Origin of the sequence: Lysinibacillus antri (assembly GCF_003977595.1) — a bacterium.
GTDB classification, from domain to species: Bacteria; Bacillota; Bacilli; order Bacillales_A; family Planococcaceae; genus Ureibacillus; species Ureibacillus antri.
The window spans coordinates 115,343-173,013 of sequence record NZ_RYYR01000004.1 but is presented as its reverse complement, the minus strand read 5'-3'; the positions used below and the strand labels follow the sequence as shown (position 1 = coordinate 173,013).

General features: G+C 36.5%; 57 protein-coding genes, 1 pseudogene and 2 riboswitches (2 of these 60 running past the window's edge). Of the genes and pseudogenes, 6 read left to right on the top strand and 52 right to left on the bottom strand.

What is annotated here, in order from left to right; genetic code table 11:
- The 3 genes and pseudogenes from EK386_RS04600 to EK386_RS04590 all read right to left on the bottom strand — a co-directional run.
- On the bottom strand, nt 1-90 hold the 5' portion of the coding sequence (locus tag EK386_RS04600; RefSeq protein ID WP_126657850.1) for a hypothetical protein. 96 nt of this gene lie to the left of the window's left edge; only the first 90 of its 186 coding nucleotides appear in the window; the start codon lies at nt 88-90; its stop codon lies beyond the left edge, outside the window.
- A 223-nt stretch (nt 91-313) separates the two neighbouring features.
- Complete coding sequence (locus EK386_RS04595) at nt 314-1,471, bottom strand: FAD-dependent monooxygenase (protein WP_126657849.1); 1,158 nt, start codon at nt 1,469-1,471, stop codon at nt 314-316.
- A gap of 183 nt (nt 1,472-1,654) precedes the next feature.
- A pseudogene (locus EK386_RS04590) lies at nt 1,655-1,903 on the bottom strand (pentapeptide repeat-containing protein); the annotation flags it as partial.
- Between the two features lie 83 nt (nt 1,904-1,986).
- Here EK386_RS04590 and EK386_RS04585 point away from each other — a divergent pair.
- A complete protein-coding gene (locus EK386_RS04585; RefSeq protein ID WP_126657847.1) occupies nt 1,987-2,676 on the top strand; it encodes a YetF domain-containing protein in 690 nt (229 codons plus the stop codon).
- 242 nt (nt 2,677-2,918) lie between these two features.
- Here EK386_RS04585 and EK386_RS04580 read toward each other — a convergent pair whose 3' ends face one another.
- The 11 genes from EK386_RS04580 to EK386_RS04535 form a co-directional block, all read right to left on the bottom strand.
- Entirely contained in the window at nt 2,919-3,401 is a 483-nt protein-coding gene (locus EK386_RS04580; protein WP_126657846.1) for a hypothetical protein, read from the bottom strand.
- A 97-nt stretch (nt 3,402-3,498) separates the two neighbouring features.
- A complete protein-coding gene (locus EK386_RS04575) occupies nt 3,499-4,095 on the bottom strand; it encodes a YpjP family protein (RefSeq protein WP_126657845.1) in 597 nt (198 codons plus the stop codon).
- A gap of 622 nt (nt 4,096-4,717) precedes the next feature.
- Nucleotides 4,718-4,894 (bottom strand): hypothetical protein, encoded by a 177-nt coding sequence (locus EK386_RS20170; protein WP_158674370.1) that lies wholly within the window; start codon nt 4,892-4,894, stop codon nt 4,718-4,720.
- 44 nt (nt 4,895-4,938) lie between these two features.
- Nucleotides 4,939-5,733 carry a class I SAM-dependent methyltransferase gene (locus EK386_RS04570; protein ID WP_126657844.1) on the bottom strand — a complete coding sequence of 265 codons (795 nt, stop codon included), beginning with the start codon at nt 5,731-5,733 and terminating at the stop codon, nt 4,939-4,941.
- Between the two features lie 111 nt (nt 5,734-5,844).
- Nucleotides 5,845-6,210, bottom strand: coding sequence for a hypothetical protein (locus EK386_RS04565; RefSeq protein WP_126657843.1), 366 nt, complete (start codon nt 6,208-6,210; stop codon nt 5,845-5,847).
- Nucleotides 6,211-6,443: 233 nt separating this feature from the next.
- Nucleotides 6,444-6,875 carry a BrxA/BrxB family bacilliredoxin gene (locus tag EK386_RS04560; protein WP_126657842.1) on the bottom strand — a complete coding sequence of 144 codons (432 nt, stop codon included), beginning with the start codon at nt 6,873-6,875 and terminating at the stop codon, nt 6,444-6,446.
- A 138-nt stretch (nt 6,876-7,013) separates the two neighbouring features.
- The gene (locus EK386_RS04555) at nt 7,014-7,451 is read right to left on the bottom strand and encodes a cell wall hydrolase (RefSeq protein ID WP_126657841.1); all 438 of its coding nucleotides are present in this window, start codon (nt 7,449-7,451) and stop codon (nt 7,014-7,016) included.
- Between the two features lie 151 nt (nt 7,452-7,602).
- Nucleotides 7,603-8,694: a CopD family protein gene (locus EK386_RS04550; RefSeq protein ID WP_126657840.1), complete on the bottom strand. Its 1,092-nt coding sequence runs from the start codon at nt 8,692-8,694 to the stop codon at nt 7,603-7,605.
- Nucleotides 8,695-9,270 carry a copper resistance CopC family protein gene (locus EK386_RS04545; protein WP_158674369.1) on the bottom strand — a complete coding sequence of 192 codons (576 nt, stop codon included), beginning with the start codon at nt 9,268-9,270 and terminating at the stop codon, nt 8,695-8,697.
- Nucleotides 9,271-9,508: 238 nt separating this feature from the next.
- Nucleotides 9,509-10,351, bottom strand: coding sequence for a methyl-accepting chemotaxis protein (locus tag EK386_RS04540; protein ID WP_126657838.1), 843 nt, complete (start codon nt 10,349-10,351; stop codon nt 9,509-9,511).
- A gap of 746 nt (nt 10,352-11,097) precedes the next feature.
- Nucleotides 11,098-12,675, bottom strand: coding sequence for a Na/Pi cotransporter family protein (locus tag EK386_RS04535; protein WP_126657837.1), 1,578 nt, complete (start codon nt 12,673-12,675; stop codon nt 11,098-11,100).
- 656 nt (nt 12,676-13,331) lie between these two features.
- On the opposite strand from EK386_RS04535, the gene EK386_RS04530 reads away from it, so the two are divergent.
- Nucleotides 13,332-14,003 (top strand): hypothetical protein, encoded by a 672-nt coding sequence (locus EK386_RS04530; protein ID WP_126657836.1) that lies wholly within the window; start codon nt 13,332-13,334, stop codon nt 14,001-14,003.
- Nucleotides 14,004-14,545: 542 nt separating this feature from the next.
- Here the strand turns inward: EK386_RS04530 and EK386_RS04525 are convergent.
- A complete protein-coding gene (locus EK386_RS04525; protein ID WP_126657835.1) occupies nt 14,546-16,123 on the bottom strand; it encodes an FAD-dependent oxidoreductase in 1,578 nt (525 codons plus the stop codon).
- 1,016 nt (nt 16,124-17,139) lie between these two features.
- Between EK386_RS04525 and EK386_RS04520 the strand changes: the two genes are divergently transcribed.
- Nucleotides 17,140-17,874 carry a YqcI/YcgG family protein gene (locus EK386_RS04520; protein WP_126657834.1) on the top strand — a complete coding sequence of 245 codons (735 nt, stop codon included), beginning with the start codon at nt 17,140-17,142 and terminating at the stop codon, nt 17,872-17,874.
- 239 nt (nt 17,875-18,113) lie between these two features.
- On the opposite strand, the gene EK386_RS04515 is transcribed toward EK386_RS04520, so the two are convergent.
- The 10 genes from EK386_RS04515 to EK386_RS04470 all read right to left on the bottom strand — a co-directional run bounded on the left by EK386_RS04515 (nt 18,114) and on the right by EK386_RS04470 (nt 29,534).
- Nucleotides 18,114-19,715 carry a Na/Pi cotransporter family protein gene (locus EK386_RS04515; protein ID WP_126657833.1) on the bottom strand — a complete coding sequence of 534 codons (1,602 nt, stop codon included), beginning with the start codon at nt 19,713-19,715 and terminating at the stop codon, nt 18,114-18,116.
- A gap of 206 nt (nt 19,716-19,921) precedes the next feature.
- Nucleotides 19,922-20,155 carry a thymidylate synthase gene (locus EK386_RS04510; RefSeq protein ID WP_126657832.1) on the bottom strand — a complete coding sequence of 78 codons (234 nt, stop codon included), beginning with the start codon at nt 20,153-20,155 and terminating at the stop codon, nt 19,922-19,924.
- 16 nt (nt 20,156-20,171) lie between these two features.
- Nucleotides 20,172-20,693: a tubby C-terminal domain-like protein gene (locus EK386_RS04505; protein WP_126657831.1), complete on the bottom strand. Its 522-nt coding sequence runs from the start codon at nt 20,691-20,693 to the stop codon at nt 20,172-20,174.
- Nucleotides 20,694-20,799: 106 nt separating this feature from the next.
- The gene (locus EK386_RS04500; RefSeq protein WP_126657830.1) at nt 20,800-21,348 is read right to left on the bottom strand and encodes a DoxX family protein; all 549 of its coding nucleotides are present in this window, start codon (nt 21,346-21,348) and stop codon (nt 20,800-20,802) included.
- Between the two features lie 196 nt (nt 21,349-21,544).
- Nucleotides 21,545-22,903 (bottom strand): aspartate kinase, encoded by a 1,359-nt coding sequence (locus EK386_RS04495; RefSeq protein WP_126657829.1) that lies wholly within the window; start codon nt 22,901-22,903, stop codon nt 21,545-21,547.
- A 492-nt stretch (nt 22,904-23,395) separates the two neighbouring features.
- Entirely contained in the window at nt 23,396-24,247 is an 852-nt protein-coding gene (locus EK386_RS04490) for a hypothetical protein (RefSeq protein ID WP_126657828.1), read from the bottom strand.
- Nucleotides 24,234-28,064 carry a multicopper oxidase domain-containing protein gene (locus EK386_RS04485; protein WP_126657827.1) on the bottom strand — a complete coding sequence of 1,277 codons (3,831 nt, stop codon included), beginning with the start codon at nt 28,062-28,064 and terminating at the stop codon, nt 24,234-24,236. The genes EK386_RS04490 and EK386_RS04485 overlap by 14 nt, the downstream gene beginning before the upstream one ends.
- Entirely contained in the window at nt 28,057-28,383 is a 327-nt protein-coding gene (locus tag EK386_RS04480; protein ID WP_126657826.1) for a hypothetical protein, read from the bottom strand. Before EK386_RS04480 ends, EK386_RS04485 begins: the two co-directional genes overlap by 8 nt.
- 24 nt (nt 28,384-28,407) lie before the next feature.
- A complete protein-coding gene (locus EK386_RS04475) occupies nt 28,408-28,713 on the bottom strand; it encodes a hypothetical protein (RefSeq protein WP_126657825.1) in 306 nt (101 codons plus the stop codon).
- A 125-nt stretch (nt 28,714-28,838) separates the two neighbouring features.
- Complete coding sequence (locus tag EK386_RS04470) at nt 28,839-29,534, bottom strand: hypothetical protein (protein WP_126657824.1); 696 nt, start codon at nt 29,532-29,534, stop codon at nt 28,839-28,841.
- A 76-nt stretch (nt 29,535-29,610) separates the two neighbouring features.
- Here EK386_RS04470 and EK386_RS04465 point away from each other — a divergent pair, with 76 nt between their 5' ends.
- Nucleotides 29,611-30,018, top strand: a complete 408-nt coding sequence (locus EK386_RS04465) for a hypothetical protein (RefSeq protein ID WP_246027578.1) — start codon at nt 29,611-29,613, stop codon at nt 30,016-30,018.
- A 1-nt stretch (nt 30,019) separates the two neighbouring features.
- On the opposite strand, the gene EK386_RS04460 is transcribed toward EK386_RS04465, so the two are convergent.
- The 20 genes from EK386_RS04460 to EK386_RS04365 form a co-directional block, all read right to left on the bottom strand.
- Nucleotides 30,020-31,333, bottom strand: coding sequence for a copper resistance CopC/CopD family protein (locus tag EK386_RS04460; protein ID WP_126657822.1), 1,314 nt, complete (start codon nt 31,331-31,333; stop codon nt 30,020-30,022).
- A gap of 63 nt (nt 31,334-31,396) precedes the next feature.
- On the bottom strand, nt 31,397-31,720 hold the full coding sequence (locus EK386_RS04455) for a hypothetical protein (protein ID WP_126657821.1): 324 nt from the start codon (nt 31,718-31,720) through the stop codon (nt 31,397-31,399).
- A gap of 106 nt (nt 31,721-31,826) precedes the next feature.
- Nucleotides 31,827-32,690, bottom strand: coding sequence for an energy-coupling factor ABC transporter ATP-binding protein (locus EK386_RS04450; RefSeq protein ID WP_158674368.1), 864 nt, complete (start codon nt 32,688-32,690; stop codon nt 31,827-31,829).
- A gap of 12 nt (nt 32,691-32,702) precedes the next feature.
- Nucleotides 32,703-33,482 carry a cobalt ECF transporter T component CbiQ gene (gene cbiQ / locus EK386_RS04445; RefSeq protein ID WP_126657819.1) on the bottom strand — a complete coding sequence of 260 codons (780 nt, stop codon included), beginning with the start codon at nt 33,480-33,482 and terminating at the stop codon, nt 32,703-32,705.
- Nucleotides 33,469-33,759: an energy-coupling factor ABC transporter substrate-binding protein gene (locus EK386_RS04440; protein WP_126657818.1), complete on the bottom strand. Its 291-nt coding sequence runs from the start codon at nt 33,757-33,759 to the stop codon at nt 33,469-33,471. Before EK386_RS04440 ends, cbiQ begins: the two co-directional genes overlap by 14 nt.
- Nucleotide 33,760: 1 nt before the next feature.
- Complete coding sequence (locus tag EK386_RS04435; protein ID WP_126657817.1) at nt 33,761-34,504, bottom strand: energy-coupling factor ABC transporter permease; 744 nt, start codon at nt 34,502-34,504, stop codon at nt 33,761-33,763.
- Nucleotides 34,505-34,625: 121 nt separating this feature from the next.
- Nucleotides 34,626-34,806, bottom strand: a riboswitch (cobalamin riboswitch).
- A 75-nt stretch (nt 34,807-34,881) separates the two neighbouring features.
- On the bottom strand, nt 34,882-36,075 hold the full coding sequence (locus EK386_RS04430) for a CbiX/SirB N-terminal domain-containing protein (protein WP_126657816.1): 1,194 nt from the start codon (nt 36,073-36,075) through the stop codon (nt 34,882-34,884).
- Nucleotides 36,076-36,095: 20 nt separating this feature from the next.
- Nucleotides 36,096-36,944 carry a class I SAM-dependent methyltransferase gene (locus EK386_RS04425; protein ID WP_126657815.1) on the bottom strand — a complete coding sequence of 283 codons (849 nt, stop codon included), beginning with the start codon at nt 36,942-36,944 and terminating at the stop codon, nt 36,096-36,098.
- Nucleotides 36,945-36,959: 15 nt separating this feature from the next.
- Nucleotides 36,960-37,514 (bottom strand): nitroreductase family protein, encoded by a 555-nt coding sequence (locus EK386_RS04420; RefSeq protein ID WP_126657884.1) that lies wholly within the window; start codon nt 37,512-37,514, stop codon nt 36,960-36,962.
- Nucleotides 37,508-38,269, bottom strand: coding sequence for a uroporphyrinogen-III C-methyltransferase (gene cobA / locus EK386_RS04415; RefSeq protein WP_126657814.1), 762 nt, complete (start codon nt 38,267-38,269; stop codon nt 37,508-37,510). Before cobA ends, EK386_RS04420 begins: the two co-directional genes overlap by 7 nt.
- A gap of 2 nt (nt 38,270-38,271) precedes the next feature.
- Nucleotides 38,272-38,895, bottom strand: coding sequence for a precorrin-2 dehydrogenase/sirohydrochlorin ferrochelatase family protein (locus EK386_RS04410; protein ID WP_126657813.1), 624 nt, complete (start codon nt 38,893-38,895; stop codon nt 38,272-38,274).
- 18 nt (nt 38,896-38,913) lie between these two features.
- On the bottom strand, nt 38,914-40,065 hold the full coding sequence (locus EK386_RS04405; RefSeq protein ID WP_126657812.1) for a cobalt-precorrin 5A hydrolase: 1,152 nt from the start codon (nt 40,063-40,065) through the stop codon (nt 38,914-38,916).
- Nucleotides 40,058-40,840 (bottom strand): precorrin-4 C(11)-methyltransferase, encoded by a 783-nt coding sequence (gene cobM / locus EK386_RS04400; RefSeq protein WP_126657811.1) that lies wholly within the window; start codon nt 40,838-40,840, stop codon nt 40,058-40,060. Before cobM ends, EK386_RS04405 begins: the two co-directional genes overlap by 8 nt.
- A complete protein-coding gene (gene cobI / locus EK386_RS04395; RefSeq protein WP_126657810.1) occupies nt 40,840-41,544 on the bottom strand; it encodes a precorrin-2 C(20)-methyltransferase in 705 nt (234 codons plus the stop codon). Before cobI ends, cobM begins: the two co-directional genes overlap by 1 nt.
- A complete protein-coding gene (gene cbiE / locus EK386_RS04390) occupies nt 41,541-42,737 on the bottom strand; it encodes a precorrin-6y C5,15-methyltransferase (decarboxylating) subunit CbiE (protein WP_126657883.1) in 1,197 nt (398 codons plus the stop codon). Before cbiE ends, cobI begins: the two co-directional genes overlap by 4 nt.
- Nucleotides 42,715-43,848 carry a cobalt-precorrin-5B (C(1))-methyltransferase gene (locus EK386_RS04385; RefSeq protein WP_126657809.1) on the bottom strand — a complete coding sequence of 378 codons (1,134 nt, stop codon included), beginning with the start codon at nt 43,846-43,848 and terminating at the stop codon, nt 42,715-42,717. Before EK386_RS04385 ends, cbiE begins: the two co-directional genes overlap by 23 nt.
- A complete protein-coding gene (locus tag EK386_RS04380; protein ID WP_126657808.1) occupies nt 43,823-44,497 on the bottom strand; it encodes a precorrin-8X methylmutase in 675 nt (224 codons plus the stop codon). The genes EK386_RS04385 and EK386_RS04380 overlap by 26 nt, the downstream gene beginning before the upstream one ends.
- Nucleotides 44,478-45,254: a precorrin-6A reductase gene (cobK, locus tag EK386_RS04375; RefSeq protein ID WP_126657807.1), complete on the bottom strand. Its 777-nt coding sequence runs from the start codon at nt 45,252-45,254 to the stop codon at nt 44,478-44,480. Before cobK ends, EK386_RS04380 begins: the two co-directional genes overlap by 20 nt.
- 10 nt (nt 45,255-45,264) lie before the next feature.
- A complete protein-coding gene (gene cobJ / locus EK386_RS04370; RefSeq protein WP_126657806.1) occupies nt 45,265-46,926 on the bottom strand; it encodes a precorrin-3B C(17)-methyltransferase in 1,662 nt (553 codons plus the stop codon).
- Between the two features lie 155 nt (nt 46,927-47,081).
- A riboswitch (cobalamin riboswitch) is annotated at nt 47,082-47,263 on the bottom strand.
- 87 nt (nt 47,264-47,350) lie between these two features.
- Nucleotides 47,351-49,420 carry a DNA topoisomerase gene (locus tag EK386_RS04365; RefSeq protein ID WP_126657805.1) on the bottom strand — a complete coding sequence of 690 codons (2,070 nt, stop codon included), beginning with the start codon at nt 49,418-49,420 and terminating at the stop codon, nt 47,351-47,353.
- 260 nt (nt 49,421-49,680) lie between these two features.
- Here EK386_RS04365 and EK386_RS04360 point away from each other — a divergent pair, with 260 nt between their 5' ends.
- Together EK386_RS04360 and EK386_RS04355 are read left to right on the top strand one after the other, a co-directional pair.
- Entirely contained in the window at nt 49,681-50,082 is a 402-nt protein-coding gene (locus EK386_RS04360; RefSeq protein WP_126657804.1) for a glucosamine 6-phosphate synthetase, read from the top strand.
- A gap of 91 nt (nt 50,083-50,173) precedes the next feature.
- Nucleotides 50,174-51,055 (top strand): DMT family transporter, encoded by an 882-nt coding sequence (locus EK386_RS04355; RefSeq protein WP_126657803.1) that lies wholly within the window; start codon nt 50,174-50,176, stop codon nt 51,053-51,055.
- A gap of 201 nt (nt 51,056-51,256) precedes the next feature.
- Here the strand turns inward: EK386_RS04355 and EK386_RS04350 are convergent, their stop codons facing one another.
- The 7 genes from EK386_RS04350 to EK386_RS04320 form a co-directional block, all read right to left on the bottom strand.
- Nucleotides 51,257-51,907 carry an L-fuculose-phosphate aldolase gene (locus EK386_RS04350; RefSeq protein ID WP_126657802.1) on the bottom strand — a complete coding sequence of 217 codons (651 nt, stop codon included), beginning with the start codon at nt 51,905-51,907 and terminating at the stop codon, nt 51,257-51,259.
- Between the two features lie 13 nt (nt 51,908-51,920).
- Nucleotides 51,921-52,697, bottom strand: coding sequence for a DeoR/GlpR family DNA-binding transcription regulator (locus EK386_RS04345; protein ID WP_246027577.1), 777 nt, complete (start codon nt 52,695-52,697; stop codon nt 51,921-51,923).
- A 19-nt stretch (nt 52,698-52,716) separates the two neighbouring features.
- Nucleotides 52,717-53,754, bottom strand: coding sequence for an S-methyl-5-thioribose-1-phosphate isomerase (gene mtnA, locus EK386_RS04340; protein ID WP_126657800.1), 1,038 nt, complete (start codon nt 53,752-53,754; stop codon nt 52,717-52,719).
- Entirely contained in the window at nt 53,735-54,961 is a 1,227-nt protein-coding gene (mtnK, locus tag EK386_RS04335) for an S-methyl-5-thioribose kinase (protein WP_126657799.1), read from the bottom strand. The genes mtnA and mtnK overlap by 20 nt, the downstream gene beginning before the upstream one ends.
- Before the next feature lie 6 nt (nt 54,962-54,967).
- Nucleotides 54,968-55,954 (bottom strand): ABC transporter permease, encoded by a 987-nt coding sequence (locus EK386_RS04330; RefSeq protein WP_126657798.1) that lies wholly within the window; start codon nt 55,952-55,954, stop codon nt 54,968-54,970.
- A complete protein-coding gene (locus EK386_RS04325; RefSeq protein ID WP_342774244.1) occupies nt 55,923-57,449 on the bottom strand; it encodes a sugar ABC transporter ATP-binding protein in 1,527 nt (508 codons plus the stop codon). The genes EK386_RS04330 and EK386_RS04325 overlap by 32 nt, the downstream gene beginning before the upstream one ends.
- A gap of 63 nt (nt 57,450-57,512) precedes the next feature.
- Nucleotides 57,513-57,671, bottom strand: the end of a protein-coding gene (locus EK386_RS04320) for a sugar ABC transporter substrate-binding protein (RefSeq protein WP_126657797.1). The gene runs 924 nt beyond the window's last position; the window shows 159 of its 1,083 coding nt (coding positions 925-1,083); its start codon lies beyond the right edge, outside the window; the stop codon is at nt 57,513-57,515.

The window sequence follows — 57,671 nt, the reverse complement described above, 5'->3', positions numbered from 1 at the left end:
TAAAAGTACGTTACCATTACCACATTCACATGGTCTCCGGTATTCAACTACAGTAAATACACTCCTTACATTCCATAAACCGTACCCCATTAAATTCCCCCTATTAGACTATATTAATTGTTAAAGGGAGTTGCTGTCATTAACATAATTTTGATAATTAAATCAATTTTCTAATAAATACAAAATATAAATCGGACAATATAGTATATAATGGCCTAACTTCCAAAAAGATACCTTCAATATTTCAAAAAAACACCCGCTTTTTATACGAGTGTTCAGCTTCATTTAGAATAAGCATTTAGACGTTTTGTTTTTAATCAAGTTTAATGTCGTAAAGAAATTTCAGTCTTTTTAACTGGCTTGCCGAAGATTCACGTCTTAACAAATAATCTCTTATTTTTATAATGATCCGATTTCTTGACTGCGCTACCTGCCCAATCCGTCGGGACATTTTTATTATTTTAGCTGTCCTCTTTACCCTCAATTTTTCAAAATGCTTAAATGCATCTTCAATACTAGCAAATTTATTCATGCATGCTGCTAGAATAATGGCATCTTCTATTGCCTGACCAGCTCCTTGCCCCATATTAGGCGTCGTAGCGTGTGCAGCATCCCCAATTAGAAGGACTCTTCCGAACGTAAATTGCTTAATGGGCGCAATATCGATAATGTCGTTATGAATAATGGCTTCATCTTTCGTTATTTTGATTAGCTCAGGGATAGGGGAATGATAATCTTTAAACAAAGTAAAGATTTCATTTTTTCTGAATTTGTCAGTTTCTGGATCATTATATGGAGCATTTACACAAGCAAACCAATATACTTTTTCTCCGGCTAGTGGAACAATACCAAACCGCCCATTTGGCCCCCACGTTTCTGAAGCTACGTTCTGATAAAGTTTACTTTGATTTACATCGGTAACCCCCCTCCAACACGTATAACCGGCATAACGGGGATATGAATTAGGGATAAGCTTTTTGCGGAATATAGAATGAATTCCATCTGCTGCGATAACATAATCTGCTGTTGCTTCTGTACCGTCCTCAAACGTTAACCTGACTACATTTTCGTCTTGAAAGAAATCCACGCATTTTTTCCCGCATGAGATGGTATTTTCCTTAAGGTTTCTATGCAGAATTCCATGCAATGCAGCTCTATGGATGGTCACATTATCTGTACCAAATCGTTCACTGATAAACTTCGTATCCATTTTATTTATCTGTTTTCCATTTTCATCATAAATAATCATTGCCTCAAGTATTCGTCCGGCATCAATTACATGTTGATCTAAGCCCAGTTTTGCTAATGCTTTTATAGCGTTGTTGCCTATACCTAAACCCGCTCCCACGGATTTAATTTCTGATGAACTTTCAAAAACGGTGGTCTCTATCCCTGCATTTTGCAGAGCAATAGCCGTACATAAACCTCCGATACCTCCACCAACAATAGCGATTCTTCCTTTAAACCCCATTTCCCCTCACTCCTTCTAGTTGCTATCTAACTATAATTGCTAAAATAACCATTATCTATTTTAACATAAATATCCAATTCCCTTTAAAGTCAGTTCTTTCACTAAATAGGCCTATAATGAAATAAGTAATTCTGTATCAATTAAACTGAGAAAATCTTCTTCAATGTATAAATAGGAACGAAATTAGTTAATCCAATGGGAAGGGCGTTGTATATGCGAAGGTAATAATGTCTTTACATCACCTTTAGCTGAATTAATTTGCATTTGTGTCAAATACATACTTGTAGAGAGATTAGCCCCACTAAAATCAGTATCCCGCAAATCAGCACCAATAAAATTCACCGCTCTTAAATCTGTATTTCGCATATCGGCAGCAATTAAATATGCTCCCCTGAAATCGGTTGCCCTTAAGTCTTTGTCCTTTAATTTTTTTGTCATCCCCGACTTTTGGTGATGAACCTATTTAAGGTATCAATTTTAGGGAATTGGTAAAAATAACTAAAGAGGTGAAAATAATGAATGAGAATATAACCTATCTCCAACTCATAATGGAAACCATCGTAACATTTTTCGTATTATTAATACTCACGAGGTTTTTGGGTAAGAAGCAACTAAGTCACTTAACCTTTTTCAACTATATAACTGGCATTACGATTGGTTCTCTTGCTGCAAATATGATTATGTTAAGTTCAAAGGATTATTTGAAGGAACTCTCATCACTTGTCATTTGGTGTTTACTAACTATGATCATCGCATACATCGGTCTAAAATCAGGTAGAGCGAGAGTAATTCTCGATGGTCAACCTACAATTTTAGTTAAAAAAGGGGTAATAGATAAAGGAGCCTTATCAAAAACGAGATTAAACATTGATGATTTAACTATGATGATTCGACAAAAAGACGTTTTTTCAATTACTGAAGTAGACTACGCAATATTAGAACCTAATGGAACACTTAGTATTTTGAAAAAACCTGAATACCAAAATCCGCAGAAACGAGATCTAAAAATAGAAATCATCCTTCCTACCTATATTCCTACAGAAATAATTGTCGACGGGAAAATAATTGAAAATAATTTAGTAGAACTAGGTTTAAGTAGAGAATGGTTAGATAAACAATTGGAAAAAGCCGGATTATTTTCTATTCAAAATGTCCTATATGCAGAAATTCAATCAGACGGCCAATTATTTATTCAACAAGCTTAAAAAACACCGTTCTTCACAGTTACTGGGAAGATAATTGGATTACAATAACTTTCACGGATAACTCTGCATTTATCATGAACTTTCCCATTGACTGACCATAAAATTCCCTTTCCAGTTCCTCCCTTCTACCGATTAGTTTCGACAAAAGGAAGGAACTACCTTTGATAAGATTTTTCTATAAATATTAAAAGCTAATTAGTGTAAATTTTTAGGGAAATTAAGTTACATATTCAGATCATACACTACTGTTCTGAGCATAAATTGATTAATTTTTCTTTTTCGCTATCAGGACCCTCAATTTTAACAGATAAATCTTTTTGAACCCATAAATGAAGATATCCTAACCTGGATAATGCCTTAGCTTTTTTATTTACTTGTTCTCTATATATTGGAGTTTCGGGCCAAGCAGCTATATAATAAGCATTATCTATATAATTTCCATCTTCCTCTCGCTCCATTAATTTATTGATTTGCTTTCTAACATTATCTCTGACAGAGGTCCTGGGCATAGCGTTTATGTTATGATCAGTATCATATTTATTTTTAACAGACCCTTTAGCCTCAATATATAGAGTAGTACCATCTTTAAAAAGCTCTAAATCAATTCCTCGCTCGTTATTTTTTGCCTTTTTATTAAGGATAAAACCGCGCTTTTTAAAAAACACCTCAATTGCATCAATTAATCTATTTTCAGTAATAAGTAAGCCTTCAAATTGCTTTGTCATAATATCCACCTCTTACTAAATATTATAACAAAATAAAAATCTTACTTTAATTTCCAAAAGAAAAACACCCGCTTTTTATACGGGTGCTCAGCTTCATTTAGGATAACCATTTTGGTGGTGTGTTTTTGGACCAATAGATGTCGCCTAATGTATAATGCGTTGCAAATTGGTCTTCTACTGTATGATAGTGGAAATTGTAATAATAGCCTTCTAATGGGCGTTTTTCTGTTCGTACATGAAAACGAATTAAATCTTTCCCTGTTTGACCATCTGAAATGTTAAAAATTTTTTCACCATATTGTCCACTTGGTTGATTGGAAATTGTTACATATTTAATGGATTCATCGTCTAATCGCGTTAAAGTCATTTCAATTGCTTCTTCTAGCTTTGGAAAAATTTTCTCTTCAAATTCATTGCCGATCACAGGCGCAATTCTTGAACCGAATTTTATGTATGATTGTTCTTTTGCAGCAAACAATAAAGATTCAACGCTTTGCTTTGGAAGATCCTCTTCAAGTGATTCCGGTTCGACTACTGTGAGTTGTTCACTGGAATCTGTCGTAATGCGATCTTGTGTGTTATTGGAGGGTTGTCCATTGTCTAATACATCCCAAATTTCATGATTGGGTGTAATTAAGCCCAATGTTAATAATGCGACTGCAATGACTAGGGTTTTTTGCCACCATTTTTTCATGGAATCACCTTCAATCTCGTACAATTTTGTTAAAACCTTCTATTAATAGGTACGTTTTAATAATTAAAAGGTTTCATCTTTTTCTAATTCATTGTACAATAATATTGTAAATAATAGCGTGTTTTTTCACAGGGAGGTAAATTTTAATGGGAACAGTTAGTATTGGTTTTGGTTTATTATTATTATTAGGTTATTTAACATCTATGTGTTTCACGGACTAATATGCAATAAAGCTATCTATTAGGTAGCTTTTTTATTTTCTCCAAATAATTAGACAAGGGGCGCCCGAAATGAATCGGACACCCCTTTAGTATTTAATAGGTATGCGTATAAATAAATTAAGTCTCAACCCTATCATCAGGGGAATTTTTATAAGAAATGCAACGATGCATTAATACCAACCGCGGTAAAATTTCACTAAACACTTTCTAACTTAAGCAACGCAAACCCTACCTCTTTTACGTCCTTGCAAGCCTTTACTTGCGCCAGTGTGAATAAGTATCTTCAAAAACTTTAGGAAATGCCAAATTTATCTATATGCTACCTAAAATAGCACAAAACTAACTATAACATATATTAGGTGTAAAGTAAAATTCATTGATAGCAATAATCGAAATCTTTACTATAAATTTTCGTTTTGTTGCCTAATTTCATCGCCCGTAACCGCTAAATTGGCTTGTTCCATTTCTTTATGCTTATTGACGGAATTCCCCAATGCGTTTTCTAAATAGGAACCTGTTTCAATTGTTATTTGTTTCTTTTTAGGGGCGGTTGTATGATATTCTTCTTTCCTTTCCACCTTAATCACTCCTTTTTAAAGAGTGTTTGCTATAGTAGAAAAGCTTATACCTGCAACGTAGCCTTATCGATGACACCATAATGAAATTTAGCGGTCAGACGAACATCTCGTACAAATCCAAATTCCTCGAACGCTAAAGACTTAAAATGTGCCTTTAAAACAACACGCCTTTTGGCAACTCGCAATGCTTCCCTTACCCACTCGTTTGTTAGTTTTACATGTCGACCTGCATCTCGTAACGCTTCAAAATTATTCGATTCCTCAATGACTTCCTCAAACATCGGATCTAAATAGACGACATCAAAGGCATTGTCGGATTGAGTGCGCAAAAATTCCACTGCTTCCCGATGAACCACGTGAATTTGTCGCATACAATTCGTTAATGGTAATTCCGATGTATCATATGTTTTCATTCCATTTTGAACAATAAATGCGACATTGGGATCAGCCTCTAAACCAACTACTTTCCCTGAATCTCCAACAATAAAGGCAGCTAGCATCGCTTCAGAGCCAATTCCTAATGTACAATCTAAAATCGCATCACCTTTTTGTAATTGACAAGCTTCTAAAAAAGGATCTTTCTCACCTTTAGCCACTCGTTTCAGACGAAAGGCCGCGGAATTTGGATGGAAAAAGAAAGGACCACTTGCACCTTTTGGATAATACTCATATCGATTTTTCCCTGCCACGATTACGTTGGCATTCAGTTGTTCACTAATTTTTGCCACAGAACGTTTCTTTCTTGGTTCGAATGAAAGTCCTAATTGTTCACATGCCTTATTTGCTAAAGAAAGGGAAAGTTCATCCGGTCTACCTGCTGTTGTAACGATGGTGCGCATTGTTTACCTCTTGTTCTTCATATTTTAATTGTCGATAAAACTCTATCTAATATTATGTTTAACATAAATTATTTCAATATTATATCGCAACTTTAAAGTACAACATTGCACTTATTTTTTTATTGCCCCCATTCCTTCAAGGATGATTTTGGCATCAGCACTTAAATAGTTCAACGTTTCATCCTTCAATAATAATTGTTCTTTTCCCTTTATATTTAGTTTTAATCCACGAATATCAAATCTAGCTGCATATGTATTGATCACATTGATTTCATTTATTTCTTTTTTAGTTAACGGTTTTTCCCCAGAATTATTCTTCTCTAAGATGAATTTCAGTATTTCTCTAGCATTACTTTTTAATGAAGCACGTTCTTTATTCACTAATTCTATATTGTCTTCAATGTATCTTCTAGCAGTCGTAAAATCTAATTGATCCACACAATGATTTATACTTGAAATAATTTCTTTTATATCCATTACGAAAGTCTCCTACCTATAATTTGTTTTACCTATGTAAATATCGGTAGGAAAGTATTAGTTTTTAGAAAACCTTACATATTTTTTCACTTCAATCCAACTTATACAATCCTTTTTTCTGCCACTAAAGTCTCTATTTCTTTATATTGTCATAGAGCTAGAAATATAAAAAGGTCTCGCAAAAGTGTGTTTACTTATGCGAGACCTAAATTTAACGATGATTTGTTAAAGTATTATTGACCACAGGCTTGTTTAAGGACACCTGCTAAATGGTCACGAATTTGTTCCATTGGATAACCTTCAATTTGGTCACGAGGAATAAAGTATTCTAATTGACCATCACGTAAAATGGCAATGGACGGGGAGCTTGGTGGAATTTCATCAAAGAATCCGCGCATCGCTTCTGTTGCTTCACGGTCTTGTCCAGCAAAGACCGTCACTAAATGATCCGGTTTTACTTCGTCAATCGCTTGGCGAACAGCCGGACGAGCTAAACCAGCCGCGCAACCACAAACAGAGTTAATTACAACTAACGATACCCCTTTTGTTGTTGCCATAAATTCATTTACTTCATCCGCTGTCGTTAATTCCGTGAAACCTGCATCCACTAACTCCTGACGCATTGGTTGCACGATCCCTCTCATATACTCATCGTAAGCGTTCATGTTTTCGCCCTCTTTCTTATTTATTCACAAATGTAATTATATCAATACTTTAGAGGAATTTACAGGAACTAGACTTTCTGACTCACAATAAAGGGAACTCCTATAAATCTTAGGAAGTTCCCTTTTGTTTAAAACTATTTAACCATATACACTTGCGCACGTACCTGCTGCTGGTTCGTAATAGCAATGATTTTTGAATTGACCTGCAAATGGTTGACCGTACCAAGTTGGTGGGCACGGGGCATACGGGTTAAAGTACCAAAGTGAATATCTCCCTGGTAGTTCTCGCCAATAATCTAACACTTGCTTTGCTAATCTTTGTTCATTCGCTCGCGCTGGACTATAAAATAAATTCCCCTTTTGAACTGCTTCAAAAGAATAATTTCCACCTTGTACTTGATAAATAACATCTTCAATGGTGCGTACATCTCTAAAATCTAAACAGTCTGCGATTGCACGATTCACAATGACGTTTCCAACATATAGCATCCCTTGATTTCCTTCACCTTCCGCCTCAGCACGGATCATCCTTGCAATTAAGTCAATATCAGCAGGACGGTATTTTACTCTCGGCATTTTTTCACCCCAACAACATGGTATGAAATTTAACCTAGATAAATGTCTACTTTTAATAAAAAGGATAAGCCTTACCATAATATTTCGCTATTTATGCTACAAAAATAGCATCTGCTCAATAATCAGAAACGCTTGACTATTTGCTTTCCAATTAGCGAATGACGATCGTTACCATTAACATCAGATAGACACTCATAACCAATAAACCACTAAGAAGAAAAGATATCACAATGGGCAATTTTTTAAGAAGCGCAAAGATCATTAACCCTATTAAGAGTACGGATACGAAAAAAAACGCTACTGTATTTCCATTTACAACAAAGCCAATTGTGTTACTCGAAGTAATAATATCATCGTGAAAAAGACGAAATAAAGGGGATACGGCTTCATTCGATAAATAGTTACCATGGGGTGGAGCGTGTTGCGAAAATGCCGCTGTAATAGTGAAAATCGTTAATAAAATAAAACTTTCAATACGAATCCAAGGAATTGGGTTGAACAACGGATCTTTAGCAATCTTACTTTTTACAATGAAGCTATTTACCAGTGCATAAAAAATAAGTGGTAGCAAAAATAAATGTTTGAGTAATAACCCTTGTCCATACGAGATCATCCAAGAGGAAATATATTCATCCACGATTACATCCATTAACAATAACCCACTAATCGCTGTCGTCACAAAGCATCCAAAAGCGACGAATGAAAACCAATTTAAAAATTCTCGCCAACGTTGATGATTGTTTGAACACCATCCAATGATTAAAAGAATCCCTACCCACACACTAATTGCCGTTAAGTGAAGAAAATCACTGATAATTCCCATCCACAGATCGAGTGCACCAGCATGACTTGACCACGCAATCGTTAAAATCAAACCAATTGTTAAAACTGTTCCTAAACTAGCAATTGTCTTCTCTTCAAGCGTTCTGACCATAATGATGTGTAGTATTAATACAATTGAAAGTAATAGGGTGAAGTCCCATGCAGTTCCTACTGTATAAGTGGTTAATACTAGTTTGAACGAATCTAAAAAGCCAAAGCGTGGTGACATGTATAAGATCACATTTAGAACCGGAATAAATGCGAAAATTGGCAGCGTAATCGCACAAATCAGTAATACTTTTTTAGATATTTTTAAGTTAGGGCGGTAATCATTTGGAACGATCAGCAGTAGAAAGCTTCCAAGTAATACAGAAAAACAGACATATAAAAACGCTTGACTAATCGTAATGACGAATTCCATTTACTTTTTCTTTCTTTTCATGAAGATGAAGAAGAGAATCACTGCTAACACAACTGCTATAAGAACGAATACAATCATTGTCATAGAAGATGAAGATGTTTCATCTACGTCATCTACTTCTGGTGTGGCTTCTTGATCCTCCGTTAACTGCGCATCTGTTGGTCCTTCAATAACTTCTGTTGTTTCCATTTCTTCTACTTCCTCTACAGGTTCAGATACTGGTACATCCACTGTAAACGTAAATTCACCTTCTAACGGATGACCATCTGCACTAATGATGCTCCAATTCACTTGATAGTCGTCATTTGGCAGTGGGTTAGCCACTGTACCTGTTAGTGTTCCTTCACCAATCGTTATGTCTTGTATGTCAATAGCTTGTCCTGATGTTGAGGTTACTTCGATCAAGCTCCCTTGTTCAATTTGACCTTCAAATGTCAGTACAATTTTATTTAATGGTTCTGTTACGACTTCATTATTGGCTGGAATTGACTCTGCTATTTGAGAGTGAGCAAAGGCATTCGAGGTAAGCATTATTGAGAACAATAAAACTGTAGCTAATGAAAACAGTTGTTTCATGGTAACTCCTCCTAAATAATTGATTAACATATCTTATCAATAAAATGTGAAATTTGTATGAAATAGGCTATATTTTCTAATAGAAACATCAATATAATATTATTTCCAAATTCCCTCATAAGTAAAACATGTTCATCACATTTAGGACAACCGCTTAGTGTTACTCAATAGAACTAGACTGGATCTTTTCATACAAAATAAAAAGGGAATCCTTGGATAGATCCCCCTCTTAAATCGCTTACATTTCTTTTGCCATTTCCTCAATTTCTTCTGCAACGTTTGTTAAATGCTGAATCGTTGTTGAAATTTCCCCGATTGCCGACGTTTGGCTCGTTGAAATTTCGACTGTATCTTTGACGATGTTGGCAACTTGTACAACTTTTTCATTTAACTTATCAATTAATTGTCTAATTTCATTTACCGAATCTGCACTTTGATCCGCCAGTTTTGTAATTTCCTTAGCAACTACACTAAAGCCACGGCCATATTCACCTGAACGAGCTGCCTCAATTCCTGCATTAAATCCTAAAATTCGTGTATTTTTTGCAACATTATTAATCATTTCTAAAATTTTCGCTGTCGTTTCAACTTGTTCCCGCATTTCATTTTGGGCAGCTGATAATTGATTCATATATGTATTAAAGTCAACGGATGAAACGGCTAGCTCTTCTGTTGAAGCGGAAATTTCTTCAGATGAAGCGGCAAACTGTTCAGCTACTTCCAACAGTTTGGATTTTTTATTCGTACTTCTACTTAAACCAATTCCCCCAATTACTTCTCCACGTTTCCCATGAATCGGAACCATGACTGCAGTAAATGGATTGCCATAATACTCTTTTGGGATATCCATTATGACTTTTTTATTTGACCGAATCACTTCCATCATCGGGTCATTGCTATTTAATGTACGTCCTTTTGAACTTGTTACATTTAACTCTTTTGATACCAATTGTTCGAGCACTTTCTCTTTATCTGTAATCGTCACATCAACATCCTCAATGAATAGTTGCTTGATCGTATCTGCATGTTCAACAAAAAATTGAAGTGTTTCGTGTAGTTCGTTATTTGTTTCTATGCCCATATACTACTCCTCCTTATTTTATAATTATTATAGCATCCTTTTTATCCCAATCATTATAATTTTTTTATACTTTGTGACAATTTTTACTAGAAAATTCCACTATAAGATATATGTTTTATCAGATTTATCAGACTTACTTCGTCTATATTTGTCGTGCTTTTTGAAAGATAAAAGACCTTACCATCTAGTGTAGTAAGATCTTCTTCAAATTATTTAAGTAATAATATTTTTTTGATAGTATTTGCCCCACCTACGCGAAATACCATGATAACCACGCGTGTCATCCTCCTAAATTTATTTTATATGGTATTTTTGGAAATCACAAACAATTACGCACACAAATAATCGACACTTTCAAGAAAATTTTGCAAATAAATAGAGAAAATCGTCACTTCTTGTCTTATATTAAAAATTCAATTACAGGTTATCTATTTGCTTTCTAAATTTATTTCAAAAAAAATGTATGAAAATCTGACACCCGTCTATACTATTAAAGATTTCACTTCCAATCCAAGTGACTAGGAGGGTTAACCCGATGAGTGCGAATGATCGTTTTCTCTGAAGGACCATCAATACTGGATTTGCTAGAGCAAGGTTGTAACCAAGCGAAAGCGAGGCAGCGTGTCATGGAGGATGAATAGTAAGTGTAATCATGCCCGGAATTATTTCCGGGTTTTTTTATATTTCCAAAGCATCCTTAAAAAAGTAGCTCACCCGTTTCCGAGGTAAAGCTACTTTTCGTTTTGTTAATCTTTATTTTTTTCCGTACTAGTAAACATCGACATCCTAGCCGTTGCACGCCAGTAATGGTACACGAGGCGATCAATCCATAAAATTGATTCCACTTTTGAGACGGCCACATCTAATTGCGTTTCATTAACGACAGTTCGTTCAAAATATTCATTTCGACGTCTTTTTCGCTCTAGAGCCATCTTTTGAGATATTTGTTCAAACGTATTTTCAATTTCAACTATTTTTTCTTTCTGATCCAATAACTTTTCTACTTCACTCATCGTATCTTGGACTTGATTCATAATGCTTTCATGCAAAGTGACTGCTTCAAATTTTTGTTGCTCTCGAAACACTTTTATTAGCCGACTTACATGATCCAATGTGTGTAAAATATCAATATGCTTATTACGTATTTTAGAGGAATTGGATTGAACAGAATCTAGAAATTGTCGGGTAATTTCAACGGCTTCTTCCACTTCAGCCACCTTTTTTTCGAAATTAGGTGTTACTTTTTTCGTTTGTAAAAATTCCAATAAAACATTTGTTAGCTGTTTCATAAGTTGTACTAACGTTGTGTAGGAAACTTCCAAAGCAGCAGCTGGAACCGAAACTAAATTGGCATCTAAATTTCGTGTTAATGCATTTTCCTTTTCTGGTAATAGTTTTTCCAACAATCGTGCAAATGGTTTAATAAATGGTAGGAATAAAATAGCTCCAATGATACTAAATAACGTATGGAACATCGCTAATCCTAATGTTTCGTCCATCGTTCCAGTCATCCAGATGGAAATAGCTTCTGTTAATTGTAGTATGTATTTGAAGAAAATTGTAACAATGATCGCCGTAATTACATTGAACAATAAATGGGTAGTGGCTGTTCGTTTTGCCGCTATGGACGATCCAATGGAAGCAAAAATAGCTGTTGCTGTTGTCCCAATGTTTTGCCCGATGACTAAATAGGCAGCTTGTTCATAATCAATTGCACCGGAAAATAGCGCTGCTAACGTTGCAGCCATTGCCGCGCTCGAAGCTTGCATAATAATTGTCATTACAATACCAATAATGATTAGTAAAAATATTGACCATATGGAATCCGTTTTAAACGAATCGAAGGAAATCAGTTCTTGTGCAGAATTCATCCCTTGTTGTAGAAGGTCGATCCCTAAAAATAATAGGCCAAACCCTACTAACACACTACCGAATTTTTTTATATTGTACGGTGCAATTAATTGCATAAAGGCACCCACACCTATAATTGGTAGTGCCATCGCTTGTAAACTAATTTTAAAACCTAAAAGCGAGATGATCCACCCCGTACTCGTGCTTCCAATATTTGCACCAATAATCACACCAATGGATTGCACAAAGGAAATGAGACCTGCACTTACAAAGCCGACTGTCAATAATGTAGTGGCGGTAGAGGATTGCATAATAATTGTCATAAATAGACCTGTAAATAACGAAGAAAATGTCCCTCTTGTTATTTTGTTCAGCCACTTTTTTAATGCTTCTCCTGCGATCTCCTTCAAACCATTTGTCAGCATTGACATGCCAATTAAAAATATGCCAATACCACCAAATACGGTAATCAAATTACTCCACCTCCCTTACTTCTTAAATTTACATTTTAACACATTCTTAACATTAAATTCATATTAAAATATGTATTTTAATGGGTACCACTCACGATGACAATCCATTGCCCCTTCTGTTACTAACACACGGATATGAGGATTAAATTGCATCCCCAACAACTCCCTTCAATACCATTTTACTAGGAAAAGTTATTGACAGGTTAAATGTTACAATTTACTAAAATAAAAAAGCATTGGATTGTTTCTAACCCGTTCAGTTGTCTGGTACAAAATGAAAATTAAAAAAACGATCGGGCTATTGATTAGCATACTTTTCAGCAACCCAATTTTTATTGATTTGAAGCGTTTCTTCCTGAATTCATACCATTTTTACCAATCACATTAGTAGGTAAGTTAACACGATGACAATGTTTTTTGTTAGTTGAAAAATGAGTGCTAATTAGCTTGCTAAATGTCCTGTTAAAAGAAACAAAAAACAAATGAAATATCCGTTTGAAATAACGAGGTTACAAACTTTTGTAGGAATATTTTTGGCATCATTGTATAGTATAAGTAGTCTGTTAAATTTTGGGTTATTCAAGTAACGGGCAGTTTTGTTGAATTAAAAAATTGGGTTATTATAATTAATTTACTAGTAGGTGGAAGTAATGATATTGTTTGACAAAAAAGTGATTTTAATTATAGGTTTATTTATTTTAGCGATACTCCGTCTTCCCAACATAATTACTGATTTATTTTATTTCTTACTATACGAAATAACCAATCCCATCACCGTTACCTATACATCAGAATTTTCCGGACTTCCTTTTATGGTAGCTTTATTTTGCTTTACTCCGTATATGCTACTGCTTAAATTTGGGAAGTTTACGGAATTCGGAAAAAAGTTTTTATTTTATGGAAGCCTTATTAGTCTTTTGATAGGCGTAGCAAATCTATCAATCTACACTACTACAACGGAAAATGGTATAACGAAACATTATTACTTTATGAGTAAAGAATATCAATGGGAAAATGTTAATTATGTATATACTTATGTAAATAAACAAACAAAGAGTGGCGTTAATAGAGAATATACTGTTATAACAAAAAAATACGAATTACATTTTAAAGACGGTTCAAAGATAAACGTTTGGGATAACGATATAGACCATTTGTATAACTTACATAGATTACTTGAACAAAAGAACATAACACGAAAGCATTCTACACCTTTTTATCTAATTGATAGAAAAATATATTCTATTGTCAAAGGAGATAAACAAAAAATAAGAGAAGTATTGGGTTTGGATGAGATAATAACCCGAGAGGAAAATATTATTGATTAACTGGTTGATTTAGCCATCGTTTTTTATTTTAATTTTAAACTACTGCTGTTGAACTAAAGGTGAGCTTTTGTCGAAGATTCGAATACCGAAATAAATTAGAAAAGAGGTTGGGACATAAGTAGATTTTTTTAATGAATTCCATTTTACGATTATTAAAATTCGGATAGTTTTAAAAATAGATTGGAGTGAAGGGGTGACTCCTGCGGGAATAGCGTGAGCCTTGAGACCCCGCAGGAGCAAAGCGACGAGGAGGCTCAAGCCACGCCCGCGGAAAGCGTCCCCGTAACGGAAATCAATTTTCTCATTATCAAAAAATCACCATTTCCATAAAAGGAAAATGGTGATTTTTTGTTTTGTCCCAGCCTCTTTTCTTTGTCAAAAAAAGCATCAATACATATGCTAATTGGATTGCTATTTTAGATATAAAAACCTTGCTAATTCGAATGTTTGTACCACTGAACTGAACGGGTTAGATTGTTTCCGATGCTTTCTTATTGTTTAGTTTCGCGGTTTAGCCACGCCACTTTTGTTGTACATAATTATTAATACCCAGAGTCCTCCGACGTCAGGTTATCCAACATTGTATAATCATATTTTTGTAACGGCTTTTCAGCTGGACCTTCTAAAACCTCACCAGTATAGGAGAACCTTGAGCCATGACACGGGCAATCCCAAGAACGTTCACCACTGTTCCACTCCACTTCACATCCGATGTGGGTACAAGTCGTATCAACGATATGCACGTTTCCTTCCTCATCTTTATAAGCTCCTTTTCGGTGCCCATTTACAGTAATGACAGCCCCTTCGTCATTGGCTAAGTTGTCAATATTTTTATCCGAGGTTTCGATCTTCCCTTTAATGAGATGCTTCACCACGTCCGCATTTGAAACAAGGAAGTTTTTTAGACTAGGATGTGCGTAGAAACGTCCGGGAGAATATAAACTTTGATAGGTGTTCTTCTCACCTTTAATGATATCTTTAAACAAAAGGGCTGCAGCTGTTCCATTTGTCATGCCCCATTTTCTATAACCGGTAGCCACCAATATGTTTCGTTGACCCGAAGTGATCTCCCCGATATAAGGGATTTTATCTAACGTAACTAAATCCTGCGCAGACCATCGATAGGCGATTTCCTCAAGGCCAAAAACTTGCTCGCCAAACGTCTCGAGGGCCTTATAATGTTCCATTGTATCCATTCCTTGCCCCGTCTTATGGCTTTCTCCACCTATTAAAATCATTTCTTCATTATTAATTGACGTTGAACGCAGAGAACGTGTAGGCTGATCGGCGCTAATATACATTCCACCAGGGTACTGTTCCTTTGTTTTCACCGCAATGATGTAGGAACGATCGGCGTACATTCTTGTAGAGAATAGACCTAATCCTTCATAGAACGGAAAGTGTGAGCATGACAGAACATAGTTGCCAGTAACGCGTTGTCCTTCACGCGTAAGGACAGTTGGCTGTTCCCCGGTTTCAACATTTACCGCTGTTGTCTGTTCAAAAATAAGGCCACCCTTTTCCTTAATAATGTCAATTAAATGCGCAAGGTATTTAATCGGATGAAACTGTGCCTGATTTTTCATAATGAGTGCCTTTTTAATGTCGATGTTAAAAGGAATGCTATCTACTAACTCTCCATCAATCCCAATTGTTTCATAAGCCTTTGCTTCCTTTTCAAGCTTACTTGCATAATCGTCCGTAGTAGCATAAATATACGCGTCTTCCTCTTGTAAATCGCAATCAATTTGATGTTCTTCTACTGTTTTTCTTATAAAGTTTAATGCATCTGTATTTGCTTCATAATATAAACGTGCCTTACTTCTTCCAAAGTTATGCAAAAATTCATCATAGATTAAATCATGCTGTGCCGTGATTTTTGCTGTTGTGTGACCAGTTGTACCATTTAATAATTTATCCGCTTCCAAAACTGCGACTTTTAACCCTTCATTTACTAAGAGATAAGCAGATGTGAGGCCAGTAATCCCGCCCCCCACAATGACAACATCAACGTCAATATCTTCATTTAATTGAGGAAACTCCGGTAAATCAATAAACTCTCTCCAATATGGCTCAGGATTTTGCGGTAATTTTCCTTCCCCTTGGTTATGTTGAGACATGATAATTCCTCCATATCAAAATTTTTACAAAGATGATACTAGAGTTTCCATTTGTCTATTAATTATTCACGCAATAGAATAAAGAGTGTTTTTAACAATGAAAAACGAGGCAGTGTGTCATAGAGGATAAATAGTAAGTGTAATCAAACCCGGAAATTCAATTTCCGGGTTTTTTATTTTCTACATACTATACATTCAATAAACAGTAGACAGGTAATTTCGACTTTTCAATAAAACAAACTGAATATGTTCTTTAGCAAATTTACATGCCTTTATATAAGTAAATAACTTATTATTAGCATTTATTAGACTTACTGTACCTTCTAAACATATGAGAAATAAGAATAATAGGTTTAGGTAGATGTATCTTACTATTATTCTCTCTTGGCATAATATACTTCGAAAGGAGGTAAAAAATATGCAATATTATAATCGTTATAATAATTATGGTCATAGTGACTATGAGGATTGGTATGATTCTTATGGAAGACGTCATCGAAGACGAAGGCACCGACAGCACTACCCATATCCATACCCATACTACCCACCCTTCCCAGTATATCCTGTATACCCTCCACGACGACGCAACCGACCTTACTAACCAATAATAATATGAATATTTATTATTTGGGCATTTCCGACTATAGGTCTCATTTATTCGCTTGTTATGAAATGTACTAACTCTATATTTTAAATGGTTTCGTAAGCAATAACCCTTCACTTTTGTATTTACTTCAACTTCAATCATATAGCTCTCTGTTTTAACTTCATCATTGCATAAATAGAATGTTCTCCTAATAAGATACTATGGACTGTTTTCTTAATGGCGGCACAATTAGCATTCAACAACATCGGAATGACCCACCTGATTTAATGATCTAGGAAAAGTCGACCTCCAACACTTGATATCCATGCTGTCGAAGCTGAAGATTAACGTGTATTGAGGTTCACATAAGAAGACTTTTTAAAGTGTTCCATATTCATTTTGACAATGTATTTGAGTTGGAGGCGACCATATGATTACGAAGAAACCAGCTTTATTAACAAAAGAAGATTTTCATACTAGAACAGACTTGCCAAGCTGGCTTTATAAAGAATATGAAACTTTTCATAACACGGTAACGGATAAAACGTTCCCATGTTTTTTTGGAATGAGTGGCGAACAAAAAGGAGAGCTTCGCTATGCTTATATCACTCAAGGTGATTGGGGTAATTTACCAGTTGCATTGAAAGACTTTCTATATTTATTTCAATTACCAAACTACAAGAAACACGGTCTTTTTGTATTTGTAGAGCCTTTCGAGCAAGAAGGTTCTATTGAAGATTACCGAAAGCAATTTTGGGAGATCCTCCAATACTTACATGAAATTGACGAAATAGAATGGCCGGAAGAAAGTCCTCGCGACCCAGAGCACTATTTATGGGATTTTCGATTCCATGGAGAGCCAATCTTCGTATTCGGAAATGCTCCTGCATATAAGAAACGAAAGACACGTCATCTAGGAAATTCGATGGTTCTTGGATTCCAGCCCCGCAAGATATTTGAAGGGTTAGAAGGAACTGAAAAAGGTGGTATTATGTCACGGGAAAAAGTTCGTAAACGTGTAGAAGCATGGGATCAGTTGCCTAAACACCCAGATATCGGCCATTTCGGTGACCCGACGCATAATGAATGGAAGCAATTCTTTATCGGTGATGATATTGAGCCAATTCAAGGCAAATGTCCATTTCACCATAAATCACAAGCATAAAATCAAGCCCAGACATACCCCTTCATTGTTTTTTGATTTTTTACAATGCTTTAAAAATCCAGCTCTACAATCTCTTTAAGCCCTTGATATTTCAATCTTTATACAGATTTCCCACCACCTTTCATCCATATAAAAAAACAGGAGAACAAGAAAAGAATTCCTCACTTCTTTCTTGTTTCTCCTGTTTTTGTTTTACTACTTATTCACGTTCAGTTCCCCATTGAAGCGCAACTTTATTTTCATTTTTGCAGCGGTTGGTTTTGTGAATCATTATTTTTTTCGAAGGAACAAAACATCGCCATCCGCGCAGTTGCACGCCAGTAATGGTACACGAGGCGATCAATCCATAAAATCGACTCCACCTTCGAGAAAGCCACTTGTATTTGTGTAGCGTTTTCTACAGTTCGTTCAAAATATTCATTTCGACGTCTTTTTCGTTCAGCTGCTATTTTTTCCGATGTCTGCTCAAAGATTTTTTCGACTTCAAAGATTTTCTCTTTTTCATCAAAAAGTACCTCTACTTCAAACATCGTTTCATGTACTTGATTCATAATGGTCTTCTGGAACTTAATGGCTTCAAACTTTTGTTGCTCTCTTAAAACTTTGGTTAATCGACTTAAATGATCTAAGACATGTAAAATATCGATATGTTTATTGCGTAATTTTGAAGAATTTGATTGGACTAAATCTAAAAATTTTCGGGTAATGTCAATCGCTTCTTCTACTTCTGCCACCTTTTTTTCGAAACTAGGTGTTACTTTTCTTGATTCAATAAATTCCAACATCGCACGTGTCAGTTGTTTCATCATTTGCAATAACGCGGTATAACAAACCTCTAATGCCGCAGACGGTACAGAAACTAAATTTGAGTCTAAATTTCTTGTTAGAGCATTGGCCTTCTCTGGCAATAACTTTTCTAAAAGCGATGCAAATGGACGAATAAATGGGAAAAATAAAAGTGCACCTATCATACTAAATAGTGTATGGAAAATGGCTAATCCTAGCGTCTCATCAATACTACCCGTCATCCATATAGTAATGGATTCTGTGAATAGTAGTATGTATTTAAAAAAGATTGTTACGATAATGGCAGTAATTACATTGAATAGTAAGTGAGTAATTGCTGTTCTTTTTGCGGCGATTGATGAGCCAATTGCAGCAAAAATGGCCGTTGCTGTCGTTCCAATATTTTGCCCGATGACTAAATAGGCAGCTTGTTCATAATCAATCGCTCCTGAAAATAGTGCCGCTAACGTTGCTGCCATTGCCGCGCTCGAAGCTTGCATAATAATCGTCATGACAATCCCAATAACAATTAATAGCAAAATCGAAAAAAATGAGTCTGTTTTAACTAAATCAAAAGGAATCAGTGCTTGTGCAGAATTCATCCCTTGTTGTAGAAGGTCAATTCCTAAAAACAACAGACCAAAACCGACTAAAACACCACCATATTTTCTTATATTATAAGGGGCAATCAACTGCATGAAAGCGCCCAACCCTATAATCGGTAGAGACAGGGATTGAAGACTAATTTTAAACCCTAGAAGTGAAATGAGCCAACCTGTGCTAGTACTACCAATATTGGCCCCAATAATTACGCCAATCGATTGAACAAAGGAAATTAAACCTGCACTAACAAATCCCACTGTCAATAATGTTGTTGCTGTGGAAGATTGCATAATAATCGTCATGAAAAGACCGGTAAATAAAGAAGACATGGGGCCTCTCGTAATTTTGTTTAACCACTTTTTTAAGGCTTCACCGGCAATTTCCTTCAAACCATTTGTCAGCATCGACATGCCGATTAAAAAAATGCCAATACCTCCAAATACGGTAATCAATACATATCCTCCCTCTGACGTTAGTTTATTTCTGTGTAAACTTATATTCTAAAATACTTTTTTAATAAATGAAGGTTGTTATTCAGAGAGTATGACCCTCCCTCGAGAAAGGTTCCCCTTTATCCATTCGTGTTCACGATAAATGGGAATAAAAAAAGACGTCCAAAAAGAACGCCTTTTTTCACCATATGAATGATGGTCAAACATTATAAGATTTCATTGATGATTTCTTTTTCTTCTTCCTTTAAATAAATCACAAGCTCTTGGCGATAAACACCTTCTACTAAATAATGATCTAACGTGTGGAAATCATATTTATAAGTTCCAAAAGGGAAGGTAACGTTTTCACCTTTTACTGCTGCAAGTAATCCTGCAACATCCGTCGAAACCATTTCCAGTACTTCTTCACCAGTTCTTGTTAAAACAAATACAACATTCATAGTCACTTATCTCCTTCTACGCTCCGACAAACAAAGTCGCTTGGCAAACCCCTATAAAAAATGCAACATTTTGCAACGGGCTGTTGTCATGAATAACTAATGTCATTTCAAATTGGTCGTCCTTAAATTCAGCTTTCCATTTTGCGATGATTTCATTTTCGAATACAAACTCGGACCAATCTTCCATCTCTTTATTAATTTGAATTTTGATTTCACCGTCAGATATATAAAGCTCTGGTATGCCGATTCGCCAATTTTCATAAGAAATAATGTAGGTTTTTTGCCGCTTTGTATCGACTGCTTCATACCAAAGCTTTCCTCTTCGGCTAATTTTTTTTATTATCAATTCTTTTTCATTGTTCGCGTTATATATATCGTATTTTAAAAAATATCGATAATCGAACATGCGATCTAATTTTTGTTTAAATTGATTATCATAAATACGTTTTGAAATGGCTACAAGTTGTCCCTTTTCGTCAAATACTTGAATTTCACCTGTATATTCAATTTCTTTTGGGTGTGTATAGTTATAGTGCATGGTATCTCCTCTTATATGGCGCGTGTCAATTCTACCTTAGATTATACAATAGATTTCATGCAAAAATGAGAAAAAGCTCTGTACGTTTTGCACAAAGCTCGTCCTACTAATCATCGGTATCAATCTTACTCCATGGTGTACCTAGTTTCGGTAATGCAAACCGATCCAATCCATACCAACCCGCAACTTTCCATGCAAGAACTAGCCAAGTGGCAAGGATAAATAAAATCGGATTCGTACTCACTGTACCCGCAAATAAGAAACTGACATTCATTAACGCGCCGAAAAATGCAGCAATTCCTGTTAAAAGGCCTACGATTAAACCAAGCCCAACTAACACCTCACCATAAGCTACGATAAATGCGAACCCTTTTGCATTGGGCAGGACCATATTTTCTAGAAATGTCGCATACCATCCGGCAACATCTTTCGTTTCTGTCGACTTTGCAATCGCGCCTTGTACAAACCCCGCAACTGCAGCTCCCCCATTTTCCCCGATCCAGGCATCATTATGTATTTTTCCCCATCCTGCTTTTAACCAAGCGTATCCAACATATAGACGAACGAGAAGCCAAAAAATGGCTGAACGGGTATCACTAAATAAAAATTGAGAAACTGGATTTTCTTTTATATAAATAATCTCTTTTTTACTCACATTTTCCCCTCCTCTTCCATTATTATAAATAGATAGCTATATAATATGCTATAGGTTCTGGAAATTAAGGTAAATTTTTCAATATCTGTTCACCAATTTGAGAAGAATATTTCATATAAAAAGGTTCTACAGTGGAATTCCTGTAGAACCTTATAAATTGTATTAAATTATCAGAATTGTTTCGGTGCCTGGCACTTTACAATGAAACTAGCGAAAAAAACTCGTCGTACAGGGCACGCAAAATTTGGTTTTCTGATTGTTGTAAAACACCAAATACAAGACTTACTTCCGATGAACCTTGATTAATCATTTCGATATTTGCACCTGTTCTTGAGATGGCAGATGCAGCACGTGCAGCAAGACCTGTATTGTTACGCATTCCTTCCCCAACAATCACGATCATCGAGAATCCGTGACGGAAATGAACATCATCGGCATGTAGCTCTTCTTTAACACGCTTTAAGATGCGTTCTTCAGCAGCTGGTGTTAATTGGTTTGAACGGATAACGACTGATATATCATCCAATCCTGATGGCGTATGGTCATAAGAAATATGCTCTTCTTCAATAATTTGTAGAAGTTTACGTCCAAAACCAACTTCACGATTCATTAAATATTTAGATACATATAATATAGAAAATCCACTATCTGCAGAAATACCTGTTACAGGGCGGCCATTTGGTTGGCGCACTGGTAAAATTTTTGTTCCAGGTGCAGATGGGTTATTTGTATTTTTAACCGTTACAGGGATACCTAATTTAAAAACAGGCATTAACGCTTCATCATGGAATACGGAGAAACCTGAATACGATAACTCACGCATTTCACGATAAGTAATTTCTGAAATACCAACTGGGTCATTTACCACCTTAGGATTTGCAGAAAATACACAGTCTACATCTGTAAAGTTTTCATAAAGATCTGCTTTTACTGCAGCCGCTAAAATCGATCCTGTAATATCTGAACCACCGCGATCAAAAGTACGTAAAATGCCCTCTCTTGTATAACCGAAGAATCCAGGGAATACGACGATTTCGTCCCCATTTCCTAAATCTTTTAAATTGTCATACGCTTCTGGAAGAGCCATTGTACGTTCTGGTAAGTCGTTTACCACTAAACGGTCTTTTGGACTTACATATTTTGCACGTAGTCCAATGGCGTTGAAGTATTCCGCAATTAATTTTGCGTTATTATCTTCACCACTTGCCTTAATATTATCAATAAATAATTCTTGCTTAGATTTATCTGAAGCAACACGCTCTTGCAAGTCTTTTGCAATCACATCACAAACTGTTTGATCTAAACCTAATTCATCTGTAATTTCTTTATATCGATTGACTACATTTTGTAATTTATTCGTTACATCGCCATTGTTTAAGGCTGCATCTGCTAAATCAATTAAAAGATCTGTTACTTTTATATCATCACCATAACGTTTTCCTGGGGCGGAAACGGCAACGATTTTTCGATCCGGATTAGATTTCACAATATTTGCTACTTTTTTAATTTGCTCTGCATTTGCAACAGACGTACCACCAAATTTACATACTATCATTTCACCAAATCCTTACTATTCAAGATTGTATTTTCCGAAAAAACATTTGATTGTTCACAGTGTACAAATTTTATAAACGTACGTCAAGACTATTTATAGAAAACGATAATATTTTTACCAAATTATGATAAAATTTAGTTATCAATTCGTCATAACATTAATATTGGTTAAATCAATAAGCCTATAAGTGGCAAATATAGTTAGCCCCATATATTCTCATCTAATGGCCATTCTTTATAAAACATGTACTTCTTTGTATTTATAACTTTTAAATTCACTATATTATATGTACATCTGTGTATATTGATAGCGTATTTGCCTATCCAACATAAGATTGTAAATTGAAAATAAAACCGTGCACATCGTTTTTTGCGATGTACACGATTTAGTATTTTAATGCTTTAAAGTGCCATTATTCAATTTAACAAACTAATTATATACTAAGTTTACAAAGGTGCAAGGTAGAAATAATTGTAAATATCAAATTTTCTATTATTTAATATTTATTACTTCTATATAATAGATATCCTTTAAACTAAATTCGATTTCTCCTGTATTATTTACTAGATTAATTTTATTAGCATTCGTTGCAATTAACGTACCAAAGATGCAACCTTCCGCAACTTTCACCTTCACATCTTTCCCTAAATATTTTTTTAGATGGAGGTATAATGGGATGCCAAAAAATAAATTCAATAGTTCCGTATCTTTTGTGACAAATTCACCGAAGTTAAATGCCAATTCTCGTCTCATTTCTTGCGATGCATCATGAAATTCAGGGACTATTGCTTTATCATATTCACATTTGTTTTCTCTTGTAACAGAGAGTAAATGTTCATACAAAATAAATGTTGCGGAACCAACTTCATTCATTTGAATAAAATCTCGTCCTGCAGTAGCTAGTTTTCCGATTTTATTTAAAATCTTCCCGTGACAATCCGAACCATCCATATCGATTCGTTCTTGCTCCTCCTCACCTTCGTCTGTATCGCCTTCATCTTCAACTGGAGTAGTGAGGATTTGCGCTTTCACAATTTCCCCTCTCAAATTAAAAAAATGAAGTTGTAATTGTCGGGTATTATTCGGATTACTCTCCGAACCGAGCGATCTGAGCAAATCATTTACTTCTTCAATACAAGCTTGCAATTCATTTAACTCATCAGCAGAAAGAGGACTATTCGGTGAAGTGAATCGAGGTGTCTTTTTTTGTTTTTTACAATTAAAAGGTGAGCCAAATAAATCAACTGGTTTAATCGGTGGCTGATTGTTACTAATGTGATGACTAGCATCGTTTAATTTATGACAGGTACATTTACGATTATGACATGTTTTACAACGTCTCATTTTGAACACCTTCATTCTTTTCTGGTGAATGGGTATTTCGAGCACTTTGCTTTGGTGGTAACGCTGAGAGAATGACTTTTCTTCCCAATATATCCTTTGATAATTGGACACTTTTTATCGCACGGCTAACATATTTTTTCATTGTAGAAAACGCTCTTTTATCGTCACGATTTTCTGAATACACTTCTAATGGAGCTAGCTGATTCGTTTTATGTTCCAGTACTCGGAAAATGCCCCAAAGTCCTAATTCAACATCCCATCGAATATTACCCGATCGATACATATAATCTCCTGCTCTTCCAAATAAACTACCTGCTCCATAATGCAGATGGAAGTCGTCATTTCCTCCGACGGCATATTGACCGCGCACCGAAATAACAGATGAATTAATATCATCTTCACTTCTATTGAACTTATGTCCGTGAAGCACAAATGAACGAGCTCTTGCACGATCAGCAGGGGAAGTTAATCGGAAAATTACTGGATCATTTGGATAGGCTAAGAATACTGGTGTACTTGGATCTTCATAAACTTTGGAACTAAATACTTTGTGAATATCCTTAAACTCTTCCACACGATTTCTAAAAGGTTCGTACCGATAGTTAAACCCTCTTGAGCCTCGGTCTTCAAAATCAGGTTCTTCCTCTTCAGGTTGTTCCCCAAAGAACAGTGGATCTGGATCTATAATCAGCTCACCATTTTTATCAAGCAGTCTTACACCATCATGCATTAAAAGAGCAAACTCTCTAAATTCAGGAAGAAGAGGTGTCGAGATAATCACTTGGCTGCCAGTAGTTACTTCTTTTCTTGATTTTGAATCTAAATATTTTGATCCTCTAGGTTCTGCAATTAACATCCCAAATGCTCCATGGTGACGATGATTTCGAATGTCTGCCATATCCCATAAATTCACACAACCGATATCTTGATCAATGTACCATCGATAGGTAATACTTTCGCCAGGACCAATTGTTTGATCATCATTAAATCCAACCGTTGCCCCATCAGAATGGCGAACATCGTATTGTACGAGTTGCGCATGCATGGAAATACGGTTCGACGGTGGGAAAAACGCATCCACTGGTACTTCCGGATAGCCGTGTATTCCATCATGATGATCTACGCCAGTTAGGTTATTCGTTAAAGTCACTTCCACATATTCCCCAACATTTGCACGAATTATGAGTGGTTCAGGGTTTAGCTTCCCAGATAAAATATCTTTTACGTCTTTTTTCAAGGCAAAGACGATACCGAATGGATCATGATCCCCTTCATCGTTATAATCAATCCTTGTATTTAAGGCTACCACCTCATATTTTCTCACTTTGGCATTCGGTGGGTAATCGTATTGACCAAGCACAGCCATTGGAGGTTTCTTCCCTGTTCGTTTAGGTAACGGCTTCTCTCTTTTTTCAGGAACCTCACGATCAGGTAATGGTTTTAAGTGTTTTACCCTTTTTTCATAGGAGCGGAAGATGCCCCAGTTCCCTAACCAAATATCCTCTAATGTCCCAAAATGATACAGCATATCAAAATCCCCTTCACCTTCCATGTTAAATTCCAATGTGAAGGTTTCAGCGATGACGATATGTTGCTGTTGGTCGAGCTCTGAATCTAAATCTGGGCGCTCCCTATACCATCTTTGTCGGTGAAGATTAAAACTATGCGATTCTTCATGTGCACCTTGAATGAGCCTTACTCGAACAGGATCGCCATTATATGTTTCAAGCAGAGGTGTCACAGGATCTCCATGCACCCACGAGCTAAATACATATGCAGGATCACAATCTGGCTCTTTTAACCGGAATTGGATTGGCTCATTTCGATAGTTCACACCCATTACACCTGGATCATCTGGTGAACCAGGGAAAGGAGGAGGATTTAATGGACATCCATCTTTATCAAACAGTAAAGCAAAATCATGCACAAACAAATTAATTTCTCTAAAATCTGGAATCAATTTATTTGTAATCATCGCCTGTGTCCCGGCGTTTATTTCCTTACCAGTATAAGGGTCTAAATACTCGGAACCTCTTGCTTGTATATTAATGCTAGCAAAAACACCATGTTGTTGATGTTCATTGGCAAATAAATGGTCATGCCAAAACGTACATTTTAATTCCACATCTGCGTACCATTGATATTCAATTGTTTCACCCGGGAGAATGCCAGAATCATAATTCCAACCAACATTTGCACCATCTGCTACAAGAACGTCAAACTTTACGAAATGAACATGCATACCAGCTTCATACGTTCGATTGACTAATTGGAAGGCATTGCCCCCTATCGTTTCAGGCAACTTATTCGTATATCTAAAACGTACCACTTCCCCAGCATTTGCTCGAATAACGAGGGGCTCTGGTTTTTTTCTACCGCATCTTACATCCTCTTCATCTTCCGCTAGAACATATAGGCGTCCTTCTGGATCATGCCAGCCTTGATTGTTATACACAATCGGCATTTGCATTAATACGACATCATAATTCCGAACTGGTGCATTTTCAGGTGCTGGATTGACAAACACTGCACCCGGTACCGCATTTGGCGCAAAATGGTTTCGTTCAATAATTGTCGGTTCTCTGCCATTTTCAATACCTAATGGAGGACGTGGTGCTTTAAATCCAGGAATGCCCGGTATAAAGTTTGGAAAGCCTGGTCGATCGAGTGTGGGTTTTGGCGGAAGCGGTCGATCTGGAAGTGGTTGAAGTGCTTTAATTTGTACACCATTTGGATAACACATAGTGCCATCTTGCAATGTATCAAATGTTCGTTGCATACCCCACATCCCTTCGCCAAAGTGCGGGTATAAGTGACAATGGATAATCGCATCCCCTATTGCCCCATGCAAACTCCCTGCCCCATACATTGGTGAAACCGTAAACTGTGCTTGTGGTGAAATTGCCTGAACATCTACTATTTCTGAGTCCATATCCGTTGCTTCAAATAACCATTGATGCACATGATAATGGAACGAGTGCGTTTCTTGTGTACCACCATGAACAAGGCGAATTTTTATTGGATCTCCTACATACGCACGTAGTATTGGTGTGTCTGGGTCTCCAAAAACCCAGGAATCATGATGAACTTCTTCCCCTTCACAATCCGGACAAACGACCCCTTCTTGGATCAACCGCATGCGATTTCTCATTGGTTCTGCGCGGTAATTGACAAGGTGTGTTGCCTCTGGTTGAAGAGTATGTGGACTAATTGGCTTTTGACCGGTTAAATCATCCACTTCCATTTCATCATGGAAAAACCAACCGTACTCTCGAAAGGATGGTAACAGTGGATTATGAACATCCGCGAAAGCACCGCTATTGATGGGTTTGCCTGTGATAGGATCTGTCCACCACGATCCTCTAGGTTCCACAAACAATGCGCCAAACAACCCATGTACATTGCTTCCTTGCTCACTTGATAGTGGATTACCTAAATCAGCGAAAAAGTGAATTCCTTCTACATCCGCTTCCCATTTATAAAGAATGGTTTCTCCCTTTCCAATAGTTGTATCCTTGTTTAATCCGACAAATGCTCCATCAGAAGTCATCACATCATACTCGACACTTTGAATATGAATCCCCGTATTAAAAGGCAATTGATTTTCAAATAGTACCTCTATTTCATCGCCCACATTGGCCCGAATCACTAACGGTTCAACTTCATCTACTGTTGAAAAAGGATTAAGCTCCACTTTCTTTTTAATTCTACTTTCATTTTCTTTTAATACATACATCATGCCGTCTGGGTCGTGATCGCCAAATCGATTGACAACAATTCGGATTGGAATAGCGACAATATGAAATTTCCTAAGCATGTTTACCAGTCCGAATGTCTGGAATCTTTGGCCCATCCGGTTGTTCAATATAAAAAACTTCAATATCGTCTAAATGAACACGAAATTCTTCATCATCAAGTTCCGTTACATTCGTTACTTCCGCTTTGATCACGACAAAATCGCTGACAACGTCTACGATTTTTCCAATGATTAAAAATGGAAAAGGAAAGATTAACAGTAACGCCCGTTTTCCCGGATTATTTTGAAAATGCCCAGATACTACCGAATAACGAATATCATTGATGTTTGTCATTCCATCCCCGAGTTGATCGGCGATTTTCGCTAAGTCCTCATTCATAGTTTGCATCCTTTCTGTAATTTATTAGATCAGTGGGATTTTTCGATCCATATCAAATTCGGTGAAGAGTGAAATATGCTCAAATGGAAAACTAAGTGGCGTGGGGAATTTATAAAAAGGAGCATTATGCATTTTGATAATCACCGGGTTTAACGTGAGGTAGCCATTTGTTACTTTCACAACTTTCCCCGTAAATATTGGTCGGAATGTTTGCCCTAAAATACTTAATTGTTTACTTTGTGTAACGAGTAAAATCGTTTTTCCTAACATCTCTTCAAATAATTTATTTTCGTCTAAAATTGGTCCTTCCAAAATATTTTCACCTCCCATTTATAATCACCCTATCATATGGTAATTTGAGTAAATGAAATAAACTAAATCACTAATTTTATAAAAGATAGAAATCCTCTTACTTTCTACTAAAAGAAAAAAGTCCTCCTAAGCCATTGGAGGACTCAAAGCTTTTTAAACCATTTAGTAAAAATACGTTCGATAAACGACATCATTCTTGTTTGTTTCATGTACTGAATTTTGTGGATCGGGATTTTATTATTTCCCTTTAATAGCACAACTCCCTTTTGAATATCACGAATTCTGTTGTGATACGATTTTCCAGCGAGAATGATTAATTTTGTCCCCTTCCAGCTTTTTAAATTTGTCTCCAGAAGCTCTTCAAAAAATTGTTGTCTTAATGCTTCTTTACTAGCCACCGTATCACCAAAGTTTGTTAGTAATTTTCTCCTTAGTTCTTGATCAATAACGACATGTTGGTGGCTCCCTGGAACATCGGGTAATCCGAATGGTGTCTTTGCGGAATGGATCGAAGTGAATGGAATCCAATAGCGGGTAAATAACGTTTTCAGCATGACAAAATTTCTACCTACAACCGCTACCTTCCCTACTGTATGGATAACCTCTTCTCCATTTCTCGAATACACTTCCACTAACTGATTTTTCTTTGATTTAAAAAATTTTAATAAAATCATTTGTTTCTTAGCATTCGGCAGTTTTGCCCCCAAGTGCTGCAAATTGGCGCTATGAATATAGTCTTGAAGCATTTTTAATTCATGTAATGGTAATGAGCTTGCAGGGGACGTATAGTGATCTTCTTTCTTGAGCTCAGGGTATTCCTTTTCATAGAGACGGTTCATCTGCATCCTTCCTTTTTTTTAGTTGTCACCAGTCTTAATGCATCATACATACACTGTTAGGGAGGAGTTGATTGATTTGAATCTATTTATTTTGATTATTTTCATAAGCTACTTCTTCGTTAGTGCCGTTTCCTATTCTTATTTATATAAGAAAAAATATTTAATTAGTTATCATCTTGGCATGAACATTGCAATGACAAGTGGTGGCGTGATGGGGATCGCTGTCGGTACATTACTCGGCTATTCGTTTCCAGGTCATTATTCCCTGATTACAATTGTTGCTACGATTATCGCCATTGTCATCGGGGCAATCTTTGGTGCGTTAGTCGATTACCAAACATTATTATCAGGCGTTTCAAGTGGTCTTATGGCAGGGATTATGGGGCCGATGATTGGTGTGATTGCGGATTTGTCTCTCGTTACATTTTGTACGATCCTTGTGTATGCATCCTACTGTTTACTTTGTTTTTCCATTCGCTCTTAATTTATTGTAGCGGATTTAAATACGTGAAAATGGAAACGATGATGAGAATTAAGAGCATCAGTGTAAAGTCTACAACAATCCATTTTGATAAATCCGCTATGTTCATTTTTTTCATTTTCCGTCGAATAATAAATCCCATTCCAATTACGAGACAGACAAGTAGGATTTTAATCAATAGTAATATCCCCCATGTTGTTAAGAGTAGGTTAATAGATGGGGCATAAATTACCGTAATAGAGGTTCCTGTAATCGATAAAACACCTATACTATAGAAGGCCATTTTTGAAAAAATAGGTAAAAACTCGTTGACATACAATGTTTCTTTACGCCAAAGAATGATCAGAAGCGTAAGGCCAGAAGCCCAAAGTGAAGCGGCAAGTAAATGAATACTATCCGTGATCACTAATACATATTTTGGTTCAAACTCAAATGCATGCCCATTTAAACTTTTACTTAGTACGATGATCAGCACCCAAACGACGTCAAACCAAATACTTTTAAATAAAAATATAAACCCTAGTAACGCCATGAAAAGTGAAATGATCCACAACGCGGTAAAAATCGTTTCAAAGGGAGAATCGAATGTAAAGGAGAGGCCATTTAACGAAAAAATATTAAATTGGATTAATATTACCGAGATTAAACCTACTAAATGAACCATTTGGAGAATTGTTCCCCAAAATAAAAACGGCTCTTTTATTGCTTTCGGATATTTATGGATGACCAATCGAAACAAAAGAACCCAGCCAATTACAAGGACAAGCCCAAAAAAATACAAGGCTTTCATAAAATAAATAATCCATTCTGATGCTTGCGGGTAATTGTTTATCGGCTCTGGTTGTGGTTGAGTTTGCGGGACTTCGATTTTGTCTATTGGTGGAACATATGGTTTTGGTATCATTTCTTGTTCACTATGTGTATTAGGAGGTACTGGCTCTTCTTTTACCTTCACTTGAAATTGATAGGATCCTCGAATTGGATGCCCATCGTTTGAAGAAATGACGTAATATTCTACTGTATATTTGCTAGATGGTAATGGGGGGATTTGTATAGAAATTTGTTTTTGCTCACTATCTATGTTTTTTGTTACATACTGAATTTCTTGTTGATTTTCATCGAGTAGCTTTAGTGAAAAATCCTTCTCTACTTTACTATTAAAGATGAGCTGGATCTCTGTTGGTGAAGACTCTTGCGTACTATTTTTAGCAGGAGATTCTTCGGTCACAAATGAATGACCCCATACAACCGAATGACCAAAAGCAGCAAAAAAAAGCGTCATAAATAAAATAGTAATAGGTATTTTAAAGGCTCTCATGACAAAATCCCTTTCTTTTTACTATTATCTATCTTATTCAACGCTTTCCATTTTCCTTAGGTCTTATAGTGTGGTATTTCCTACTTCATCGGATTCACATGCTTCTTTTAACCATTTAATACGATCTACTTTATCTTTCAGTATGGTTACAATCGTGTCATTCTCTTTTTTTATCTCAATATAGTCAATCCCTACTTGATGGATCTTTCCTGTCAGTGTATATCCATTATTGGCTGTTATTTTTACAGGAATTTTTCGATATTTCACTAGTTTATAATTTAAATGATCGGTCAATCCTGCTAAGTTGACATGGAGACAACAACAATGTTTTTTATGACATGTACAAGGATTCGCTTTGATTTGGCCTTTATAGTGAAGAGACAGCATTTAAAGTACTCCTCCTTTCAATGTTAAGATTGCCATTAATATATGCCAAAACACTTAACAGAAAAAGGCCAATGCTATTGATTCACTTTAAACTACAATATAGTGCCTAAATGGAGATAAGATCTTCCTTTTTTTGCAACGCAACAATTTGAGCAACAAGTGCTTCCTTGGAATGGGGCATTGCGATGTTCCCCCATTGTGGATCACTATTTTGTAGCATTTGCGTTACAGAAACAATCCAAGGTTTCTCAATATGCGCCTGTTGTAATAATGCGTCATTCGTAAACAAAGCATCTCGCTCTCCTACATAGATTACCTTACCTTTATGAAGTACAATATAATAATCTGCCCATTCATACACTAAATTAATTTGATGTGTGGAATATAAAAATGTTCGATCATCCGTATCAAGCTTTTTCAAATAATCGGTCAATTGTGTTGAAAAATAATAATCTAGACTACTCGTTGGTTCATCTAAAATTAAAACTTTCGGCTCCATCGCATAAACACCTGCAATCGCCACACGCTTCTTTTGACCACCACTTAAAAAATGAATTGGACGATTTTCTAATTCCTCCAGCTCCGTTAAGGCGATCGCCTTGTCCACTTGTGAAGTTATCTTTTCAATAGACCAATCAAGATTAAGGGGTCCATACAATATATCTTGCTTTACTGTAGAAGCAAATAATTGATGATCCGCTTCTTGAAACACTAAGCCTACTTGTTGGCGTAGCTGCTGTAGTCCACTTTTATTGTACTTTAGAGGCTTCCCTTTAAATAGGATTGTCCCTTTTGTTGGACGTTCTAAGCCCATCAATAATTTAAATAAAGTTGATTTTCCAGAGCCATTTTCCCCCAAAATGGCAATTTTATTTCCAACTGGAATGGTTAATGAAATATCATTAATTGCTTGCGTCCCATCAGAATAAAGAAACGATACGTGTTCAAAGGAAAAATACGATGCAGTCATTTTCATTCCTCCCTATACAAAAATTAATCCGATTGCTACAAATACATAAACAATGAACAAAATTAGTGGTAACCTCTGCCACTTTTTCTTTAGTAAATAAACATCTGGGATAATAAAATGCTCAATATTCCGTGATTTCATCGCTAATGTCATCTTTTCGTAATGAAAAAAGATTGAGCGAAATAACACGCTAATTAATAGCACGAGTGATTGAAAACTCATTTTATAACTTTTGTAACCTAATCTTGCCTGTTGTGCTGTGTAAAGTTGCATTGATGCTTGTAAAAAAATAAAAATAAAACGATATATAAGCTCAATTAGTTCAATAACAATCGTTGGCACTTTACATTTCAATAAGATCGGACTAATTTCATAGATGGGCGTCGTCAAAATTAGTAAATATAAACAGCTCGATGCACTAAAGGCAACTAAAAAAATATTTATTGCACGATCTACATCACTAGGCAAAATATAAAGGGTTGCAAATGGTGTAAACAGATGCCATAACATATCGGTATTTACTTCATTCGTAAATGAAATAGAAACGACGATGGTCACTATACCTGCTAAGCTAAATCCAAGCGGAGCCAGCATCAGTGTTACATACGCCTTCAATGGAATTTTCGCATAAAACACAATGACACTACTCATAACGAGTAGTGTCCAAAGTGCAACGCTATTATTCCTTGAAACCGTCACTATGAGCAATGCACCGATACTAAGTAACAGCTTTTGACCCGCCGCTACTTTTTGAAGTCCATTATGATGAGCGATATAATCAATGTTTAGCATTGGTATTCTTTGCGTACTTTCCGCGCATATAACCTATAAAATAGCCGATAATTAATGCGCCAATGACACCTTGTAGTACGAATAATAAACTTTCTATTTCACCACTTGGCGGCTCCCAAATCGCAGTAAACCATGGCTCGTAATCACTTGCAATTTCTGTAATCGCCTCTTCTGCTTCACCATCTGCTCCACCAAACTCAGCATCTTGTAAAAATACAATCGGTAAAAGCGCTAAAACAACAACTGCTAATAATAATAATAAATTTTTCTTTAACATATTAGCTCTCCTTTACCTTCAAAATACGTAATTTAATAAGTTCACTCATATTGTATTTTTGGATAAAATTCATAATCATAACGGTTAATAACCCTTCACTAACTGCTAACGGAACTTGTGTTAGCGCGAAAATACTTGAGAATTTTTGGAAGGATCCAGCGAAACCTCCAACCTCAGCTGGGAATGCTAATGCTAATTGGAATGAAGTCATTACATATGTACCTAAATCCCCTAACATGGCTGCCAAAAATACCGTAACACTAAAGGATAGACCCCATTTTGTTGCTAATTTAAATACCCCAATCGCAATGAGTGGTCCAACAATGGCCATTGAGAAAATGTTTGCCCCTAATGTTGTTAAACCCCCATGCGCTAATAATAACGATTGGAATAATAAAACGATTGAACCTAAAACACTCATGACAAAAGGTCCAAATAAAATCGAACCAAGCCCAACACCAGTAGGATGTGAACAACTACCAGTTACAGATGGTATTTTTAGAGCGGATAAAACGAATGTAAAGGCACCTGATAATGCTAGTAATAATTTCGTTTCAGGATTCTCTTTGACCACTGTACGGATCGCCTTAACTCCTTTTACTAAAAACGGAAGGCACAGTGCAAACCAAAAAATGGCCCAACCAATTGGTAAAAATCCTTCCATAATGTGCATGGCGTACGCTTGCTTTGGAATAAATAACAATACTATTGTGAAATATGCAAGCTTTGGTACTAATTCTTTCATCGTTTTTTCTCCTTTTTTAGTTAATGATGGTAAAAAGTGTATTAAAAAACACTTTCCAGGAGAAAAGTGCGTTACAAAAAAGCAACAAATATTGCTTATTTTAGCACCTATCCTCGTAGGTTAAATTTCATTATTTTTGGTAGGTCTCCTGGCTTTTCTTCAACACGGTTCTCACCTTCCCACAAATGGATTGCAGTGGTATAAAAGAGAAACGCTCCAAATTACAGTTGCGGGACAGCGACGGACTTTCACCGTCTTCCCTATTAAGCTTTCATAAAAGCACCAAAAATCTATTCTATTGTCGTCATACAATACTATTCCGATATAACAATTTTGTAATTTTCAATATTTAAAATACCTAGATTAATAATAGTGAATCAATGATGATGATGCTCATATCCATATTCTTTTACATATTGACGGAAATTTTCTAAGTCTTGCATCCCTGTTGAAGTTCCATCCATCGCCTGTTGTAAACGCTCTAGCAACACATTTTGTAATTTCGGATGATAACCAAAATAATCTGCAATCACAATTTCAACACTAGCATAGCTAGCCGAAAACTCCTGCGCCATACGTGCCATACGTTCCATTAATATTCCTGTAAATAAAAAGTACGGTAGCATAATGATTTTTTTCGCGCCTAACTCGACACAGCGAGCAATTCCCTGTCCTACAGTCGGCGTTGTTACCCCCATAAAGGCACTTTCAAAAATCGGAACATTCACTTGCTCTGCTAGAATGCTAGAAATTTGATAAAAGCTTTCTTTCGCATCCACATCACTACTACCACGGGCAATCAGTAAAATAGCGGTATGCTCATTAGTAGCGTTTGCATCAAAACCTACTTCCTGTAAACGCTCTTTTAAAATCGTAAAAATTTCATCATGTATCCCAATCGTTTGCCCATATGTAAAACGAATTTCTGGGAATTGATGCCTTGCTTCCTCAATTTCAGCTGGTATATGAAGCTTCGAGTGACCAGCGTGCAATAAAATAATCGGGATTACGTGAATTTCATCTGCGCCAAGTTCAATACACCGTTGTATCCCATCGTCTATATTTGGTGAAGCAAATTCTAAAAAGCATGTTTCTACTAGTAACGATGGATCCATTTTCGAACGCATTTGCTCGATAAATTGGCGCACTTCCTCATTCCCAGCTTCAAGACGACTACCATGTCCAACAAATAACACTGCCGGATGTTTTTTACCCTTTCGTTGACGGTACTTATCAATCCCTTTAATACGTGAATCGCCCCGTAGTCGTACTCCTTGTTCCATCGAATAAATAATATTTTCATAGGAGACATTTTCATGTACAATTGCTCGTGCTGTCTTTTCTTGTTGTACGGAATACCATGTACCTTTTGGATAATCAATGACTACACATTTATCTTTACAACGTCCATTACAACGAGTTCGAGATGTATGAATAACGTCATCCAGCTTATTGATTCGAATTTCATCACGAATTTGCTGTGTTACTTCTTCTGCTCCAGCCCCCATACATGTCGCTCCATTGCAAATTAAAACATGTCGTTGCATAGGGGTTAAATTCCAAGTTGTCATATTCATCCTCCTCGCATCAATTAAAATTGACTGACATTCTCTATATTTATAGGCTCCCAACTTATAATTGCTGCATAAAATTTATGGCGGTATACGATTTGCCCATTTTCCTCCGTAATAAAATTTGTTAGTGCAGCTTTTAGGTCATCTAGCCGGAATGTATCATTTAAAATTTTTTTACTTTGGGCTTCATATAACGCTTCATAGCTGTTATATCGATACGTACGTTCTAATGGAAGCATTTCACAATCCGCATAAATCCCAAGTTGATATAACATATTTACTATTTCAATATAATCACGGCGTGGATATTTAATCTCGTAGCCAAATTGTTGATCAAGTATTACGTAATGTGGTTGAATCGGACCTGTTGTCAATCCAATAATTGCCCGCTTTTTTGCTAATTTGTTCATTTTTAATAATGCTGCATTCATTTCGTAAATACGATAATAACAATTCACACCTACAACGATATCATGGGGTTCTAATTGGGCTTCTTCCCATTTTGCATGGACAAAACGTACTGCTTGATCCTCCATAAAGTACTGTTGTAAATAGCGAAGAACACTTTCCGAACCGTCTACTAATGTTAATTTTTTTACATCCTCTCTTAGAGGAAATGTATAATTACCCCACCCTGGCCCGATTTCTAAACAGGTTACATTGTCAGGAATATGTTGGCGAATCTTGGCATAGATCGGCTTTGCGTGGGCATCTGTTTGACGATACGATTTTTTTTGCATAGATTGGGTCCAAAATGCTTCTTCTAACTCATCATTTGTCATTCGTTCAGGCATATTGCCATGCCAGTCATGCATGCCTTCTTTCCATAACTGTTCAAAATCAATGTGTAAAGGTGATCGTTTCATTTATCGAACCTCCCTTTATAGCCATGTTGTTTTTTCAGAAAATGGTGTCCGCTTTTTTGGTGTTGTGATTTCTTCAGCAGGATAACCAATACATAACGTACCAACTAATTGTTCCTGATGACTTGCACCGATATATGTATGAAGGGCCGTATCATGTACCAACCCAACACCGCGTGTTCGCCAAACCATTCCTAAACCTAATTGTTCCGCCATTAACCAGATCGACATAATCGCGCTACTTACCGCAAATAAATTGTCTTTTGTAGCCCCTTCATCCCCTTCTACCATAGCTGAAGTTACCGCTATAATTAAAGGTGTATTTGTAATAGCCTTCATTGAACTTTCTACTAAATGAGGCTTTGTAGGAAAACGTTTTTCTAAAAACTCCAGTGCTACTTTCTCATACCCTTTTAAACTATCACCTTGCATCACATAAAAATGCCACGGCTCTCGCATACGATCATTTGGTGCATAGGTTGCAGCCTCTAACAATAGCTCAATTTTTTCACGTTCTACTTCACGATCTACAAATTGGCGAATTGCCCTTCGTTTTTTTAATGCCTCTAACATCTTTCGTACACCCTTTCCGTAAACCAAGCAATATCCTCCCGTACGTTTACAACTTCTCCGACTAAAATCATGGCTGGATTTTGAATGGCTTCTTGCTCAATTTGTTTGGAAATTGTTTGTAGCGTGCCAATCATCGTCCGTTGCTTATCCGTCGTTCCCCATTCTATTACTGCTACAGGGGTTTCCTTGTGCTTTCCATGCTCAATTAAACGAGCCGTAATATGTTCGATATTGCCTACGCTCATATAAAAAGCTACTGTATCAATATGACTAATCGCTTGCCAATTGATGAAGTCCTGCCCTTTTTCAGCTCGTCCATGACCAGTCACGATTGCAAAGCTTGCGGCATAATCTCTATGTGTTACAGGAATTCCTGCATAGGCTGGTGCCGCAATACCTGCTGTAATTCCTGGTACTATTTCATAGTCAATATTTGCTTCACGTAATACTGCAGCCTCTTCCGCACCCCGACCAAATACAAATGGGTCTCCACCTTTAAGACGTAGAACCGTAAACCCCGCTTGCGCCTTTTCAACTAAAACACGGTGAATCTCTTCTTGAATTAAGCCATGATTTCCTGGCTCTTTCCCACAATAAATGAATTGTGCTGTTTCTTTTGCATAGTTTAGCAATGCAGGATTCACTAAACGATCATATAAAATAACGTCGGCCTGTTGAATACATTCAAGGCCACGTAATGTTAATAGTTTTGGATCTCCAGGACCTGCTCCGACAATAAATACTTGTGTGCTCATCGTTATTCTCCTAATCTTTGTTGAAGCCACTTCTCACAATCGTCTAAGCGACCTTCCTTTACCCACTCCAATAACTGTGGTTCAAGTAAATCGATTAATAATTGTTTCTTTTGTTCGCCGTCAAACTTGGCTAAAATTTGTTGACGTGCTTGTCCTAAAAATGCTACATATTGCTCGTAATAGTCACCGTACTGTTGCGCTAACTCGGATTTTACTTGACGTGTGAAACGAGGGCTCGCTCCTGATGTCGACACGGTCAGTATAAAATCACCACGACGAACGACTGCTGGATTAATAAAGTCGACACGCCCTTTTGCATCTGCACGACTTAACAGTTGCCAATGTTGAGTTGCTTCTTCAACCATATCGTTTACTTCTTTACTATTTGTCACTGCAAACACTAAAGCCGCATCGTCTAAATCGTGTGGTTCGAACCCTTTTTTCTTCCATTTCACAAGTTGTTGTTCAACATACTCTGCTAGTTCTTCTGTAATCATAGGACTGACAACCACAATATTTGCTTTCGTTGGTAGTAATGCTTCTACTTTTTGTCGCGCTACAGGTCCTCCGCCAACTACTACAACCGTCTTATAGTCAATATTTAATAGTAAAGGGAAATAATTCATCGATCTTCCTCCAAACATTTATGTAGCCAATTTTGGTGAAACTTCTTCATCGAAGGGAATACGTGCAATTGAAATCGTTGCATTCGTGCCTTTCTTTTTCTCTAGCAACCACTCGCTCGAATTGGCATAGCGCAGTGCTGCTGGTTCACATACACCGTAAGCACCTGTATAGTTAAATACCGTTTCAGATGGATTTTTTATTGGGATTTCATTTAACTGCTCTGCTGTATACGTAACAAATTGCCAATTATTTTTAGCAGCGACTTGTAAAAAACCTTCTTCATCTTTTTTCAGGTCAATTGTCGCAATTGCTTTTACACTTTTTTTACTAAGTTTTAGCTCAAGCAGCGTTTCATCAATAAGTTCTTCAATTTCCTCTGCGGACGTTCCACGATTACAGCCCATCCCTAATACGAGGGACTTTGGTCGAAAAATAACACCATTGTTTAGAAGCTCCTCCTCGTAAGGCTCGATTAAACGGTCTGTTATAAGTAACGTTGCATGAGGCTTTGCCGTTAACGCTTCTTCAGTTGAAGAATACAGTTTCAAATTTTCCGGCATAGGTGTATGATGCATCCACCAGTTTTTTTCGCCTGTTTCCTGTACAATCGCTACATGTTCTTCGTTTACGACTGAAGCACTGACTGGAGTAAGCTTCTCTTCTGAATCCCATACCCAACCGAACTTCGCACCAAATAAATCAACAGGAATCGTTTTTTGAACATCTGAAGCTGTCGTAACAACAGGTTGTGCACCAATCGTTTCAGCAAACTCTTGGGTCAATGCATTGGCACCACCAATATGACCGGATAGTACACTTATGACATACTCCCCTTTATCATCGACGACTAATACAGCAGGATCTTTCTTCTTATCTACAAGAAGTGGCGCAATCATCCGTACAACGGCACCCAGGGAAATAATACAAATAATGGCTTTATACTGCTGAAAAAGGGCCGGTAACAACAAACGAACCGTTCCATCAAACAATTGGATATGTCGAGTAGCTTCGTCGCCGTGTTCGAATTTCTTCATATAATAAAGGTCGGCATAAGGGAATTTTTCGATATAGTTACGTGCATGTTCGACACCATGTTTTGTAATCGCCACAAGTGCGTATGGCTTTTGTTGATCAATTTTAGGAATCAGTCCTTTCTGTAAACTAATCATCTTCCTTCACACCTTTACGGAAACCATGTGTAAATGTTTTATCATATAGTTTTGAACGATAATCTTTTTCATGGATGTTTGGATCAAGTGCCCAGCCTGCTAAAATCATCGCATGCTTTCGAATACCATTTGTCCGCATCGCTTCATCTAGTTGTGAAAGTGTTGTACGGACAATTTTTTGGTCTGGCCAAGAAGCACGTTGTACAACTGCAACCGGTGTATCATCTGCCCAGCCTGCAGCTTGTAATTCCTTCATAATTTTTTTCGTTAATGTTGCACTTAAAAACATGGCAATTGTACAATGATGTCTTGCAAGGGCTTGTAATTTTTCGCGCTCAGGTACAGGCGTTCGTCCTTCTGCTCGTGTTAAAATTAATGTTTGTGTTAAATCAGGTATTGTTAGTTCGGCACCAACTGCAGCTGCTGATGCAAATACTGAACTTACACCGGGTACTACTTCATAACCAATATCATGTTGCTTTAAAAGTGCCATTTGCTCCATCGTTGCACCATACATCGCTGGATCTCCTGTATGTAATCGAACAACGGTTTTGCCTGCATTCACTCGCTCCACGATACAATCGACCATTTCTGTTAAATGCATGCCCGCAGTCCGAATAACTTCTGCCTCAGGATGTGCCTCAGCAACTAATTTGTCACTTACTAATGAGTCGGTATACATGACGACATCGGCTGATTGTAGGAGTTTTAAACCTTTTACCGTAATTAAATCTGGGTCACCCGGTCCTGCACCAATTATCCATATTTTTTTCATTATTTACGCACCACCATACAAGATAAATAGTTTAGTTCTGCACCTCGTAGCTCATCAATCGTCCATATTACTTCTTCATCGGACGTCACTTTTGTCACCACGTGTGTACCGTAAAGTAGATTCATATCTTCTAGTAAGTCGATCATATCCTCTAAAACTTTCGCTACTTTAATAAAGACGACTGCATCATGCGTTTCCAATACGCGACGCATTTCATCCATGTCCTCTGTTGCTGGAATCATCGCAACATAATCATTACCATCTGCTAGTGGAATACCTAGACGATTTGCCGATCCGTTAAATGATGAAATTCCTGCTACTGTTTCCATTTGTACTTCAGGATAGGTTTCCTTCATCAGTTTCATTAAGTGAATAAATGTACTAAATAACATTGGGTCCCCTTCCGTAACAAATGCAACGTCTTGGCCCTGCTCTAAGTATGTATAGATCGCCTCAACCGATTTTGCCCACTCAATGCTCAATGTTTCTTCATCTTTTGTCATTGGAAATACTAGACCAAGCATATTCTTTTCGGCTGGGTTAATGTACGTTTCTACAATACGATGTGCATAAGATTTACTACCCTTTAATTTTTTCGGATAGGCGATTACAGGACACTCCTGTAATTTTCGGAAAGCTTTTACTGTTATTAATTCTGGATCTCCAGGACCAACGCCTAATCCATACAATGTACCTAATGTCATTTGTCATTTCCTTTCTGTGCAGTCACTATGAAAATTGGATTTAATGGTTCAAAGCGCGTTAAATTCAAAATAGGCTTACTTTTTGAAATTTGAGCTTGTAAAATCGTTACGTCACACCCTAACGTTTTCAAATGCTTCACGGCTTCTGCTAAATTTTCAATGGTTGCGATGTTCATCACAAGACGACCACCTGGTACTAAACGTGTAATACATGTTTCTAACAAACGTTCCATATTCCCGCCATTACCCCCAATAAAAATGGCCGTTGGATCTGGGAATTCATCTAAACGGTCTGGCGCTTTGCCAAGAACTGCTGTTAAATCCACACGATGCTTTGCTTGGTTGAGAACGCAATTCGCTAAATCGTCCTCATTTTTTTCAATTGCATAAACGGCACCTTCACGGGCAATTTTAGCCGCTTCAATCGCAACTGATCCTGTACACGTGCCAATATCCCACACAATACTATCTTCTTGAAGCTGTAGCTCTTGTAAACAAAGAACCCGTATTTCCTTTTTCGTAATTAACCCTTTTTCCGGCTTACGTTGATGAAACTCTTCATCAGCAATGCCAAGTGCACTTCTCTTTACTGCATGACGCTGTTTTAGTAACACGACATTGAGCGATGAAAACGTTGTATGTGCCATCTCATCCAGTGTCATAAAACGACAGCGTTCATTTTCTCCTTCCAAATTTTCAGCAACGAAAGCATCGTATTCATTCATACCGTAATGCTTTAAATAGTTTGCTATCGCTTGGGGAGTATTTTTTTCATCTGTTAAAATTGCCACTTTTTTTCGACCGTCAATTTTTTGGGCAAATCCTTTTATTGAACGTCCATGAAGACTTACAATATACGCATCTTGCCAGCTTTCCTGCATTTTTGAATAGGCTAACTGGACGGAACTTGTATACGGGTATATTTCTAGTGATAGTTTTTTAGCAAATACGCCACCTAATCCAAAAAACAATGGATCTCCCGATACTAAAATAACCACATTACGTGTTTCTTGTTGTAGGTCAGCAACAAGCTTAGATAAACCACCTTTAATGACCTTCTTTTCTTTTGTAAACTGTGGGAAGAAGGCTAAATGACGTTCTCCCCCAACTAAAACATCACAGTTATTAATCCAGTCGATATATCGAGGCAATAATCCTTTTACGCCGTTATCACCTATACCAATCATCTTCATCCAATTTGTCAATATTCTCAGCCTTTCCTAAACAATCTCCGTTCATGGCATATAAACTAGTGGAAACATTAATTGTCGTATCCATATGCGCTAATGCAAAATAACAACAATTTTTACAAAGTGCTTCAAAAAAGGCCTCATTCCCTTTTAAAATATCCCCGACTTGGGAAGCTGTATTTGCAGTCAAGATCTCACCTAATTGTGCTTCTTTAACACCCACTTTTTCTGCAATGCCTGCTAAAAACTCAAAACTAATTGGCGCACTTTTGGAATGGACCATCATCACACCCTGGGCGACCTTCGAAAACTTACCCATCATGCCAACAAGGGACACTTTAGCAAATTTTTTCCGCGCAATATTTTTTAATGTAAATCCTACGAAATCGCCCATTTCAATAAACGATTCTTCTGGTAGGTCAGGGTATTGTTTCATTGCAAATTTCTCACTACGCCCGCCTGTAGTAATGACAATATGGTCACAGCCAGCCTCCTTTGCAACATTTAACGCTTGTACAATACTCGCCATATAGGCTGAGCTCGAAAATGGAACGACTGTACCACGTGTACCTAAAATGGATATACCACCTACTATACCTAAGCGAGCATTCAACGTTTTTTTGGCGATTTCCTCCCCATCTGGTACCGAGATGATTACTTCCACACCATTTTCTATGGCATATGTATCAATCGCTTCTTGTACGACACCTGTAATCATTTTTTGCGGAACGGGATTTATTGCCGCATAGCCAACTGGTACAGGTAAGCCCGCTTTTGTGACACGCCCTACACCTACACCTCCGTCAAGATGGATACCTGGTTCGTCTATTAAACGTACCGTACTTTGAATACGCGCTTGGTGTGTTGCATCTGGGTCGTCACCAGCATCTTTAATTGTTTCACACATGATGGCATTGCCTTGGATTTCACTAGCCTCCACTTTAAATGTTGCAAATTGTCCCACTGGCAAATAAATCGTCACTTCATCAGGAACATTGCCAGTGACAATTCCTTGTAGAGCTGCCTTTGTCATCGCTGTAGCACACGCACCGGTTGTGTACCCATGACGCATTTGTGATGGATCTTTTTTATTTCGTTTGTTTTGCTCGCTCATCCGCCATAAGTGAGATGGCATTCAATGCTGCTACAGTCACTGTACTGCCACCTTTACGTCCTACATTTGTAATGAATGGAATGCCTTTTAATAAAGCTAACTCAGCTTTTGATTCTGCGGCTGATACAAAGCCCACTGGCATTCCAATAATTAAATCTGGTTTTGCTAACCCTTCTTTAATTAAACGAATTAATTCTAAAAGGGCAGTCGGTGCGTTACCAATAGCATAAATACCGCCTTCTTGTAACTTCGTCGCTTTTTGCATGGAGATAATTGCCCGTGTAGTGCCAAGTGCCTTCGCTTCTTTTGCAACATCTTCGTCTGCGATGTAACAATGTAAATCTCCACCGTGTTTTTGGAATCGTTTACGGCCAGATCCGCTTTCAATCATTTGTACATCTGCTACTACATGACGACCTGCTAAAATGGATTGAATTCCTGCTTCTATTGCATCATCCGTAAAAATCATACTGCGTCCTAACTCAAAGTCTGCAGATGCGTGGATAACACGGCGTACTACTAACCATTGTTCATCTGTAAAGGGGTGCTCGCCCATTTCTTCTTTAATAATTGAAAAACTGTAATCATAAATTTTATCTGGGTCTACCGTTAAAGGAACGAAATCCGTATTAAAGTTCATATTGGCCATGTAAAATTCCTCCTAGTTTTTGAAATACTTCATCAAATGTAGAACATTGATTTACGTATATAATTTTTGGTCTTTTAATTAGAAGAACAGGAATATTTAATTCCAATGCCGCTTCCATTTTCTCATCTACAGACCCCACCTTACCGCTTTCCTTTGTAATAACAAGGGTGGTTTTATATTGACGATACAGTGCCATATTTAACTCTTTTGAAAATGGTCCTTGCATTGCAATAATGTCTCGTTGCTTGATCCCTAAAGAATCGCACTTCTCCATGTTTTCTTTATTCGGCAACATGCGGCATACTAATCGAATGGAATCAATGAATAAGTGCTTCGTAAATGTTGCAAGTGTCTTACTACCGGTCGTTAACATAACGGTTCCTCTATGTTCTCGTGCAAGTAGTGCCGCCTCTTCATAAGTTTCAACTTTCGTCACAAGTGGATGTCTGTACTGTTGTTGGGGGCGTTCATAACGAATGTACAGTATCTGACATTGCTCAGCTGCCATCATCGCGGTTTTTGATGCCTCTTCTGCATATGGATGACTTGCATCAATTACAAGCGATATATTTTTTTGTTGAATCATGTTCTTCATATCTTCTAATGACAAGCGACCAACATGATGAGCAATTCCTTCTTTTTCTAAACTACTTGCTGCAGACTCTGTAACAACTGTTGCAATTAACGGATGTCCTTGACGTTGTAAGGCGACTGCTAATTCACGTGCATCACTTGTCCCTGCTAAAAATAAAATCATGTCACCCCTCCTAATCGCCACATGGTGCTTCTTCAACTTTTATTTTGCAGCTCATATCTTGATAGGTGAAATGGGCAATTTTTTTCACACGTTTGAAATATTTAAACAAGCGTTCATTCGGGTGTGCATGTTCTTTATATTCCTCAATGATTTGTGTTAGTAATGGAATCAATGCATCTGGTTCTAGCCCTTCTGCCACTGGTTGTGCTGCATGGGCAGTTCGTCCAACTGGTTTTGCTCCAATAAATAAATCAAATTTCTTTTTACGATAAACGATACCTATGTCGTCAAACACAGCTCGATAACATGCCATCCCACAACCATTAAAGCCTACATGAAGTTCTTTCGGTAATTTCATCCCACCAAGTGCATCCATAATTTCCTCAGCATACGGAATCGATTCTGCTTTCTCTCCATAACAAAAATCACATGCTTTTAAATTAAATACATCACCCATTGGTAATACGTATAACCCTGATTCACGCAATTGCTCAACAATTGCTTCTGGATGTTCAGTTGGTATTTTCACGTGAAAACGATGATCTGGTGTATATTCTAGCGTTCCATTTTCTCCAACCACTTCTGCTAAAATTTGCATTTGCTTTGGTGTAATGAATTTATTCGCAACCCCAGGTGAAACAGCGAACTCAAAAATAGATTCGATTGCTTGCTGTACTAAAAAATCCCCTTTCACCGGTTCTTTTGTAATACAAGCTAGTGCCAATCTCGCCATTTCAAGAGAAGTTTTTTTTTCAACATTTTCTTCGACTTGCCTTTGTACTGCTTGCGCTGCTTTAATCGCCTCAATTTTTTCAAAACCAGACTTCGCTTCCCCTGTTTCTTGATCAAGCGCCCATGGTTCTGCTTCTTTTTTCAAACGTTGGTGCGGTTTCCAAATTTGCTTGTCATCTCCCAGGGTATATTTCCTTTGATAGCCACGGGGTGTAATGATTTTATTGTCATAAAAGAATGTCGACGAGTTCCCAACTATCACCGTTGTTAACATCCCGATATCATGTTCTAACATTTCTGCTAAATTTGTTAACACAATATTCTGACTATCACGGTAAGCACTTTTTACTAATCCTACCGGGGTTTCAGGCGAACGATATTTCAGTAAAATTCTTTGTGCTTCTACAATTTGACGTGTTCTACGTCCTGATTTTGGATTGTAAAATGCAATCACAAAATCTGCCATAGCAGCTGCTTCAATACGTTTTTCAATGACTGTCCACGGAGTTAAGTGGTCACTTAAACTAATCGTACAGGAATCATGCATCACTGGTGCACCGAGTAAACTTGCACATGAGTTGATAGCCGAAATTCCAGGTACCACTTCTACTTCAATCCCTGTTGCTTCAGTCCATCCTTTTTCGATTAACACCTCATAGACAAGCCCTGCCATGCCATACACACCGGCGTCTCCACTTGATATGACAGCAACAATATTTCCTGCTTCTGCTTGCTTAACAGCTTCCTGTGCTCGTGATACTTCTTCAGTCATACCTGTACTTACAATGGTTTGCGCTGTTACGAAATGTCGAATTAAATCAACGTAGGTTTTGTAGCCCATAATGTGGTTACTTTGTTGTAAAGCATCTACCGCACGTTTTGTTATATGCTCTCGATCTCCTGGACCAAATCCAACAACAAAAATTTTCCCTTTTTGCAAAAATTTTCCCCTCCAACAAAAAAATACCTGTCCTCCCTAGTAGAAAAGGAGAACAGGTATTTGAAATTAATATAAAAAATCGTATTTTCAAAAAAATAACGCACGATTTACCATATTGAATATCTCAATTTCACCTACACTTCTCCCACCGAAAAGTTAGTATGCTTAAATAAGCAGGTCTCCTGGCTTAAACTTCACTTTACTCTCACATCTTCCCATCTTTCGACAGTGACGTTTTGTGATTTCATCCGTTATTACAGTAGCGGGGGCTGCATTAGAATTTCACTAATTTCCCTATTATCTCAAAATTTTGAGCACTTATTTAATACAATATTAATTTATGTTTTTACAATACCATACAATTAAAAGATTTCAACTATTTTATATTAAACTACGATTTAGTGCCTAAATTGAGTGAAAAATATTATGCTTTCTCCGGGTTAGAAAAGACAAACTCCACTTTTTCACCGACTAACTTTAACTTTGCTTTTCCTTTTTTACCACTTTTCCAAGTAAAACGAATTTCCCTTGTTTCTTTTCCCGTTAACAACTTTTTCGCATCAATCGCTGTAATTTTCCCCTTCATAATCGTTTTACTAATGAAAAATTTGCACGCTTTATTAGAACAGGCATATCCTTTAAATCCTTCTATTACGGGTTGTCCGCATTTCATACATTTTCCAACGACCACTTGTTGTTTTTCGGCAACATCCATTTCGATTTGGATGAATCGAGCCGTTGTTTCTTTCACATATTGCTGCATTTCCTGATAAAATTGACCAGAACTTAAACTACCATCCACGATATCTTTTAACTTTTTACTCCAAACCGCTGTCAGAACTGGGGAAACAATATCATGCTGGCCCACACTGTTAATGACATCGATTCCAAATTGAGTTGCCACAAAGGACTTCCCTTCACGCGCGATCATGCCAATGGAAATGAGTTTCTCGATAATTTCCGCGCGCGTTGCAGATGTCCCAATCCCTTCCGCATCCTTTAAAATTTTTTGTAATTCCTTGTCTTCTACAAACCGCCCTGCATGAAACATGGCGTCTAGTAACGTACTATCTGTATAACGAACAGGTGGCTCGGTCATTTTCGATAAAATTTTGGATTGGACAATGGGCAATTGTTGATTTACTTGGAGTGATGGTAATGGATGCTCTTGTTTCTTTTTAAAGGATTCATAAAGAACGGTATAACCTTTATCAATGACCATGTTGCCATTTGCTTTTAAATATTGCTGATTCGATTCTAGTACGACTGCCGTTTTATCAATCACGTAAGGTGGCATAAAGATGGCTAATAATCGTCTCGCAATTAAATGATAGATTTTTAGCTCGTTGGTCGTTAATTTTTTCTTCCCTATCGGCACATCCGTAACTGTAATTGCATGGTGATCCGTTAGCTTTTTATCATCTACATATTTTTTGGATCGCTTGACCGATTCTAACTGTTTTTTATTCGCTAAAATAGATGAAACAACATCCTTGTACTCTTGTAAGCTACTTAGTGTTTGGATATTTCCTTCAATTTGATTCGCAAAATTCGTTGGCAAATGCTTAGATTCGGTACGAGGATAGGTGATGAGTTTTTTTTCATATAAGTTTTGAGCAATTTTCAACGTTTCGGAAGAGGTTAATCCGAAAAATTTATTCGCTTCCTTTTGAAGTTCTAGTAATGAATGAAGTGACGGCGCAAAGATTGTCTTTCTTTCGGTTTTAATATCCTTAATCGTTGCCATATTCCCTATGCTCGCTTGAATTTGTTCGGCTTCTTTTAATTGGGCTACTTTGTTTTCGTTCGTTTTTGGATTAAACCAAAGTGCTTTAAATGTACCAAAGTCTACTTCAATTTGAAAATACGGCTCTGGTTTAAAATGTTGTATTTCAAGTTCTCGCTTAACAACAATAGCTAAAGTTGGTGTCATGACCCGTCCAATTTTAATAATTCGTCCACCTTTTACCGTTGCCGCTCGCGTTAAATTTAATCCAATCAACCAATCAAATACCGCGCGATACATTGCCGCATTGCGTAAATTGCGAATGAGTAGATCCTGTTCATCGATTAAATTTGTTAGCGCGTGACGAATTGCAGGGTCTGTTGTTTGTGACGTCCAAAACCGTTTGACAGGTAAATTGCATCCAACACGTTTATAAAAGGAATAGAAAATGTTTTCCCCTTCCATTCCGGCATCACAAGCATTAATAATAAAATCATAGCGATTGGCTTTTAACGTTTGTTCAAGCTCCTTATACACTTTATAAGCCGTCTTTTTCACACGGAATTCATAGCGTTCTGGCATCATTGGTAGTAAATTAAGGTCCCATTTTTTCCATTCTGCTTTATATTCATGAGGCTCTTTTAATTCCACCACATGACCTACGAACGAAGCAAAATCGATTTGATAGGGTAGATTCATTGTTTTATACACTTTTTGAATATCACGCATGAGAGATGGCTTCTCTGCGATGAGTAATGCCCTTTTCATTCGAGCAGCCCCTCCTTTTCCTTAGTTTTAGTATAGGTGAGAAGTAATCGATTTGAAAATTAATTTACTAACAGTATAGTTTCTAGAATAAACCAACGCAAAATTTCGCGCTTCAAAGCAGTAAATCGCAACATTTTATAGAAAAATAGTACATAGCTTGATATAATAATTTTAGTTAAAAACTAGTCGAATCATTTGCTTTGAAAGATTCGTTAATCGCACTAAGTTCGCTTTAGTGCAAGGGGTAAGGGGGAAATGTAATGCAAAATGTTTCAAAAAGAACAATTTTATGGATTGTACCAATTATTATTCTTGCAATTTTTTGGTATTTTTATGGTCCACAAAAAGAAATTACGGACAATGAGTACATATCCTATATTAAGCAATCGTCTATCGAGACATCGCCAAATATAAATTTGGAAAATGCATTTGGAAATTATTGTGCTGAAGGAAAATGGGTGTTCTTTAAAACACAAAAAGATCATAATGTCGTTGAATTTAAAGGAGAATGTCCTGTCAATGGCGATGCAAACAGTGTTAATTTACAATTCGTCGTTGAGGATGATCAAAAGGGATATAAACTCGGTGCGTTACTGTTAAATGGTGAGCAGCAATCTGCAGAGCAACGTGAAGATTTTTTAAATATGGTTGTTTCAAAATAACTGTTTCGTAGTCTCAAAATCTATTTTGAGACTACTTTTTATTTTTTTATTTGGTATATTAAAATAGATTATACTAAAGGTAGGAAATTATATGAATATATCAGCTATGATTAAATTAACCATCTCCATGGCCATTTTTGGCTCCATTGGTTTTTTCACCGTGAATACCGGCATCCCCGCGCTTGAACTTGTGTTCGTTCGCTGTATTTTCGCCACAATCTTTTTAAGCCTAATGTGGTACCTCACTGGCGGACATAAAACGGAACAATGGAATAAAAAAGAAATCTATCAAACCATACTTTGCGGTGTATTTCTTGTGTTGAACTGGGTATTTTTATTTAAAGCGTTTGAGGAAATGGCGATTTCGATTACAATTTCCATTTATAATTTGGCGCCAATTTTTGTACTCCTTTTAGGCACTCTATTTTTACGAGAACGATTGACCATCCAAGGTATCATGGCCATCGCTACCTGTTTTGTTGGCAGTATATTTATTGTGGGCATCGGAAACTTTCAATCCATTGAACAATTTATGAACTCTGGCTTTGTTTGGGCATTATTATCAGCCATTTGCTATGCCCTTACGATGTTTACGAGTAAAACTTTGCAAAGCCTATCACCCTATGCAACAACCTTTATACAAACCATTGTTGGGGTTGTCATGCTTTTACCATTTAGTAATTTTGATGTATTTGTCGGCTTAACAGGCATGAACTGGCTATTTATTATTGGTACTGGGCTTATACATACGGGATTTGTGTATTATTTATTCTTTGATAGTATCCGAAACTTACCGACCATTGTCGTGTCTGTACTGACGTTTGTTGATCCAGTTGTTGCGATTTTGTTAGATACGATTATTTTAGATTTCCGACCAACTTTATTACAGACTGTTGGAATTTTATTTGTTTTTGGTGGGATTTTACTCACAGTTTTCAAACCGATTAAAGAAGAAAAAGAAACAACTTACTAAAAATGAGCATTCGCTAATTGTACCCACTACAAGTACTAGAGATCAACCATCTTAAGTGGGTACGACGTGAATATCAAATTCCAATAAGCTTCCATGTTACATTTCTCCAATAAGAAAAGTAGAAAAGCATGAAAAAAATATTACATTTCTTTCACGCTTTTAATTGAGGGATAGCATAATATTCAGCTATTATAATAATTTTTATTTTTCTATTGGGGTTCCATATGTTTTGAAGCGCTCTAACATTGATTCCATTTCTTCCTCTTCCAGGATTACGGGTGTTCCAATGGAAAGAGCGCGGACATATACTTCACTACAAAGTTCAATTTCTTCTGCAATATTAAACGCATCTTCGACATTCACTCCAGCAGCTAATAACCCATGATTAGCTAAAAGTACTGCCTTATTCCCTTCCAAGGCTTTAATGGCATTTTCAGCAAGTTCTTTTGTACCAAAACTTGCATATTCTGCGCACTTTACATTTTTGCCTGCAACAGCTACTAGGTAAGAAACTGCTGGAAGATCTTTTCTTAGAGCTGATAATGTTTTGGCAAATATCGAATGCGTATGAACAACAGCACTTAGTTCCTGACGATTTTTGTATACAGCTAGATGCATAAGTATTTCAGAAGAGGGCTTATAATTTCCCTCAATGATTTTTCCATCTAAATTAACAACTACTACGTCTTCTATATTTATCTCTTCATAAGGGATACCACTGGGACTTATGGCAATTAAACCCTCTTCTCTATTAAAGATACTAATGTTACCACCTGTACCTTTTGTTAAACCACTAGAGAGCATTTTCGTACAATATTTCCTTACTTTTTCACGTTCTGTTTTTAGTCTCATAAATTCCCCTCCTTTACTTAGCTATTAACACTTCAATATTTACATTTCGTAGATCGTTTATCATTGATAGTTGATTTTTAGAAAGGGGCTTATATTCATCTGTTACGACTATCGAAATTTCTGATGCTGGGCAAATTTGGAAAAACTTCACAAGTCCTATTTTGCTTTGATCAACTAACGCAATAATTTTATTGGATTTATTAATCATGGCTTGTTTTGCTTCGCCTTCATCGATTGTAGAATCTGTTAAACCTTCTGATAAAGTTAAACCACGAGCAGAAATGAACAGTTTATTAATATTAATTGAATTCATATACATGGATAACGAAGTACCCATTGTTGATAATGAATTGGCACGAACATATCCCCCTAGTAAAATAACTGTAACATCACTATCAATAAGCTCAAGGACTATGCTCAGATTATTGGTAACGACCGTTAAATTTTTAAAACCTTTTACTAGCTTGCTTAATTCAAAGGCAGATGTACTAGCATCAAAAGCTATGACATCTCCATCTTCAATAAATTTAACAGCTTCCTTAGCTATCAAACGTTTGGCTTGTAGATTTTCTGAAGCTCGTTCTAATAAAGTATCTTCTATTATATTTTTTTGGATGGCTTTAGCGCCACCTAAAACCCGTACTAGTAATCCTTCTGCCTCCATCTTTTCAAGGTCTCTTCGAACAGTCATTTCGGAAACTTTTAAAAGTGTACTTAGATTCGAGATTTCTACGTAGTTTTTCGATTCAAGTAATTCTATAATTTTTTTCTTTCTTTCTATAGGTGTCACTATATCCCACCTTAATTAATTATTTATGAAAAATTGCACGAATTTTCTCTTCGCACGGATGCTCAATAATTCCCTTTTCGGTAATAATGGCAGAAACAAGATGAGCTGGTGTTACATCAAAAGCTGGATTATAGATTTTTACATCTTGAGGTGCAACAAATTGTCCAGTAGGTTTAAGTACCTCACTAGAATGCCTTTCTTCAATTGGAATCTCGGCACCACTTGGGCAATCTAAGTCAATGGTTGGAGTAGGGGTTGCTACGTAAAAAGGAATATTATAATGTTTTGCTAAAATAGCCACTCCTAATGTACCAATTTTATTTGCTACATCGCCATTTGCTGCAACGCGATCACATCCCACGATTACCGCCTGCACCTTTCCTTGTGACATAATTGTAGCCGCCATATTATCAGTTATTAATGTTACATCTATACCAGCATGATATAATTCAAAGGCGGTTAACATTGCACCTTGAAATCTTGGTCTTGTTTCATCTGCAAATACCTTTAAATTAATACCCTTTTCCTTTGCTAGATAAAATGGAGCTGTTGCTGTTCCATATTTGGTAGTTGCAAGAGCTCCCGCATTGCAATGTGTTAATACACCTTGACCATCATTTAATAGTGTCAGTAAATACTCCCCAATGGACCTATTTATCGCGATATCCTCTTGATGTATAGCTTTTGCCTCTTCTAGTAGGAGGTTCTTGAAAGTTAATACATCGGAGGTTTTTATTGATAACCCTTTATCTTTCATGCGATTAAGAGCCCAGAAAAGATTTACTGCTGTTGGTCTAGAAGTAGCCAAGTACTGTGTAATCTCTTGTAACTTTTCCTTTAATTTATCTACATTATCCTCAACATTTTGAATTCCTACATAGGCTCCATATGCCGCTGTCACACCAATAGCTGGTGCACCTCTTACAATCATAGTATTTATCGCAATCCAGACATCTTGCACTGTATGCATAGTAACATAACTGATTTGGTTTGGTAATTTAGTTTGATCCAACAGAACTAATCTATTATTCTTCCATTCAATTGTAACTAATTCCATTTACCAACAACTCCTTCTTCAATCTTTGAATAAGGAATAAGTAACTATCAATATCCATTATATCCTCATCCATGATACAATTTTTCGCAATAGTTAAACATAATCGTTCTGCTAATATTCGTTGATCATTATCTTCAATGGTAGTAATATCCGCTACTTTCGCAAGTCCAATAATTCTTCTACTTAACTCTAATCCTGAAAATGCAATAGAATCTCTGATAATCTCATCTAAATAATTACATAAAACAGATTCATATTTTGCAAAAGGTTCTTTTGATTCAGCTAAAATTTTTAAAGACTTTTCTCTAAAGTTTTGAATTGTATGTTTTAGCGTTTCTTCTACCCATAAAATAAAAGAATCCTCTTTTTGTACAACATGTCTTGCCCATGCAAAAGTTAAATTCGCAATTATATTTCCAGCGTCATATCCTATGGGACCATAAAATGCAAACTCTGGGTCTATCACTTTAATATTTTGATCATTGATAAAAATTGAACCTGTATGCAAATCCCCATGAAGTAAAGCTTGCCCGTGAGTTAAAAATTGCTGTTTCAGTTTTGCAACTTGTATATGCAATTTTTCATCTTGATAAAATTCTTTTTCTATCCAAGTTTCGTTTCCATTAGTTAGAATATTTTGACTTTTGAAATCGATAAATGGCTCCGTAAAAACTAGTTCCTCTGATATTTCGCACAGTTCGGGATTAATAAATTGTTTTTGCATCTTTTTCTTTTCTTTTGGATCTAACATAAAGTCTGTTGTTCGTATTAAATTCTCTGCCATAAAGGTAGATATTTTATCAGAAAAAAAGGAGAACTTCTTGCCGTTTATTAATTCTTTTCTCATAATTTTAAAATCTTTTAAGTCTTCCATAACACAACAGTTCATCACAGTATCATATAAATAAATTATCGGTACTAAATCAGGTGTTTTCTCAGCTTCAAGCATTAAAACTTCTGTTTCTATACGATTCCGATCTGTTGAAAGTACAATACTTTCAGATATTCTTGCTTGAGGTCCTGCTTGTTTGACAATAACCGATTCATTTGTTGCGTTATTTACTACTCGAAATACGTAATTAAGATTTCCATCTCCAATTTCAACACAAGATAAATCTTCTATCTTTTCAAATCCTTTTAGTTTCGTACTTACATATTTTTTCACATGTTCAATACCCATTAAGAAATATTCCGTAAACATCGAAATAACCTCCTATTTTTTTCGACTATAATATGTGGAAGCTAGTGCTAAAGCTAAAACTAATCCTTTAATAATGTTTAAAGAATAATATGGAACAGAAAGCATAACCAAACCATTCTCTAACACCCCGACTAATGTGGCTCCGAATAGTGTACCAATAGCATTAGGTTTCCCATGTCCTGCAAAAGATTGACCAATAAATGCAGCCGCTACAGCAGGCATTAAATAACCAGCCCCAGCATTAATTTGAGCAGATCCAATTTGTGAAGCTAATAGTAAACCACCAATACCCGCTAAAACAGCAGAAAAAATATATGCTATTGTTTTATAACGATTGACTGGAATTCCAGAAAGTTTTGCTGCTTCCTCATTTCCACCTACCGCATAGATAAAGCGACCATGCTTTGTATAGGTAAGGAATAAATGAACAAGTAAAACAATTACAAGCATAATTAATATTATCCATGGAGTTTTGCTTAAAGTTAGGAAAAAGGCAGAAATTGTCCCTTCAGTTGGCGTACCATCTAATCTGGGCATACCAACTGAGATTGAACCTCCGCCTGTATAGGTCATCGCCAGTCCTTCGATAATAAACATTGTTGCCAGTGTAGCAAACAAATCAGGTATTTTAACTTTTACTATTAAAAAGGCATTAAATAAAGCAACACATACAACTGCTACTAATGCCGCTAAAATTGAAACTCCTGTCGGCATGCTATACCAAACAAACATCGAAACTACTACAGAATTTGCTAGTGTTGCAGTAGACCCAATAGATAAATCAAATCCATTAGCAGATAATGAAACTGTCAAACCCACGGCAATAATTGTGACAATGGAGATACTTCGTAATATATTTAAAATATTACTAGTCTGCATAAAGTTAGGAATAGCAATAGTAAAAATCAATATTAATAAAATAACAGCTATAACAATTGCCCAATCTTTCGTAAAATTTATTGCTTTATTATTTTGCACTTTCAACACCCCCCGTAGCATAAAACATTATTTCTTCTTCTGATGTCTGTTTGGTTTCCAACTCTTTCACAATTTCCCCATCATACATGACATAGATTCGATCAGTAATTAATAAAATTTCATTTATTTCATTCGTTGCATAAATAATACCTTTACCGTTTGCCGCTAAGTCTTCTATTAGGTGAAATATTTCACCCTTCGCTCCAACATCTACCCCTTTTGTAGGTTCATCAAAAATTAAGACTTTTGCATCTGTCATTAACCATTTTCCAATAGCAATTTTTTGTTGATTTCCGCCAGATAAATTAGCAACTTTTTGAAGCTCATTTGGTGTTTTCGCTCCTATTTGCTTAATCATCTCTCGAGATGCTACTTTCTCTTTTTTCCTTTTAATAAATCTTAAAACATTAACAAAGGGACTAATATTCGCTATCGTTAAATTTTTATAGATAGGCTCTTCTACAAAAATACCTTCTTTTCTCCGTTCCTCAGGAATTAAACCCATTCCATTTCGAACGGCATGATGGGGTGTTTTATTTTTAATAGAACGATTTTCTAAAATTATTTCACCGTTCAGTAATGGGCTAACTCCAAAAATAGCTTTGCTTAATTCTGTTTTTCCAGCTCCAACTAAACCAGCTAAACCAATAATTTCACCTTTTCTTACAAAAAATGAAACGTCATTTACAAGTCCAGATGAATCCACTAAATTTTTTGCTTCAAAAATAATTTCCCCTACGGAAGTATTCTTTTTTTGATGAGCAGTATCATAGGATTTTCCTAACATAAATTCGATTACTTGTTGTTGTTCAATTTCGTTAATATCACTTTCTTTTACCACTTTGCCATCTTTCATAATTGTTATTTTTTCACAAATTTGATAGAGCTCAGGAAGTCGATGTGAAATAAATACAATACCCTTATTGTGATTTTTAGCTAAATCTCTTACTATATCGAATAACTTTTCCGTTTCAGTTAAACTTAAAGGTGCAGTTGGTTCATCTAAAATAAGATAATTTCTTTCATGGACAATTGCTCTTGCTATGAGAACCATTTGCTTATCTGCTAGTGAAATATCTGACACTTTTTTATCAACATCTATTTGTACTCCGAGGCGTTCTAGTACTGCCTTGGCCTCTTGACGAATTGTTTTCCAATTAATAAAATGCAGTTTTTTATCAAAAATCAGATGATCCAACATAATGTTTTCAGCAACCGATAAATAAGGAACTAACACTGTATCCACTTCTTGATACACAATGTCTATACCTAATTTTTTTGCTGTTTTTGTATCCGTGATTTTAACGGGTTCACCGTTAATAAAAATGGATCCGCTATAATGTGAATAGGCACCTGATAGAATCTTCATTAAAGTTGATTTACCTGCTCCATTTGCTCCAATCAGGGCTTGAATTTTTCCTAATTGCAACTCAAAATCTACGTCATTTAATGCTTTCACGCCTGGAAATTCAATCGTAATATTTTGCATTTCAATCTTCTTTTTTGGAATATCCAAGAATTTCCCTCCCACTGTAAAGAAATAAGACGTCTTACCCAAACATAAGACGTCTCACCCAAGTTAGTCAGCGTACTTATCTCTTAATTTCTGCATCCATTCTTCATCAAAATCATTTGATACACCCCAGCCATCTATAATATCTTTTAAATTAAACATTGTAGTATCTTCCTTTAAATCACTTTGTTTTATAAGTTTAGCTTCAAGATTATACTCTTCTGG

Excerpts from the sequence above, each read along its gene's own strand:
- EK386_RS04565 (WP_126657843.1), bottom strand. The coding sequence starts at position 6,210 with ATGGATATAAAAGAAATTATTTCAAGTATAAATCATTGTGTGGATCAA.
- EK386_RS04410 (WP_126657813.1), bottom strand. The coding sequence starts at position 38,895 with ATGAATTATTTCCCTTTACTATTAAATATTGACTATAAGACGGTTGTA.
- EK386_RS04385 (WP_126657809.1), bottom strand. The coding sequence starts at position 43,848 with ATGAGCGAGCAAAACAAACGAAATAAAAAAGATCCATCACAAATGCGT.
- mtnA (WP_126657800.1), bottom strand. The coding sequence starts at position 53,754 with ATGGAATTAGTTACAATTGAATGGAAGAATAATAGATTAGTTCTGTTG.
- EK386_RS04480 (WP_126657826.1), bottom strand. The coding sequence starts at position 28,383 with ATGAATGAGGACTTAGCGAAAATCGCCGATCAACTCGGGGATGGAATG.
- EK386_RS04455 (WP_126657821.1), bottom strand. The coding sequence starts at position 31,720 with ATGCTGTCTCTTCACTATAAAGGCCAAATCAAAGCGAATCCTTGTACA.
- cobI (WP_126657810.1), bottom strand. The coding sequence starts at position 41,544 with ATGACATTAGGTACATTGTATGGATTAGGCGTTGGTCCTGGAGATCCA.
- EK386_RS04505 (WP_126657831.1), bottom strand. The coding sequence starts at position 20,693 with ATGCACTATAACTATACACACCCAAAAGAAATTGAATATACAGGTGAA.
- EK386_RS04485 (WP_126657827.1), bottom strand. The coding sequence starts at position 28,064 with ATGCTTAGGAAATTTCATATTGTCGCTATTCCAATCCGAATTGTTGTC.
- EK386_RS04460 (WP_126657822.1), bottom strand. The coding sequence starts at position 31,333 with ATGAGAGCCTTTAAAATACCTATTACTATTTTATTTATGACGCTTTTT.
- EK386_RS04575 (WP_126657845.1), bottom strand. The coding sequence starts at position 4,095 with ATGAAAAAATGGTGGCAAAAAACCCTAGTCATTGCAGTCGCATTATTA.
- EK386_RS04525 (WP_126657835.1), bottom strand. The coding sequence starts at position 16,123 with ATGTCTCAACATAACCAAGGGGAAGGAAAATTACCGCAAAATCCTGAG.
- EK386_RS04405 (WP_126657812.1), bottom strand. The coding sequence starts at position 40,065 with ATGATTAGTTTACAGAAAGGACTGATTCCTAAAATTGATCAACAAAAG.
- EK386_RS04540 (WP_126657838.1), bottom strand. The coding sequence starts at position 10,351 with ATGGGCATAGAAACAAATAACGAACTACACGAAACACTTCAATTTTTT.
- EK386_RS04435 (WP_126657817.1), bottom strand. The coding sequence starts at position 34,504 with ATGAAAGAATTAGTACCAAAGCTTGCATATTTCACAATAGTATTGTTA.
- EK386_RS04365 (WP_126657805.1), bottom strand. The coding sequence starts at position 49,420 with ATGAAAAGGGCATTACTCATCGCAGAGAAGCCATCTCTCATGCGTGAT.
- cobK (WP_126657807.1), bottom strand. The coding sequence starts at position 45,254 with ATGATTTTATTTTTAGCAGGGACAAGTGATGCACGTGAATTAGCAGTC.
- EK386_RS04450 (WP_158674368.1), bottom strand. The coding sequence starts at position 32,690 with ATGACTGCATCGTATTTTTCCTTTGAACACGTATCGTTTCTTTATTCT.
- EK386_RS04360 (WP_126657804.1), top strand. The coding sequence starts at position 49,681 with ATGCAAAATGTTTCAAAAAGAACAATTTTATGGATTGTACCAATTATT.
- EK386_RS04585 (WP_126657847.1), top strand. The coding sequence starts at position 1,987 with ATGAATGAGAATATAACCTATCTCCAACTCATAATGGAAACCATCGTA.
- EK386_RS04420 (WP_126657884.1), bottom strand. The coding sequence starts at position 37,514 with ATGTTAGAGGCATTAAAAAAACGAAGGGCAATTCGCCAATTTGTAGAT.
- cobM (WP_126657811.1), bottom strand. The coding sequence starts at position 40,840 with ATGAAAAAAATATGGATAATTGGTGCAGGACCGGGTGACCCAGATTTA.
- EK386_RS04545 (WP_158674369.1), bottom strand. The coding sequence starts at position 9,270 with ATGAAACAACTGTTTTCATTAGCTACAGTTTTATTGTTCTCAATAATG.
- EK386_RS04355 (WP_126657803.1), top strand. The coding sequence starts at position 50,174 with ATGAATATATCAGCTATGATTAAATTAACCATCTCCATGGCCATTTTT.
- EK386_RS04555 (WP_126657841.1), bottom strand. The coding sequence starts at position 7,451 with ATGCCGAGAGTAAAATACCGTCCTGCTGATATTGACTTAATTGCAAGG.
- EK386_RS04580 (WP_126657846.1), bottom strand. The coding sequence starts at position 3,401 with ATGACAAAGCAATTTGAAGGCTTACTTATTACTGAAAATAGATTAATT.
- cbiE (WP_126657883.1), bottom strand. The coding sequence starts at position 42,737 with ATGAAGATGATTGGTATAGGTGATAACGGCGTAAAAGGATTATTGCCT.
- cobA (WP_126657814.1), bottom strand. The coding sequence starts at position 38,269 with ATGAGCACACAAGTATTTATTGTCGGAGCAGGTCCTGGAGATCCAAAA.
- EK386_RS04330 (WP_126657798.1), bottom strand. The coding sequence starts at position 55,954 with ATGCTACGGGGGGTGTTGAAAGTGCAAAATAATAAAGCAATAAATTTT.
- EK386_RS04475 (WP_126657825.1), bottom strand. The coding sequence starts at position 28,713 with ATGGGAGGTGAAAATATTTTGGAAGGACCAATTTTAGACGAAAATAAA.
- EK386_RS04470 (WP_126657824.1), bottom strand. The coding sequence starts at position 29,534 with ATGAACCGTCTCTATGAAAAGGAATACCCTGAGCTCAAGAAAGAAGAT.
- EK386_RS04550 (WP_126657840.1), bottom strand. The coding sequence starts at position 8,694 with ATGGAATTCGTCATTACGATTAGTCAAGCGTTTTTATATGTCTGTTTT.
- EK386_RS04440 (WP_126657818.1), bottom strand. The coding sequence starts at position 33,759 with ATGTTAAAGAAAAATTTATTATTATTATTAGCAGTTGTTGTTTTAGCG.
- EK386_RS04490 (WP_126657828.1), bottom strand. The coding sequence starts at position 24,247 with ATGAGACGTTGTAAAACATGTCATAATCGTAAATGTACCTGTCATAAA.
- EK386_RS04380 (WP_126657808.1), bottom strand. The coding sequence starts at position 44,497 with ATGGCCAATATGAACTTTAATACGGATTTCGTTCCTTTAACGGTAGAC.
- EK386_RS04510 (WP_126657832.1), bottom strand. The coding sequence starts at position 20,155 with ATGAATGTTGTATTTGTTTTAACAAGAACTGGTGAAGAAGTACTGGAA.
- cbiQ (WP_126657819.1), bottom strand. The coding sequence starts at position 33,482 with ATGCTAAACATTGATTATATCGCTCATCATAATGGACTTCAAAAAGTA.
- EK386_RS04430 (WP_126657816.1), bottom strand. The coding sequence starts at position 36,075 with ATGACAACTTGGAATTTAACCCCTATGCAACGACATGTTTTAATTTGC.
- EK386_RS04425 (WP_126657815.1), bottom strand. The coding sequence starts at position 36,944 with ATGAAACGATCACCTTTACACATTGATTTTGAACAGTTATGGAAAGAA.
- EK386_RS04350 (WP_126657802.1), bottom strand. The coding sequence starts at position 51,907 with ATGAGACTAAAAACAGAACGTGAAAAAGTAAGGAAATATTGTACGAAA.
- EK386_RS04520 (WP_126657834.1), top strand. The coding sequence starts at position 17,140 with ATGATTACGAAGAAACCAGCTTTATTAACAAAAGAAGATTTTCATACT.
- EK386_RS04595 (WP_126657849.1), bottom strand. The coding sequence starts at position 1,471 with ATGGGGTTTAAAGGAAGAATCGCTATTGTTGGTGGAGGTATCGGAGGT.
- EK386_RS04560 (WP_126657842.1), bottom strand. The coding sequence starts at position 6,875 with ATGAACGCTTACGATGAGTATATGAGAGGGATCGTGCAACCAATGCGT.
- EK386_RS04495 (WP_126657829.1), bottom strand. The coding sequence starts at position 22,903 with ATGATAGTATGTAAATTTGGTGGTACGTCTGTTGCAAATGCAGAGCAA.
- EK386_RS04570 (WP_126657844.1), bottom strand. The coding sequence starts at position 5,733 with ATGCGCACCATCGTTACAACAGCAGGTAGACCGGATGAACTTTCCCTT.